Below are 55,201 nucleotides of genomic sequence, written 5' to 3'. Positions count from 1 at the left end.
CCACAGCTGCCAGTCCTGGCCACCCATGACGGTGACGGTGTCGGCAATTTCCTGCTCGGTGGCCGGCTCGATGCTGGCCTCGATGATGGTGTCCTTGTTGGTGTCGATGGCGGTCGACTTGTACGGCTGGCCGATCGGCTTCAGTGCCGAGCGAATGACTTCACCGGTCTGCGGCAGTTTGCGCACAGGCGAGGCCAGCGAGTAGATGACCAAGTCGACCTTGCCACCCATCTCGTTCTTGATCAGCTCGATGACCTTGGCACGGGCCTCGTCAGAGAAGGCGTCACCGTTGATCGACTTGCTGTACAGGCCCTCGGCCTTGGCAAACTTGTCGAAGGCAGCGGAGTTGTACCAGCCAGCAGTGCCGGCCTTGGTTTCGGTGCCTGGTTTTTCGAAGAACACGCCCAGGGTGTCGGCCTTGAAACCGAACGCTGCGGTGATACGCGCTGCCAGGCCGTAGCCACTGGAAGCGCCGATGACCAGCACCTTCTTCGGGCCATCCTCGCGCACGCCCAGCTTGCGGGTGGCTTCGATCTGGTCACGGACGTTGAGCTCGCAGCCCTTCGGGTGAGTCGTGGTGCAGATGAAACCGCGAACCTTAGGATGAATGATGGCCAATGTCTGTACCTCGTCATGTTTATGCCGGGGAAGCGCCGCGTGGGGCGATTCCGATTGATCAGAGGGTGAGACTACCCCCGCAGGTTATCCGACACATATTACGGGGTGATCATGGGGATGCAAAACCGGGGTTCTTCTGTGCCGGCCTCTTCGCGGGTGAACCCGCTCCCACAAGGACCGCGTTGCGCGATACCTGTGGGAGCGGGTTCACCCGCGAAGAGGCCGGTACAGAAAGCATCAATCCAAAGCCAAAGCACCTTTCAACCATTCCAGAAACTGCCGGGCCAGCGGGTCTTCCTGGCTATCCCTGTGCACCAGGCAAGCCCACGCCGGCCCCCGCACCCGCTGCGTCGACAACGCCTGCAGCCGCCCCTCCTCCATCGCCCGCCGCGCCAGCAACTGGCTGACAAGCGCCACCCCCAGCCCCTCGCTCGCCGCATCCAGCAACAGCCCTGGGTCGGAAAAATTCAGCCCCTTGCCCTGCTGCCCGACATCTTCGCCACCTTCCAGCTGCCAATGGCTCCAGTCCATTTCCCGTTCGCCGTGCAAGGTGGTCCGCGCAGCCGAAGACGCCAGCGCAGGGTGGCAGGCCGGGTACAGCTGGTCCTGATGCAGCACGTTGAAGCTGCACTCGGCCTGGGCGCTGAGGTCATCGCGGACGGCCAGGTCGATGGTTTCGGTGGCCATGTCCGGCACCTCGAAGCTGGTGAACAACCACAAGTCCACCTCCGGGCAACGCTGGTGAAAGTCCGCCAGCCGCGGCAACAACCAGTGCCTGGCGAACGCCGGGCTGGTGTTGACCACCAGCTGGTTGGGCTTGCGGTACTGGTCAAGCCGGCGAATGCCCACGGCCAGGTGCTGCAATAGCGATTGCGTGGTGCTGAGCAGGTCATGCCCGGCGTCGGTCAGGCTCACGCTACGCCCGCTTCGGTGGAACAGCGGCTGCTCCAGGTAGGTTTCCAGGCTGCGGATCTGCTGGCTGATGGCCGACTGGGTCAGGTTCAGCGCCTCGGCAGCCTTGTGGAAACTGCCCAGCCGCGCCGCAGCCTCGAAACCGCGCAGGGCATTAAGGGGTGGCCAGTGTTTAAGCATGATTGATAAGCCCTGCTGATCAGATGTGCGCTAAATCTATCGTTTGTCGCCGGCCAGGCCTAGCCATAGCATGAACACCAACACCCGCGACGGCGGGCTTCGTTGATAAAAATCCTTAATAGATCGGAGTTCACTATGCACCTGTCCCTCGACAGCGGCTGGCGCATGCCCGCCGAATGGGCACGCCACGCGGCAACCTGGATGGTCTGGCCACACAACCAGGCCCTGTGGGAAAGCGGCTGGAACGTGCGCCTGGCCGATGTACAGCAGGACTACGCCCGGGTCGCAGCAGCCATTGCCCGTTTCGAGCCGGTGAAGATGGTCGTCGACCCCTCTGCCGTGGCCAGCGCCCGCGCCCTGTGCGGCGCCAACATCGAGCTGATCGAACTGGCCGTGGACGACAGCTGGTGCCGTGACAGCGGCCCGAGCTTCGTCTGCCACCCGCAGCATGGCCTGGCCGGCCTGAGCTGGCGCTTCAATGCCTGGGGCGACAAGTCGCCACACAGCCTGGACCGCAGCCTGGGCCGACGCATCCTCGACCAGCTGGGCCTCGACGGCTTCAGCACTTCATTGTGCAACGAAGGCGGTGCGATTCATGTGGATGGCGAAGGCACGCTGATCACCACCGAATCGGTGCTGCTCAACCCCAACCGCAACCCTGGCGTGAGCAAGGCCGAGTTCGAGGCCTGCTTTGCCCGCCACCTGGGCATCCGCAAGACCATCTGGCTGCCGGGTGACCCGCAATACGTCACCGGCGACATGACCGACGGCCACGTCGACGGCGTCTGTGCCTTCGCCCGCCCAGGCGTGCTGCTGGTCGATGCCACCCATGAGCAGGACTCGGTGTACGCCGACGTGGTGCGGGAAAACCGTCGCGCCCTGGAACTGGCCACCGACGCCCAGGGCCGCCACTTCGAACTGCTCGACCTGTACGAGGCCAGCGCCGCCGTCGATCAGGACGCCGAGGTGTTCTGTGCGTCCTACACCAACTTCTACATCGCCAACGGCGCGATCATCATGCCGGCCTATGGCATCGCTGCCGACCAGGAGGCCGCTGCGCAACTGGCCCACGCCTTCCCGGGCCGGCAGATCGTGCCCGTGCGCATCGACCACATCGCCCACGGCGGTGGCGGCATCCACTGCATCACCCAGCAGCAGCCGGAGGTACAGCCATGAGCCTGCTACGGGTTGCCACTACTCAGATGCCGTGCAGCTGGAACCTGCCCGACAACCTCGACCGCGCCGAACAGCTGGTGCGCCAGGCCGCTGCCAAAGGCGCACAGGTGATCCTGCTGCAGGAACTGTTCGCTACCCCGTACTTCTGCATCGAACAGGACCACCAGCACCAGGCCCTCGCCCAGCCCTACCCCGACAGCCCGATCCTGCAGCGCTTCGCTGCGCTGGCCGGCGAGCTGGGCGTGGTGTTGCCGCTGAGCTGGTACGAGCGCGCCGGCAATGCCTTCTTCAACTCGCTGACCGTGGCCGATGCCGATGGCCGCCTGCTCGGCGTGTACCGCAAGACCCACATCCCCAACGCCATCGGCTACCAGGAAAAGGAATACTTCAGCCCTGGCGACACCGGCTTCAAGGTCTGGGATACCGCCTTTGGTCGCCTGGGCATCGGTATCTGCTGGGATCAGTGGTTCCCCGAAACCGCTCGCTGCCTGGCACTGATGGGTGCCGAAGTGCTGTTGTTCCCCACCGCCATCGGCTCCGAGCCCGGCTGCGCCGAACTGGACTCACGCGACCATTGGCAGGTGGCCATGCGCGGCCACGCCGCCGCCAACCTGTTGCCGGTGGTGGCGGCCAATCGCGTGGGCGATGAAGTCGCCGCCAGCGACGCTTCGTTGAGCATGCGCTTTTATGGTTCGTCGTTCATCTGCGACCACAAGGGCGCCATGCTCGCCGAGGCCGACCGTGACAACAGCGGCATCTGGCTGCACGACCTGGACCTGGCGCGCATGCGCGATGACCGCCTGAGCTGGGGCATCTACCGTGATCGCCGCCCGGAAATGTACGCCGCACTGCTGACCCTGGACGGCAAGCATCCACATACCCCGAGGGCCTGAGCATGAAACACCACGTTCTAGCTGCACTGGCGCTGGCCATTTGCGCCAGCCAGGCCCAGGCCGAGCAGCCCGTGCTGCGCCTGTACAACTGGGCCGACTATTTTGCCGAGGACACCCTCAAGCAATTCACGGCCGAAACCGGCATCCAGGTCATCTACGACGTCATGGACGGCAGTGAAGTACTCGAAGCCAAGCTGATGTCCGGGCGCAGTGGCTACGACCTGGTGTTCCCCGGCGACACCGTTGCCGAGCGGCTGATGCGCGCCGGCAGCCTGCAGCCACTGGACCACAGCCGCCTGGAGGCACTGGACGACATCGAGCCTGGCCTGCGCCAGCTGCATGCCCGGTACCCCAAGGCCAGCCAGGCGACCGTGCCCTACACCTGGGGCACCATCGGCCTGACGGTAAATGCCGAAAAAGTACGCCAGCGCATGCCCGATGCGCCGCTGGACAACCTCGATCTGCTGTTCAAGCCGGAGCTGGCCGCCAAGTTCGCCGACTGTGGTATCTCGGTCATCGACTCGCCCGACGAAGTGTTGGCGGTGGTCCTCAATTACCTGGGCCGCGAGCCGCGCAGCGCCAAGCGTGAAGACCTGGCCGCCGCCAGCGAACTGCTCAAGGCCATACGCCCGTATGTGCGCAAGTTCCAGTCGCAGCCGGTGACCGAACTGGTCAACGAGAACCTGTGCGTGTCCCTGGGCTACAGCGGCGACGTGATCCAGGCCCAGCGCACGGCCGACGCAGCAGGCAAGCACCTGGACTTCCAGTACCGCGTGCCCCGCCAAGGCACCACGGTGTGGATGGACACCATGGCCATCCCGGCCGATGCCAAGCACCCGGAATACGCCTATCGTTTCATCAACTTCGTCATGCGCCCGGCGAACATGGCTGCCATCAGCAACTTCACCGGTTACCCCACTGCCAGCGCCAAGGCGCGCCAGGCGGTGGACCCACGCATGCGCGACAACCCCGATATCTACCTCGACGAAGCAACCTATGCCCGACTGATACCGGGCCGCGATATTCCACAGGCCGACATGCGGGCACGCATGCGCGTGTGGACACGCTTCAAGACTGCACAGGACTGAACCATGCCAAGCCGTAGAACCTTCCTTCAATTGTCACTGGCCGCCGGCCTCGGCGCCGGCCTTGGCCTGCCCCTGGGCCTGGCTCGCGCTGAAGAACCGGGGCGCTGGTTCATGCCTGACGAGGGCGAACCGCAGCAGCGCGCCTTCATCGCCTTCGGCGCCCAGGATGCCATCTGGGAAGACTTCACCGCCGACGTGCAAGCCGCCCTGGGCCGCATCGCCCAGGCCATCGCGCGTTATCAATCGGTCACCGTGTTCTGCCGGGCAAGCGAACGCAAACTGGCCGAGCAGCACTGCGCCAGCCCACGCACAAGCTTTGTCGAGTGCGACCTGGACGACATCTGGATGCGCGACATCGGCGCCAACTTCGTCCTCGATGACGACGGCGCGCTGGGCGCAGTGGATTTCAACTTCAACGGCTGGGGCAACAAGCAGCGCCACCGCAACGATGCACAGCTGGCCAAACGGGTCGCCACCCTCGCCGGCGCCCGCTACCAGCGCAGCGAGCTGGTGGGTGAAGGAGGTGCCATCGAAGTGGATGGCCATGGCACCGGCATCATGACCGAAAGCAGCTGGGTCAATGCCAACCGCAACAAGGGCTGGAGCAAGGCCGAGGTCGAGGCCGAGCTCAAGGAGCGCCTGGGGTTGAGCAAGGTTATCTGGCTGCCGGGCATCGCCGGGGAGGACATCACTGACGGGCATGTGGATTTCTATGCCCGCTTCGTGCGGCCTGGGGTGGTGATTGCCAACCTGGACAACGACCCGGAATCGTATGACTACGCCGTGACGCGCAAGCATCTTGAGATTCTCAAGCGCACCACCGATGCCGAAGGCCGGACGTTGCAGATTCATGTCGTGTCACCGCCACAGCGCGGGCGGCGTAACAGGTTCAGCAAGGGGAACGACGACTTTGCGGCGGGGTACATCAATTACTTCGTGATCAATGGCGCCATCATCGCGCCGCAGTTCGGCGATGCGCAGGCGGATGAAAAGGCCCGGGCACTGCTGGCGGCGTTGTACCCGGGGCGGGATATCGTGCAGTTGGATATTGATGCCATTGCGGCCGGGGGTGGCGGGATTCACTGTGTGACCCACCAGTGCCCGGCTGTTTGAATGAGGTTGCCTGTGCCGGCCTCTTCGCGGCTTGATTTCAAGGCAAACACAAGCCCTGTAGGAGCAGCCTTGTGCTGCGAAGAGGCCATTGCAGCCGAAGATTATCTTTAGCCTTACCGGCCTCTTCGCAGCACAAGGCTGCTCCTACAAGGTGATGCGGCAGCCTGAATGATGCTGCCAGTCAGGGCCGCGCCGCTCTCAAGGGCCGTGCAATACCTGTGGGAGCGGCTTTAGCCGCGAAGAGGCCGGCACAGGTCTGCTCAATCCCGACGCCGGCGGCGACCTGTGATCATCGACAACGGCAGGTTCTCGCGCAGGCGCACACTCTCATAGATGGCCGCCAGCACATGCACACACACCAGCGCCAACACCGCATCGGCCAACCAGCTGTGCAGGTCGGTCGGCCAGTCAGCGCCCCACAGTGCATCCACTTCCTGGGACGCCCACCCGGTCAGGCCCAGGCCAGCGATACCGCTCAGCATCAACAGCATCACCAGGGCGCCAATCGGCGAATGCCCCAGGCGATGACAAGGCTCGCCGCGCAGCAGTGCACGGGCATGCCCTGCCAGGCGCGCCGGGGTTGGCCAGAAATCGGCCCAGCGTGCGCTGGGTGGCCCGACAAAGCCCCAGACCACGCGCACCACGACACAGGCCAGTGCGTAGTAACCCAGCCACTGATGCCAGTCGTCACCTTCTTCGTTGAAAAAATAGTCAGCGAAGAACATACCGGCGATGGAGAGATGGCACAGCCGCAGGAGCGGGTCCCACAGCTGCACCGTGCCGTCGCTGTTCAATCGTGGTACTCGGACTTGACCGCCTTGCCGGTTACCGGGTCATGGTAGATCTCGACCTTGCGGCCATCCTTGTCGAGACCATAGATCTCGTAGCAGTTGCCCTTGGTAACCTTGAACTTGTTGATCTTGTAACCCTGCTCCTTGAGCTGGGCCTGGAACTTTTCCTGGTCTTGCCAGGTGCTTTTGTCTGCGGTGGTGCATTGGGTGGCGGCGAATGCTGTGCTGCTGCCGATCAGTAGCATCAGGGCGATGAGGGTGCGCATGGGTATGGGCTCCATTCAGTTGAGTGAAACAGCACGGAATTCAGCTTAGTTGGATAGAACGCCGAGCGCCCATTGATTTGCTTTTCACATCAATCCGAAAGAAAAACAAACTTAACAAATGAGCCAAAGCCACCGATGCTTGGGCATTACGCCCATCGCACGGAGAACAACAACATGAACGACGTGGTCATCGTCGCCGCTACCCGCACCGCCATCGGCAGCTTTCAGGGCGCCCTGGCCACGGTACCTGCGGTCGACCTCGGTGCCGCCGTGATCAAGCGCCTGCTGGAGCAGACCGGGCTGGACCCGGCGCAGGTCGACGAAGTGATCCTCGGCCAGGTGCTCACCGCCGGCGCCGGGCAGAACCCGGCACGCCAGGCTGCGATCAAGGCCGGCTTGCCCTACAGCGTACCGGCGCTGACCCTGAACAAGGTCTGCGGCTCGGGCCTCAAGGCCCTGCACCTGGCCGCCCAGGCCATCCGCTGCGGGGATGCCGAGGTGGTGATTGCCGGGGGCCAGGAGAACATGAGCCTGGCCCCCTATGTGATGCCTTCCGCTCGCACTGGGCAGCGCATGGGCCATGGCCAGCTGATGGACAGCATGATTACCGATGGCCTGTGGGATGCCTTCAACGACTATCACATGGGCATCACCGCCGAGAACCTTGTGGACAAGTACGGCCTCAGCCGTGAGCAGCAGGACGCCTTCGCCGCCGAATCGCAGCGCAAGGCCGTGGCGGCCATCGAGGCCGGGCGCTTCGTCGATGAAATCACCCCGATCGTGCTGCCACAGAAAAAGGGTGAGCCCAAAGTGTTCGCCCAGGACGAACAGCCACGCCCGGACACCACCGCTGACTCGTTGGCCAAACTTCGCCCTGCCTTCAAGAAGGACGGCAGCGTTACCGCTGGCAACGCCTCCAGCCTGAACGACGGCGCCGCCGCCGTGCTGCTGATGAGTGCTGCCAAGGCCAAGGCCCTGGGCCTGCCTGTGCTGGCGAAGATCGCCGCCTATGCCAGTGCCGGGGTAGACCCGGCGATCATGGGCATCGGCCCGGTTTCGGCGACCCAACGCTGCCTGGACAAGGCTGGCTGGCAACTGGCCGAACTGGACCTGATCGAAGCCAACGAGGCCTTTGCCGCACAGGCGCTGGCGGTGGGCAAGGTGATGGAATGGGATGCGACGCGGGTCAACGTGAATGGCGGGGCGATTGCCCTGGGCCACCCGATTGGCGCTTCCGGGTGCCGGGTGCTGGTGACCTTGCTGCACGAGATGATCAAGCGGGATGCCAGGAAAGGCCTGGCTACCTTGTGCATCGGGGGTGGGCAAGGGGTCGCGTTGGCGATCGAGCGCTGATCTTAGCCTGAGTTGAACAGGCCCGGCCTCTTCGCGGGCTTGCCCGCTCCCACAGGGACAGCACAAACCTTGGAACTTGTGCGGTCTCTGTGGGAGCGGGCAAGCCCGCGAAGAGGCCGGGCCTGCTTACACAACAATCTCAGGCTTCAGAACCGCTCATCAGCAATAGCCGGCAAGGTCAGCTCCCGAACATAACTGGCCGCCGACAGCTCCAGTAACGTGCGCACCATCAGCACCACATCGTGAAGCGGTATCAGCCCCCCTTCCCCACGCGTCGCAGCCTCGGCCAACGGCACATCCAAATTGTCTTCGGTATTCAGATAACCCAGGTTCAGGCACGTCACCCCAAGGCCCTGCTCCCGATAGCCTTCGCGCAACGCTTCGGCGATGCCGCGCAGGGCGAATTTGGAGGCGGCGAAGGTCACTTCCGGGCGACCACTCTGGGGCAGGCCCGAGGTGGAACCGGTCAGAATGATCCGTGGTTTTTCGCTTTTGAGCAGCAGCGGCAGCAGGCGCTTGATCAGCAGGATGGTCGCGGTGATGTTGCAGTCGACCATGCGCTGCAGCTGCGCATCACGGTCATCGAGGAAGCTGTAGTGGGCCTCGAAGGCTTCGGCCTCCCACAGGCCGAGGTTGTAGATCAGCGTATCCACACCACCCTCGGCCAGGACCCGGAAAATTGTCTCTACGGCGGCGGCCGGCTGGCCGAGATCGGCTTCGATCCACTGCGCCTGGATATCCTTGCCCACGTTCACTGCCGCTGGCTGGGTGCGCGACACCCCAATCAATGTATCGCCCGGTTTGCCCAGCCCTTGCATGAACGCCATGCCCAGGCCCTTGCTGGCGCCGACTACCAGAACTCGCATCGCATCACTCCCTGTCGATTTGATCGGAGTCGGCATTCTAGGGGTTTTGCAGCACCTGTGCCGAGATCAAGCCGCAGCCCGGTTCTCTTCCAGCGCAGCAGCCAGCACCGCCACTTCCTGGCACTTCTGCACGGCCACTTCCACCGGGCTGCGCGACAACGAGCAGGAGGGCGCCAGCCACAGCCGCGCCCCCAGACGCTCATGGGCATCGTGCAGCAGGTCCAGGGTCGCGCCCAGGTTGCAAGGCGCGGTGTTGCCGCCGTCGACCAGGCCCAGCGACAGCACTTTGTAGGCCGGCAGGCGGTCGAGAATGGTCACGTACTGGTCGGGTGCCTGAACCAGGTCGATGTGCAGGCCATCGACCGGCAGGTTCGCGGCCAGGCCAAGGTTGCCTCCAAGGCCGCCAGAGTAAGTGGCGATCAGCTTCTTCAATGGCGCGCGCTGAAGGATGTTATAGACGCGCTCGAAAGCGTTTTTCCAGTCCTGCGGAAGGTCTTCGGCGAGAATCGGCTCATCGATCTGCACCCAATCGACCCCCAGGACCGCCAGGCGGTTGAGATGCTGGTCATACAGCGGCAGCAGGCGGTCGAGGCGCTCCAGCGTGTCGATGCCGCCGTTGGTTTCGCCCTGCCACAGGTAGGTCAATGGGCCGATCACCACTGGTTTGACCGCATGGCCCAAGGCCTTGGCCTGTGCCACTTCGTCAAAAAGTTGCGCCCAGATCAGGTCGAACGGTTGGTCAAACCAGGCAAAGTCGCCCACTGGCAGCAGTTCGATGCCGGCGTCTTTCTGCACCTGCCACTGGCGGGCGCGCAGCTCGCTGTCGTGGTCGATGCGTGGAAAGCCCAGGTTGTGTGCCAGTGCCATGTCTTGTCCCTTCAGCCTGCATAAATGAATGAGGGGATTGTCCGTTTGATGCCGGACTGAGACAAACTCATTAAATTTGAGATGAACCCAAGATTTTTTCATGATCATGATGATGTCTCATTCAGAGCACCGCCCTGCGCATCCGGACATGACCCCGCCCGCCTTCTGCCGCACAATGCCACCCTGACCACACCAGGTGCCCGGCCACATGAGCCTGCTGAAAACCGCGCTGCGCGAACAGAACTTCGTCTGCGTCATGGAGTTCGTCCCCAAGCCTTCTGCAGAACGCTTCGCCGCCATGGAAGCGATCATGGCCCGTGCGCACCTGTGCGGCTGGCCGATGACCGTGGCCATCGGCGATCGTGTCGGCGGCCCGCTGGACATGTCGCCGCTGGACGCCCTCGCCTCGTTCAGCAACCCGGTACCTGCCCTGCCGCATTTTTCCGGCAAGGACCGCGAGCATCACCACCTGCTGGCCCAACTGCAGCGCATGGACGCCGCGGGCCTCGACCAGCTGTTGCTGCTGACCGGCGACCGCCTGCCCGGCCACGAGCCCGGCCAGCGCCCGGTGCGCTACCTGGAATCGGTCGCCGCCCTGCAGATTGCCCGCCAGGCCTGCCCGCACTGGCTGCTGGGCGCGGCGCTGAACCCGTTCAAGTACTGTGAGGAAGAAGGCGGCGCCCAGTATTTCAAGGCCGAGAAAAAGCTGGCAGCGGGGGCCGACTTCCTCACCCTGCAACTGGGCTTCGATGCCGGCAAACATCAGGAAGCCATGCACTGGATGCGTCGCCAGCCAGCGCCCAAGCCGATGCTGGCCTGCCTCATGAGCCTCACCCACGGGCGCGCGGCAATGCTCGACCACGTGGCAGGCGTCACTGTCACCCCGTCCATGCGCGACATGCTCGAAGCAGAAGCGGCGCAGTCCAAGGCATTCGCCCAAGCCCGCAGCGTCGACCGCCTGGCCTTGCAGATCATCGGTGTAAAACTGATGGGCTACGCCGGCGTGCACCTGTCGGGGGTGCACGAACTCAAACAGTTGCTGGCCCTGGAAGCCCGTATCGAGCACTGGCAAACCCAGGTTCACACGCTGGAGCAGTGGGCGCCCGCCTGGCAGGCCAGTTGGCAGATGCCCGCCCTGCCGGCCGTGATCTTCCACCCGCCACAGGCGGCCTGGCGCCAGGGCGAGTCGCGGGTCGATGCCTCGTTCAAAGAGAAAGCGCGCTATCACCTGATGCACGGCATGCATTCGCTGTTGTTCAGCCGCCGCAACGGCCTGAGCAAGGCATTTGGCTGGGCGGTTCGCCGGCCGCTGTGGGCCACGCACCTTGGCGCACAGGTGCTGCACAAGGTGGAACGTGCGGTGAAACGGCCACTGGTGGGTTGCGATACCTGCGGCCGCTGCCGCCTGGAAGACACCCTGTACGTCTGCCCGGAAACCTGCCCCAAAGGCCTGGCCAACGGCCCCTGCGGCGGTACCGCGCTGAACCGCTGCGAGTTCGGCGACCGCGAATGCATCCACAGCGTCAAGTACCGCACCGCCAAGGCAGTGCGGCAAACCGCTGTGCTGACCGAACGCCTGATCCCGTGCATCGAGGTCGAAAGCCGCCACCGCAGCTCATGGCCGCAGTGGTTCCAGGCCGCAACGCCGCGCCGGCTCAGCCCGCAGCCAGCGCCTCGAAGCCAGCCCGAATCGTAGCCTCGGGCAGTTCATCGGCGATGAACACCATTACGCTCTCGCGGGCTTCACCTTCGGCCCATTCGGCGTCCCAGTCGAAGCCGTAGAGCTTGAGCACGCCCTGGAACACCAGCTTGCGGTCTTCACCGGCGATGTTCAGCACGCCCTTGTAGCGCAGCAGCTGCTTGCCGTGGGTTTCCAGCAGCTCGTTCATGAAGCCGCTGAGGCGGTCGATGTCCAGCGCGGTTTCCGTGCGCAGCACCAGGGTGGAGATGCGGTCGGGGGTGGCGGGCTTGAGCACCGGGCGCAGCATCGGCTTCAGGTTCGCGCCCAGGTCGGGGTTGAGGTTGAAACCCCGCACATCCAGTAGCTCCGCCAGGTCGATACGGCCGTGCTCGACCACGCGGATCGCAGCCCGGCCATTGATGCGGGCCAGCCGTTCGCGCAGGGCTTCTACCGCGGCCGGCTCGACGAGGTCGGTCTTGCTCAACAGCAGGCGATCGGCAAAGCCGACCTGTGCCTGGGCGATGGTCTGGGTCAGGTGCAGTTCGGCGTGAACAGCATCGACCAGGGTGATGATGCCGTCGAGGATGTAGCGCTCACGCAGGTCCTCGTCGATGAAAAAGGTTTGCGCCACGGGTGCCGGGTCGGCCAGGCCGGTGCATTCGATTACCAGCCGGTCAAAGGCGATCTCGCCGGCGTCCAGGCGTTCGAGCAGCAGGTAAAGGGCGCGAGTGAGGTCACCATGAATGCTGCAGCACACGCAGCCATTGGCCAGGGTCATCACCTGCACCGGCTCGTCGCCCAGCAGCTGGCTGTCGATGCCGGCCTCGCTGAATTCGTTTTCGATCACGGCAATCTTCAGGCCGTGCTCGGCCTTGAGCATGTGCTTGAGCAAGGTGGTCTTGCCAGCACCGAGGAAGCCTGTAAGTACGGTTACGGGAATAGGCGTCTGCACGCAGAACATCTCCTGTGCGGAAAAAACAGTGGCCTCATCGCCGGCAAGCCAGCTCCCACAGGTACTGCACAGACCTTGTGGCCTATGGAGTACCTGTGGGAGCTGGCTTGCCGGCGATGAGGCCGGACAGGTTAACGCTTAAGGCTCAACAGCACTTGGGCCCGGACTTGCCACCATAACGGGCTTCCTGGCGTTCGCGGAAGAACGCCTCGTAGCTCATCACCGGCTTGTCCGGATGCGTCTTCTGCATGTGTTCGACATAGTTGTCGTAGTCGGGCATGCCGACCATCAGGCGGGCTGCCTGCCCCAGGTATTTTCCCAGTCGACCTAGGTCGTTGAACATGATTGCAGTCCTCTCGATTACGCGTCAGGCAAGGCCTGGAACGGGGTTTCCTTGTCGCTGCGCTCCTTGCGGCCCCAGGCGCCGTAGCCGACCTTGAGGGCGAAGAACAGGATGCTGAAGACCACCAGCAGGAACAGAATCGTCAGGCCCGCGTTGGTGTAGGCGTTGAAGATCACGTGCTGCATCTGCCCGATGTCCTTGGCCGGGGCCAGTACCTGGCCGGCGTCCAGCGCAGTGCTGTACTTCTTGGCCAGGGCCAGGAAGCCAACGGCCGGGTTCGGGTCGAACAGCTTGATCAGGCCTGCAGCCGTGGTGCAGATCAACAGCCAGACCGCCGGCAGCAGGGTGACCCAGATGTAGCGCTGACGCTTCATCTTGATCAGCACCACCGTACCAAGCATCAAGGCGATACCGGCCAGCATCTGGTTGGAGATGCCAAACAGCGGCCACAGGGTGTTGATGCCACCCAGCGGGTCGATCACGCCCTGGTACAGCAGATAGCCCCACATTGCTACGCAGCCAGCGGTGGCGAGCAGGTTGGCACCCCACGATTCGGTGCGTTTGAGCGCCGGCACGAAGCTGCCCAGCAGGTCTTGCAGCATGAAGCGCCCGGCACGGGTACCGGCGTCCACTGCGGTGAGGATGAACAGTGCCTCGAACAGGATCGCGAAGTGGTACCAGAACGCCATGGTGTTTTCACCTGGCAATACCTGGTGCAGGATCTGCGCGATACCGACCGCCAGGGTTGGCGCACCGCCGGCACGGGCCAGGATGGTGTGCTCGCCGATGTCACGGGCGACCGCTTCAAGCTGCTCGGGGGTAATCAGGAAGCCCCAGCTGCTGACCGTCTGCGCCACCGACGCAACGTCTGCGCCCACCACGGCGGCCGGGCTGTTCATGGCGAAGTAAACGCCTGGCTCGATCACCGAAGCGGCGACCATGGCCATGATGGCCACGAACGACTCCATCAGCATGCCGCCGTAACCGATGTAACGGGCGTTGGTTTCGTTGTCCAGCAGCTTGGGCGTGGTGCCCGAGGAGATCAGCGCGTGGAAGCCGGACACCGCACCACAGGCAATGGTGATGAACAGGAACGGGAACAGGGTGCCCTTCCACACCGGGCCAGTGCCGTCGGTGAACTGGGTCAGCGCCGGCATTTTCAGCTCGGGCGCGATGATCAGGATACCGATGGCCAGGCCAACGATGGTGCCGATCTTGAGGAAGGTCGACAGGTAGTCACGCGGCGCCAGCACCAGCCACACCGGCAGCACCGCGGCGACGAAGCCGTAGCCCACCAGCATCCAGGTGATCTGCACGCCGGTGAAGGTGAACGCCGGGCCCCAGACCGGGTCCGCAGCGATCACGCCGCCCAGCCAGATCGAGGCCAGCAACAATACCACCCCAACCACCGAGATCTCGCCGATGCGGCCCGGGCGGATGTAGCGCATGTAGACGCCCATGAACATCGCGATCGGGATGGTCGCCATGACCGTGAACATGCCCCATGGGCTCTCGGCCAGGGCCTTGACCACGATCAGCGCCAGCACCGCAAGGATGATGATCATGATCAGGAAGCAGCCGAACAGTGCGATGGTGCCCGGAATGCGGCCCATCTCCTCGCGCACCATGTCGCCCAGCGAACGGCCGTTGCGGCGGGTGGACATGAACAGGACCATGAAGTCCTGTACCGCACCGGCCAGCACCACGCCGGCGATCAGCCACAGCGTGCCGGGCAGGTAGCCCATTTGCGCGGCGAGCACCGGGCCGACCAGGGGCCCTGCGCCGGCGATGGCGGCGAAGTGGTGACCGAAAAGAATGTGTTTGTTGGTCGGGACGTAGTCCAGGCCGTCGTTGTTGAGCACCGCCGGCGTTGCGCGGCGCGGGTCGAGTTGCATCACCTTGGTGGCGATGAACAGGCTGTAGTAACGGTAGGCAACCAGGTAGATGGCCACTGCCGCGACCACGATCCACAAGGCGTTGATTGCCTCGCCGCGACGCAGGGCAACCACACCCAGCGCGCAGGCCCCTATGACTGCCAGCGCCAGCCACGGAATGTGGCGTAGCAGGCTATTATTGTTGTTCATGGTTAGCTTCCAGCTGGTGGATTGGAAAGACCGCCCACCGAGTCTAGGGCGAGTCAAGACGCATTGCCACACTTGCTTTGGTCTAGAGCCTCTGCGGCCAGATTGCGGTACCTGATGCACATGACTTTATAACTATAGTCAGGATGTCACCTTAGGACCTACCCGAGGATCCATGCCATGAGCGCTCAAGACGAACGCCGCCGTTTCCAGCGTATCCAGTTCGACGCCCCGACCAGGCTGTGCCAGGGCGAACGTTGCTGGGAGGTGAAACTGATCGACCTGTCCCTCAAAGGCCTGCTGGTCGAAAGCCCGCGAACCTGGGACCCCGACCTGAGCCAGGATTTCGAAGCCTACATCGTGCTCAACGACGAAGTGACCGAGGTGCAGATGCAGGTCGAACTGCGCCACGAGGAACCGGACCGGCTGGGCTTCATCTGCCTGTACATCGACATCGATTCGATGAGCCATTTGCACCGTCTTGTGGAATTGAACGTGGCCGACAGCACCGAAATGATGCGTGAGCTGCGCGAACTCATCGAATAATGAAATCTCTTAGCTAGCTAATAGCCTTCCCTCGATGTGTTTCCTGTCTACCCAGACAGCTTTAAGCCTGGGTAGCAACACTTTGTACACACCCCTCTAATACACCATTTAATGAGTTGGTACGCCTTCTGCATTGTGTTTTCGCACATCCTGCGGCCGCCCCTGTGCGCGCTCCGATCAAAATATTGTATACAATTCTTGTGGCAATCATTTGCAGGAACTGTCTACAGTAGCGACACAAAAATAAACAGAGAGCCTGCTCCATGACTACGTCCCCTAGCACGTCTCCCGCCAAGCGCCCCGAGGATGAAAACCTCGGCCTTGGTGCCAACCTGGCCTACGGTCTGCAGCATGTGTTGACCATGTACGGAGGGATCGTCGCGGTACCCTTGATCCTGGGGCAGGCCGCAGGCCTCAACGGCGCCGAAATCGGCATGTTGATTGCTGCCTCGCTGTTCGCCGGTGGCCTGGCCACCCTGCTGCAAACCCTCGGCCTGCCGTTCTTCGGCTGCCAGTTGCCGCTGGTGCAGGGCGTGTCGTTCGCCGGTGTGGCGACCATGGGTGCAATCCTTAGCAGCGAGGGCGGCGGTGGCCTGCCAGGCGTGCTCGGCGCGGTCATGGCAGCATCGCTGATCGGCTTTCTGATCACCCCGGTGTTCTCGCGCATCACCAAGTTCTTCCCGCCGCTGGTGACCGGTATCGTCATCACCACCATCGGCCTGACCCTGATGCCGGTGGCTGCACGCTGGGTGATGGGTGGCAACAGTGCCTCGCCGGAATTCGGCAGCGTGGCCAATATCGGCCTGGCGGGGCTGACCTTCGCCATCGTGCTGTTGCTGAGCAAGCTGGGCAGCGCGACCATCTCGCGCCTGTCGATCCTGCTGGCCATGGTGCTCGGTACCCTGATCGCCTGGGCGCTGGGCATGACCGATTTCAGCAAGGTCACCGAAGGTGCGATGTTCGCCTTCCCCACGCCGTTCCACTTCGGCATGCCGGAATTCCACATCGCCGCGATCCTGTCGATGTGCATCGTGATCATGGTGACCCTGGTAGAAACCTCGGCCGACATCCTGGCCGTGGGTGAGATCATCGACACCAAGGTCGACTCCAAGCGCCTGGGCAACGGCCTGCGCGCCGACATGGCCTCGAGCATCCTGGCGCCGATCTTCGGCTCGTTCACCCAAAGTGCGTTCGCCCAGAACGTCGGCCTGGTGGCCGTGACCGGGGTCAAGAGCCGTTACGTGGTAGCCACCGGTGGCGTGATCCTGGTGGTGCTCGGCCTGCTGCCGGTCATGGGCCGGGTGATTGCTGCGGTACCGACCCCGGTACTGGGCGGCGCGGGCATCGTGCTGTTCGGCACGGTGGCGGCCAGTGGTATCCGCACCCTGTCCAAGGTCAGCTACAAGAACAACGTCAACCTGATCATCGTCGCCGCTTCGCTGGGCTTCGGCATGATCCCGATTGCCGCGCCAACCTTCTACCACCACTTCCCTAACTGGTTCGAGACCATCTTCCACTCGGGCATCAGTTCGGCGGCGATCATGGCCATCCTGCTAAACCTGATCTTCAACCACTTCACCACCGGCAACTCGGAAAACCAGTCCGTGTTCGCCGCAGCGTACGAACGCACCATCCAGTACTCCGACATTTCCGCACTGCGTGATGGCGACTACTTCAAGGATGGCAAGCTGTTCGATGCCGAAGGGAACGAAGTGCCGATGCTGGAGCTGGACGAGCATGGCAACCAGACGGTCAGGCGCGAGGCGGTTGCAGAGCATTGACCGCTGACTGAGCGGTGAGGTGGGGGGCCGACGCGCATCGTCGGCCCCTTTTTCGTTTGCCTGACCCGGCCTCTTCGCGGGCTTGCCCGCTCCTTGTAGGAGCAGCCTTGTGCTGCGAAGAGGCCATTGCTGCCCATACAAATCTGCTGGCCATACCGGCCTCTTCGCAGCACAAGGCTGCTCCTACAGGTACCGCGCCATCCTGAGGCGGCGAGTCGCCTGACAGGCCATGAATTACTCGAACAGTGCATCCAGGGCCTGCTCCAGGCGGGTCACGGCAATTACCTGCAGCCCCGCCGGCGATTCTTTCGGCGCATTGCCCTTGGGCACGATGGCGCGCTTGAAGCCATGCTTGGCCGCCTCCTTCAACCGTTCCTGGCCACTGGGCACCGGCCGCACCTCGCCCGACAGGCCGATCTCGCCAAATACCAGCAGCCCATGGGCCAGTGGCCGGTTGCGCAAGCTGGACATCACTGCCGCCAGCAACGCCAGGTCCGAAGCCGTCTCCAGCACCTTCACCCCGCCCACCACGTTGAGGAACACGTCCTGGTCATGGGTGGGAATACCACCGTGACGGTGCAGCACCGCCAGCAACATGGCCAGGCGGTTCTGGTCCAGGCCCAGGGTTACCCGGCGCGGGTTGGCCAGGTGGCTGTCGTCGACCAGTGCCTGTACCTCGACCAGCATGGGCCGGGTGCCTTCCCAGGTGGCCATCACCACACTGCCCGGCACTTCTTCCTGGGCACGGTTAAGGAAGATCGCCGACGGGTTGGACACCTCTTTCAGGCCCCGGTCGGTCATGCCGAACACGCCCAGTTCGTTGACCGCACCAAAGCGGTTCTTCACCGCGCGCAACAGGCGCAGGCGGCCGTCCGACTCACCTTCGAAATACAGCACGGTATCGACCATGTGCTCCAGTACCCGCGGGCCGGCCAGCGAGCCTTCCTTGGTCACGTGGCCGACCAGGAAGATCGCCGTGCCGCTCTGCTTGGCATAACGCACCAGCAGCGCGGCGCTCTCGCGCACCTGGGCCACGCCGCCGGGTGCCGACTGCAACTGCTCGGTGAAGATGGTCTGGATCGAGTCGATCACCATCACCCGCGGTTTCTCGACGCGCGCCGTGGCAATGATGGTTTCGATGCAGGTTTCGGTCATCACCTTGAGCTGGTCCTGCGGCAACCCCAGGCGCCGCGAGCGCATGGCCACCTGCTGCTGCGACTCCTCACCGGTGACATACAGCGCCGGCATGCCCACGGCGATGTTGCACAAGGTCTGCAGCAGGATGGTCGACTTGCCGATGCCCGGGTCGCCACCAATCAGCACCACCGAGCCATCCACCAGGCCGCCGCCCAAGACGCGGTCCAGTTCGGCGCTGCTGGTGGTGAAGCGCGGGATTTCCTCGACGCTGACTTCGGCCAGGGTCTTGATCTGCGCTTGCTGCCCGGTCCAACCGGCGCGGCCGCTGCTGGGCGCAGCGGCACCACCGCTCTCGATCATGGTTTCGACCAGGGTGTTCCAGGCCCCGCATTCGCCGCATTGGCCGGCCCATTTGGGGAAGGTCGCGCCGCACTCGGTGCAGCCATACAAGCGCTTGGCCTTGGCCATGGGTGGGGTCTCCTGGAAAAAACCGCCATGATAGCCGAGCCGGACGTGTCTCGAACGCTTCGGGATGCGACAAAACTATTCGTTCTAACCGCAGTCACTAACCCTGAACACGACGCATGAACCGTTTTAGTGGCTTACACTGCGTTAACCTTACCTTTTGTTACAAGGAACCAAACATGGGCATGATCAGTGAGTTCAAGGCCTTCGCGGTCAAAGGCAATGTCGTCGACATGGCGGTCGGTATCATCATCGGCGCAGCCTTCGGCAAGATCGTCTCGTCCTTCGTCGGAGACGTGGTCATGCCGCCACTGGGTCTGTTGATCGGGGGTGTGGACTTCAGCGACCTGGCGATCACCCTGAAGGCTGCCGAAGGGGACATTCCGGCGGTGGTGCTGGCCTATGGCAAGTTCATCCAGACCGTGATCGACTTCCTGATCGTTGCCTTTGCCATCTTCATGGGTGTGAAGGCAATCAACAGGCTCAAGCGCGAAGAAGCCGTGGCGCCGACTGTACCGCCAGTGCCTTCGGCTGAAGAGACCCTGCTGACCGAAATTCGCGATTTGCTCAAGACGCAGAACCAGAACCGCTTGCCTTGAGATAGCTGGGGGCGCTTTGCGCCCCTTTCGCGGCACAAGGCCGCTCCTACAGGAATTCGCGATAAGTCAGCTATTCGCGATCTCCTGTAGGAGCGGCCTTGTGCCGCGAAAGGGCCGCAAAGCGGCCCTGATTACCAGTAGTTTTCCACAGCCACTTGCCCCGGCCGCTTGCTCAGGCTCAGATGCAGGTCACGCGCCTTCAGCACCTTGCGCGTCTCGTCGATCATCTCCGGGTTGCCGCACAGCATCACCCGCGAATGTTCCGGCGACAGCTCCAGCCCTGCTGCCTTCTCCAGCTCGCCGTTTTCGATCAGCGTGGTAATGCGCTGGTTCAACGCCCCCGGGTGCTGCTCTCGGGTCACCACCGGAATGAACTGCAACTTGCCGGCGTACTCAGCCAGGTAATCGCGCTGCTCCAGCCCGGCGATTTCATCCATGTAGGCCAGCTCTTTCGCTTCACGCACCGAATAGACCAGCTTGATGCTGTCAAAACGCTCCCAGGCCTCGAAGTCCTGCAGGATCGACATAAATGGCGCGATGCCAGTACCCGTCGCCAGCAACCACAGGTCACGGCCACCGATGAACCGGTCGAGGGTGAGAAAGCCGAACGCCTGGCGATCAATCAACAGCGTGTCACCTGCACCCAGCCGGCTCAGCTCACTGGTGAATTCACCGCCCGGCACCACGATGGAGAAGAAGTCGAGGTGCTCATCATGCGGTGCACTGACCATTGAATAGGCGCGCCACACCACGCTGCCATCGGCCTTGGTCACGCCCAGCCGGGCGAACTGGCCGGACCGGAAGCGGAACCCCGCATCGCGCGTAACCCGCAGGCTGAAGAGGTTCGGCGTGAGCGGCTGAACGTCGAGCAGGGTCTGGCGGGTGAACTTTTCGGCGCTAGCGGTCATATCGGGCTCCAGGTTTGACGTGCGCACAGTGTCGCGCAAAGTGGCCCGGATAAAAACCACTGCTTTGTAGGGCCTCATCAAGGGTGATCGTGCCGAAGTTGCAGAGAATCGTGAGCGCTATAGCAAAAAAAACCAAACGTCATGGTAGGTCTTTTCCTACAATGATGCGGGTACCCAAATGGATTGGATCCGACACCCTAGGAGTGTTTCAGATGCTTCACTGGAATCCCGAACACCTTCATGCGTTCGTCAGTGAGCGCAGCCCAAGGAAGCTGTTCGACATCGCAGTACATCTGGCACAAGACCTGGGCATGGATTACCTCGGGCTGAATATGCGCATCCAGATCGCCACGCAGACACCCAGGGTGTACCTCTACAGCAACTACCCGGACGAGTGGATCGAGCGCTACCAGCGCGATGAGTTCTACAAGCAGGACCCGGCCGCCAATGTCAGCCACAGTTCGACCATGCCGGTGCTGTGGACCGACGAACTGTACCGTGAAGCCCCGCAATATCGCGAAGCGGCCTGCCAGCACGGTTTGCGCCATGGCTGGACGCAATCACTGCACGACTTGCAGCACAACGAAAGCCAGATCAGCGTGGCAAGGCCGGCCGAAAAGATCGACATCGTCGAGCTTTACGACAAGGCCGGCAGCGTGCAGTGGCTGTGCCATACCCTGCATGCAGTACTCGGCGAACATCACCTGAAAGCACTGTGCCCGCCGCAACCGAAAATGAGCGAGCGTGAACTGGAAGTACTGAAATGGTCGGCTGCCGGCAAGACCGCTGCCGACGTGGCCTGCATCCTGTCACTGTCGCAAAGCACGGTGAACTTCCACATTCGCAGCGTGATCACCAAGACCAACGCCGCCAACAAGGCAGGCGCCATCGCCATCGCCGCCATGCGTGGCTGGATCTGACCTTCAAACCTGCGACCTCGGGCAAAGCCCTGTAGAATTGCCCGGCAAAGCCCGGGGCGAACCGCATCGGGCAGTTTATACCCGAGCCAGACGCCATGCCCCTGTTGACCACCCCCTACGCCGAACTCGACCTGATCCGCCAGCCGGAACAGGCCAACGACCCGTTGCAGGCTTTCGATGCCGCCGACGAGTACCTGCTTGCGCAGTTGCACGAACAGGCACCCGACGCCAACTGCCGGGTGCTGGTGCTCAATGACAGTTTCGGTGCCTTGGCGGCCAGCCTGGCAGGCCGGCTGCAGGTGGTCAGCAGCGGCGATTCGCACCTGGCGCACCTGGCCCTGGAAAAGAACCTGGCACGCAACGGCTTGCCGTTCGACAGCGTGCCCTTCGTACCGGCCAGCGAACACTGGCAAGGCCCGTTCGACCGGGTGCTGGTGCGCGCGCCCAAGACCCTGGCCTTGCTTGAGGAACAACTGATCCGCCTGCAGGGCCACCTGGCGCCTGGCGCCCAGGTGATTGCCGGGGCGATGATCAAGCACTTGCCACACGCAGCCGGCGACCTGATGGAAAAGTACATCGGACCGGTGCAGGCGTCGCTGGCACAGAAGAAGGCCCGCCTGCTGACGGCAACGCTGGCCGAACGGCCGGTCGCCCGCTCGCCCTACCCTAGCCGCTACCGCCTCGACGCACCGGCACTGGAGCTGGTCAACCACGCCAACGTGTTTTGCCGTGAAGGCCTGGATATCGGCACCCGGGCATTCCTGCCGCACCTGCCCCGTGACCTGGGCAACGCGCGGGTGGCAGACCTGGGCTGCGGCAACGGCGTGCTGGCGATTGCCAGCGCCCTGGCCAACCCGGACGCGCAGTACACGCTGGTCGACGAATCGTACATGGCGGTGCAATCGGCGCAGGAAAACTGGCAAGCCGCGCTGGGCGAGCGCCCGGCGACGTTCATCGCCGCCGATGGCTTGGCCGGGGTGGAGAAGCAGTCGCTCGACGTGGTGCTGTGCAACCCGCCGTTCCACCAGCAACAGGTGGTGGGCGACTTCCTTGCCTGGCGCATGTTCCAGCAGGCGCGCGAGGCGCTGGTGGTGGGTGGGGCGTTGTATATCGTGGGTAACCGCCACCTGGGTTACCACAGCAAGCTCGCTCGCTTGTTCCGTGGCGTTGAGCAGGTGGCAGCGACGCCCAAGTTCGTCATCCTGAAAGCCCGCAAGTAATCCTGTACTGGCCCTATCGCCGGCAAGCCAGCTCCCACAGGTACAGCACAGCCTTCAAGGGCAGTGAATATCCTGTGGGAGCTGGCTTGCCGGCGATAGGGCCAGCACAGGCTAACCTCAATGGGTGGTAAGGCCTGCGGCCCCCATGAACAACCGCATCACCCACGCCGCCACACCCAGGGCCGCAACGCTCATTGCCCAGATCAGCAGCAGCCAACCCAGCCGCTGCCACAGCGGTTTCTTCTCTTCAAAGCCATGTTTGCCTGTCATCATGCGGGCCTCCTAGTGATAGCCGTCTTCATGGGTCACCTTGCCGCGGAACACGTAGTAGCTCCAGAAGGTGTACATGAGGATGAACGGCAGGATGAACAGTGTGCCCACCAGCATGAAGCCCTGGCTTTGCGGTGGTGCTGCGGCATCCCAGATCGAAATCGACGGCGGGATGATGTTCGGCCACAGGCTGATGCCCAGGCCGCTGTAGCCGAGGAAGATCAGCACCAGGGTGAGCAGGAACGGCGTGTAGTTCGCATTGCGCGCCACGGCCTTGAGCAGCCCGTAGAAGGTCACCACTACCAGCAGCGGCACCGGCATGAACCAGAGCAGGTTAGGCATGCTGAACCAGCGGTCGGCGATCTGTGGATAAGCGATCGGTGTCCACAGGCTGACAATACCGATTACCACCAGCAGTACCAGCGCCAGCGGCCGGGCCATGTCGTGCATCTTCGTTTGCAGCGACCCTTCGGTCTTCATGATCAGCCAGGTGCAGCCCAACAGGGTGTAGGCAACAATAAGTCCCACGCCACAGAACAGGCTGAACGGGGTGAGCCAGTCGAGGGTGCCACCGGCAAAATGCCGGTCGACCACTTTGAAACCTTCGAGGAAGGCGCCCAGGGCCACGCCCTGGAAGAAGGTGGCGACCAGTGAGCCGCCGATAAACGCCTTGTCCCAGATATGCCGCTTGTCGGCCGTGGCCTTGAAGCGGAACTCGAAGGCCACGCCGCGGAAGATCAGGCCCATCAGCATCAGGATCAGTGGCAGGTACAGGGCTTCGAGAACGACTGCATAGGCCATCGGGAATGCCCCGAACAACCCGGCACCTCCCAGTACCAGCCAGGTTTCGTTACCGTCCCAGACGGGCGCGACCGTGTTCATCATCACATCACGGTCATGCTCGCCCTTGACGAACGGGAAGAGCATGCCGATCCCAAGATCGAAACCATCCATCACTACGTACATCATGACGCCGAAGATAATGATCACGGCCCAGATCAGCGGAAGGTCGATACCCATGGCTCAGTTCCCCTTGCTCAGGCTGGCGGTGTTGGCGTCCTGGCCATCATCGGCGGCAGACAGCGGCCGCGCCGGCGTGCGTGTGGTGCCAGGGCCGCCTGGGTTGTGCTCGTCGCCTTCGCCGGTCTGCGGCCCTTTGCGCACCAGGCGCATCATGTAGCCAAGGCCGGTGCCGAACAGGGCGAAGTACACCACCACGAAGGCCACCAGGGTGAAACCAAGCTGGGCATAGCTGTGGTTGGACACACCGTCCGCCGTGCGCATCAGGCCATACACCACCCAGGGTTGGCGGCCGATCTCGGTGGTGAACCAGCCGGCCAGCAATGCAATCAGCCCGGAAGGCCCCATCCATAGCGCCATATACAGGAACGGGCGCGAGGTGTAGAGCGTGCCTCGCTTGCGCAGCCAGAGGCTCCACAGGCCAACGAAGATCATCAGGAAGCCGAGCCCGACCATGATCCGGAACGACCAGAACACGATGGTCGAGTTGGGCCGGTCCTCGGGCGGAAACTCCTTCATCGCCGGCACCTGCTTGTCCAGGCTGTGGGTCAGGATCAGGCTGCCGAGCGCCGGGATCTCGACCTTGAAGCGCGTGGTCTCGGCCTTCATGTCGGGGATACCGAACAGGATCAGCGGCGTCGGCTCGCCAGGCACATTCTCCCAGTGGCCTTCGATTGCGGCGATTTTCACTGGCTGGTGCTTGAGCGTATTCAGGCCATGGAAGTCGCCGATCACCGCCTGGATCGGGGCAACGATCAGCGCCATCCACATGGCCATCGACAGCATCTTGCGCACCGCTGGGTTGTCACGCCCGCGCAGCAGGTGCCAGGCCGCCGAGGCGCCGACGAAGAATGCAGTGGAAACGAACGCGGCCGTGGCCATGTGCATCAGCCGGTAGGGGAACGATGGGTTGAACACCACCGCAAACCAGTCCACCGGCACCACCCGGCCATCAATGATCTCGTGGCCTTGGGGGGTCTGCATCCAGCTGTTGGAGGCCAGGATCCAGAACGTGGAGACCAGCGTACCGATTGCCACCATCACCGTGGAGAAGAAGTGCAGGCCGCGGCCGACACGGTTCCAGCCGAACAGCATGACGCCGAGGAAACCGGCTTCAAGGAAGAAGGCAGTGAGTACTTCGTAGGTGAGCAGCGGGCCGGTGACCGCGCCAGCAAAGTCGGAGAAGCGGCTCCAGTTGGTACCGAACTGGTAGGCCATGACCAGGCCCGAGACCACGCCCATACCGAAGTTGACGGCAAATATCTTTGACCAGAAGTGATAGAGGTCACGGTAAACCTGCTGGTGGGTCCGCAGCCAGAGGCCTTCGAGGACTGCCAGGTAGCTCGCCAGGCCAATGGTGATGGCCGGGAACAGGATGTGGAACGACACGGTAAAGGCAAACTGCATTCGGGCGAGCTCTAAGGCCTCTATTCCGAACATGGTGCTTCCTCTTCAGATAATCCGGCGTCCGGGCTTGTGGCCTCAGTCGCCCACTGCCCCCACTGGGTCGAGTACGGCGCGTTGGAATTGTTCTGTTCGATCGCAGGGATTCCGGCCCAGAGGGCCCATTCGTTGAACAAGCGGTTGCAAAAGCAACGATTGACCCAGATCAACGAATGCTAGGAAGCATAGTCCCGAATAGACCGGCGGGACGTGTGGTTGTTTGCCGCGTGACCGGTTGCCCCACCCTCTTTCATAACGCGTGAAAAAGTGCCGATCCGGGCAAACAGTAACCGCTTGTTACAAACAGGTGATACGCTGCGCCCCCCTCTACTGCGCCGAGGCCCCTGGTTTCCGATGTCTGATTCCGCACCGCAGTTGTTGCGTCACCACCGCCCCTTCCTGGCCTTCTGGCTGGCCCGTGTATTCACCGCCAGCGGCTTCCAGATGCTCACCGTGGCCATTGGCTGGCACCTCTACCAGTTGACCGGCAATGTGCTGGACCTGGGCCTGGTCGGCCTGGTCGAGTTCGCCCCGCGGGTGCTGTTCATGCTGCACACCGGGCACGTGGCCGACCGCTATGACCGGCGCAAGGTCGCCGCCTTGTGCCAGAGCCTGCAGGGGCTGATTGCCCTCGCGCTGGCAGTGGGCAGCGCCACCGACAACGTCACACGCGAGCTGATCTTCGCCCTCGCCTTCCTGCTGGGCGCCACGCGCTCGTTCGAGATGCCGGCAACCCAGGCGCTGTTGCCTAACGTGGTGCCGCCCGGGCTGTTCCCGCGGGCGGTGGCGGCTTCGGCGTCGGCGACCCAGTCGGCAACCATCGTGGCGCCGGCGGTGGGCGGCTTCCTGTATGCCTTTGGCAGCATCTGGGTGTATGGCCCCACTGTGGCCCTGTATGCCATCGCATGCGTGCTCACCCTGAGCCTGCAGGCGCGCGGCCAGGTGGTGCAGCGCGGGCGTGCGAGCATCGAATCACTGCTGGCCGGCATTCGCTTCATCCGTAGCCGGCCCGACATCCTTGGCGCCATTTCGCTGGACCTGTTCGCCGTCCTGCTGGGTGGGGCCACCGCGCTGCTGCCGGTGTTCGCCAAGGACATCCTGCTGACCGGCCCGCTGGGCCTGGGCCTGCTGCGCTCGGCGCCGGCGGTGGGGGCGTTAGCCATGTCGCTGTGGCTGGCACGCTTCCCGTTCGAGCGCAACGTCGGGCGAACCATGTTCACCGCAGTCGGCGTGTTCGGCGTGGCCACCATCGCCTTCGGCCTGTCGACCTCGTTCTGGTTCTCGCTGGCGGTGCTGGTGGTACTGGGCGCGGCGGACATGATCAGCATGGTCATTCGCAGTTCGTTCGTGCAGCTGGAGACCCCGGACGAAATGCGCGGGCGGGTGAGCGCGGTGAACGGGTTGTTCATTGGTGCCTCGAACCAGCTCGGCGAGTTCGAATCGGGGGTGACGGCGCACTGGTTTGGCACAGTGCCGGCGGTGGTGATGGGCGGGGTGGGCACGCTGGTGGTGACGGGGGTGTGGATAAAAATGTTCCCGACACTGGCCAAGCGGGATCGGTTGCATAACAACTGATCACCGGCCTCAAGCCCTGCGCTGAGTCTTGTAGGAGCAGCCTTGCGCTGCGAAGAGGCCCTTACTGCCATAAAGAATCTTCTGTCAGACCGGCCTCTTCGCAGCACAAGGCTGCTCCTACAAGGTTCAGCACAGGTTTTGAGGGTGGCGCGGGTTTGCAAAATCCCATTCCCCAACGGCCATAGGCCCCCGCCAAGCATGCTGGTATGATGCGCGGCTTTTTTCCTCCCCACACAAAACCACGGCAACCGGTACGGTCTGTGCTTTGCTGATGGGGTCGATACATTCATGGCGCCGGGGGCGCCTTGGGGAGCGGGCATGCTGGAAAGGCTGTTTCAACTAAGAGCACACAACACCAACGTGCGCACCGAGATTCTCGCGGGCGTCACCACCTTCCTGGCCATGGCCTACATCCTGTTCGTCAACCCGAGCATCCTCGGCGAGACCGGCATGGACAAGGGCGCGATCTTCGTGGCCACCTGCCTGGCAGCGGCCATCGGCTCCACCACCATGGGCCTGATCGCCAACTACCCGATCGCCCTGGCGCCGGGCATGGGCCTGAACGCGTTCTTCACCTACACCGTGGTGCTGCACATGGGCCACACCTGGCAAGTGGCGCTGGGCGCGGTGTTCCTGTCGGCGGTGATGTTCTTCCTGCTGTCGATCTTCCGCATCCGCGAATGGATCGTGAACAGCATCCCACTGCCGCTGCGTTCGGCGATTGCTGCGGGTATCGGCCTGTTCCTGGCGCTGATCGCCCTGCATAACGCCGGTATCGTCGTCGATAACCCGGCTACCCTGGTGGGCCTGGGCGACCTCAAGCAGCCCGCACCGATCCTCGCCACCCTGGGCTTCTTCCTGATCGTGGGCCTTGAGTCGCTGAAAGTGCGCGGCGCCGTGCTGATCGGCATCCTGGCCGTGACCATCGCCTCGATCGTGATGGGCGTGACGCCGTTCGCCGGGATTGTCTCCATGCCGCCGTCGCTGGCGCCGACCTTCCTGCAGCTGGACATCGCCGGCGCGCTGGACGTGGGCCTGGTCAGCGTGATCTTCGCCTTCCTGTTCGTCGACCTGTTCGACAACTCCGGTACCCTCATCGGCGTGGCCAAGCGCGCCGGGTTGATGGGCAAGGACGGCCACATGCCGAAGATGGGCCGCGCCCTGATCGCCGACAGCACCGCCGCCATGGCCGGTTCGCTGCTCGGCACCTCGACCACCACCAGCTACATCGAGTCCGCTGCGGGCGTGAGCGCCGGTGGCCGCACCGGCCTGACCGCCATCGTGGTTGCCGTGCTGTTCCTGCTGGCGTTGTTCTTCGCCCCGCTGGCCGGTAGCGTGCCGGCGTTCGCCACCGCTCCGGCGCTGCTGTTCGTCGCCGTGCTGATGGCTTCGGGCCTGGCAGAAATAAACTGGGACGACGTCACCGAAGCCGCGCCAGTGGTCGTGACCGCCCTGGCCATGCCGCTGACCTACTCGATCGCCAACGGCATCGCCTTCGGCTTCATTTCCTGGACCGCCGTCAAGCTGATCTCCGGCCGCCACCGCGACCTGAACCCGGCCCTGGTGATCCTTTCCATCCTGTTCGTCATCAAGCTGGGCTGGTTCAACGCATGAGTGCTGCTTTCGACCCCTCCTCCTACGCCACCCAGCTGGACGCCAAGGTGGCCCGGCTGCGCGAGCTGCTGGCGCCATTCGGCGCGCCGGAACCGGCGGTATTCGACTCGCCGCGCGAGCACTACCGCCTGCGCGCCGAGTTCCGCCTGTGGCGCGAGGATGGCCAGCGCCACTACGCCATGTTTGCCCCGGGCGACAAGCACAAGGCGATCCTCATCGACGATTTCCCCATTGCCAGCCAGCGCATCAATGCACTGATGCCGCGCCTGAAGGCGGCCTGGCAGGCCAGCGAGGAACTGGGCAACCGCCTGTTCCAGGTGGAGTTCCTCACTACCCTGGCCGGCGATGCGATGATCACCATGTGCTACCACCGCCCGCTGGACGAGGCCTGGGAAGCAGAAGCGCGGCAACTGGCTGAAACGCTGGGCGTGAGCGTCATTGGCCGTTCCAAAGGCAAGCGCCTGGTGATCGGCCGCGACTACGCGGTGGAAAAACTCGACGTGGCTGGCCGTGTGTTCAGCTATCGCCAACCGGAAGGCGCGTTCACCCAGCCCAACGGCGCGGTGAACCAGAAGATGCTGAGCTGGGCCTTCGAGGCCATTGGCGAGCGCCAGGACGATTTGCTGGAGCTGTACTGCGGCAACGGCAACTTCACCCTGCCGCTGGCCACCCGCGTGCGTCAGGTGCTGGCGACCGAAATCAGCAAGACTTCGGTCAATGCCGCGCTCAGCAACCTCGACGAGAACGCTGTGGATAACGTGCGGCTGGTGCGCTTGTCGGCCGAAGAGCTGACCCAGGCGCTGAATGAGGTGCGGCCGTTCCGTCGCCTGGAAGGCATCGACCTGAAAAGTTATGACTTCGGTACGGTGTTCGTCGACCCGCCGCGTGCGGGGATGGACCCTGATACCTGCGAGCTGACCCGGCGTTTCGAGCGGATCCTGTACATCTCCTGCAACCCCGAGACACTGGCGCAGAACATCGCCCAGTTGCAAGATACCCACCGTATCGAACGCTGCGCGCTGTTCGACCAGTTCCCGTATACCCATCACATGGAAAGCGGGGTGTTGCTGGTCCGGCGCTGATCCGCTACCCGGTGGGGCCTGCAAGGCTCCACCGGGCGCTTCAGGAGAGCTGTGCCGATGGACCAGTTGAACGCCATGCAGGCCTTTCGCCGGGTCGTCGACCTCGGCAGCTTCAGTGCCGCCGCCAGCCAGGCAGGCCTGTCCCACACCGTGCTGTCACGCCAGGTGAAACAGCTGGAACGCCAGCTGGGCACGCAATTGCTCACCCGCACCACCCGCCGCCTGCACCTGACCGAAGCCGGGACACTCTTCTACCACCACTGCGTGCAGATCCTCGAACAGATGCAGGCGATGACCCTGGAGCTTTCCGAGCATCAGCAGCAGCCCACGGGTACCCTGCGCCTGGGCGTGGCAACGGCCTTCGGCGAACTTGAACTGGGGCGCTGGCTGCCAGACTTTGTCGAGCGCTACCCGCGCCTGCAGGTCGAGCTCCATTGCAGCGACCGCTTCATCGACCTGCTGGAAGAGCAAATCGATGTCTGCCTTCGGATTACCGATCATCTGCCCGACTCCAGCCTGGTAGCCCGCCTGCTGGCCCACAGCGAGGTGCTGCTGGTGGCCGCACCGCGCTACCTGGAACGCCACGGCACGCCCACGTCCCTCGACACACTGGTTGACCATCCCCTGCTCGGCTACAGCAACCTGCCTCACCCACAGCGGCTGCATCTGACCAACCAGCAGGGTGAACAGCGCAACATCCTGATGCCCCGGCGCCTCAGCGCCAACTCGCCGATGGCCCTGCGCGCTGCTGCCATCGGCGGGCTGGGCATTGCCAGCTTCGACCGTTTCATCGTGCATGACGCCTTGCTGGACGGGCGCCTGGTGCCGGTGCTCAAAGGCTGGAAACTGCCACCACGCAACCTGTATGCGGTGTACCCGCAAAGCCGCTACCTGGCACCCAAGGTGCGGGCGTTGCTGGACTATGCGCAAACCTACTATGCGCAGCCCAGATGGCAGGCCTGATCTGTGCAAAACACGCACAAGTCATGGGCGCCGTACGGCGTATTTGTGCGGAAAATGATTAGTTAGGCTTCGTTGCATTGTCACTCAACGAAGGAGCTCTACCATGAAAGCATTGCAGGCGATCATAACGGGCGTGGCGCTAGCCACCCTGGCGGTTGGCATCAACGCGGCAGAAAACACCGTGTCTGTACCCGACAGCGCAGCACTGAAGTGGCAGGACGTACCCAACACCAACGGTGCAGTCAGCTACGCCAATGTTGAAGGGGATATTTTCGGGACGGGGCCTTACTCGGCCTATGTGAAATTCAAAAAAGGTACCGACAACGGTCTGCACCAGCACAGCCAGGCACTGCCGACCGTGGTGCTGAAGGGTACTTTCTACGCGGAGATCGATGGCAAACGCACTGAGTTCTCCGCCGGGTCCTACTACAAGCTGCCGGCCGACCTGGTGCATAAAAGCGGATGCACTGCCGCGGCCGATTGCCTGCTGTTCCAGTACCAGGCCGATGCGTTTGACCTGAAGCCTGTGCACGGCTGATAGTCCGGGGCCGCGTGCGGCCCCGGCTTTCCATCAGAAGTCGAAGAACACCGTCTCGCCTTCACCCTGAATGCGGATGTCAAAGCGATACGCCGTCTTCCCGTCCACTTCGCAACGCTTGGCAATCAAGGTTTCACGCCGCTGCGGCTGCTCGATCAGGTTCAGCACAGGGCACTTGGCGTTGGCCTGGGCTTCGTCATCGAAGTACAGGCGCGTGTGCAGGTGGATGTTGATGCCACGGGCAAACAGGCTGATGTTGATGTGCGGCGCCATCGGCACGCCAGCCGCGTTGTTCACCACACCCGGCTTGACCGTGTGCAGGGTCCACTCACCGGCATCGAAAGTAGTAGCGGTGCGGCCAAAGCTGTTGAAGGCGTTTTCCAGGTTGTAGGCATCCTGGTACTCGCCATTGGCGTCGGCCTGCCACACTTCCAGGAACGAGTCGCGCACCAAGTGGCCGTTACCGTCATACACCTGGCCGAGCAGCAGAATGTGCTCGCCTGGCGCGTCTGGCTTGGCCAGGCGGTTCCAGATTTCCTGGTCGCGGGTCGGGTTGCCGGCCGCTTCCAGGGCCAGGCCGATGTGCACGTAGGGGCCGGCAGTCTGCGAAGGGGTTTCCGGCAGCAGTTCGATTGGCATGGCGGGTTCCTCAGCAGTTTTCGAAGTGGGTCTTGCGCTGGCCGCGCAGCACGATGTCAAAGCGGTAGGCCAGGCAGTCCATCGGGTTGGCGTTGCTCATGTCGAGCTTGGCGATCAACTGCTGCACGGCTTCCGGGTTGGCGATCGACTTGACGATCGGGCACATCGGGATCAGCGGGTCACCCTCGAAGTACAGCTGGGTGATCAGCTTGGTGGCAATCGACGGGCCGCTGATGCCGAAGTGGATGTGCGCCGGGCGCCAGTCGTTCGGGCCGTTGCGCCATGGATACGGGCCCGGCTTGATGGTGCGGAAGCTGTAGTAGCCGTCGCTGTCGGTCAGGCAACGGCCAACACCACCAAAGTTCGGGTCCAGCGGTGCCAGGTACCGGTCGTTCTTGTGCCGGTAGCGGCCACCGGCGTTGGCTTGCCACATCTCCACCAGGGTGTTCGGCACAGGCTTGCCGTACTGGTCGACGACGCGGCCGGCAACGATGATGCGCTCGCCGATTGGCAGGCCACCGTTGTTGAAGTTCAGCAGCAGGTCATGGTCGTGGGCACCGAAGCCCAGGTGGGAAAAGTTCGGACCCGTCGTTTCGCTGATCGACTGTGGAATGCTGACCAGTGCCTGGCGCGGCGAGCGGGCAATGGACGTTTTGTAGTCAGGCGTAAGGGCTTTGGGGTGCCAGTTGCGATCACGGATCACGAAGCGGCTGTTGTCCTGTGCGGGCATGCCGGTTTCCTCTCTTGGAATTATGGACTTACAGTTTCCGGCAGGTCGCGCGCGATGAATATTGAAATCGACCACTTGAACCATAACCAAATGGTTATGGTTTAACACTTTGGCCTGACGCCTGCCGCTGTCGTGGACTAATCTTTGTCTTCTTGTTTCACGCTCCGGAGAGCATTCATGGAATGGCGAAAAGGCCGACGCAGCGACAACGTGGTCGATGCCCGAGGCGAAGGTGGCAGTGGCGGCGGCGGTGGCATGCGTTTCGGCGGCGGCAAGGGGCTGGGGCTTGGGGCGATTCTGCTGATCGTTGGCATCGGCTGGCTCACCGGGCAGGACCCGTTGCAGATTCTTGGCCAGCTGACCGGCCAGATGGAACAGCAGCAACAGCAAACCGCACCCAGTGGCACAGGCGCCAAGGCGCCACCGGCCAACGACCAGCAGGCCGAGTTCGTTGCCTCGGTGCTGGGCGACACCGAGGACACCTGGAAAGCGCTGTTTGCCGAAGCCGGCAAGCAGTACCGCGACCCCAAGCTGGTGCTGTTCAGTGGCCAGGTCAATTCGGCCTGTGGCTTTGCTTCGGCGGCGGTGGGGCCGTTCTACTGCCCGGCGGACCAACGGGTGTACCTGGACATGTCGTTCTTCCGCGAAATGGAAACCCGCTTCGCAGCGGCGGGCGACTTCGCCCAGGCCTACGTGATCGCCCACGAAATCGGCCACCACGTGCAGACCCTGCTGGGTGTTTCGGCCAAGGTCGACGCTGCACGCCGCAACGGCCAGCGCATGGAAGGGGACAACGGCCTGCTGGTGCGACAGGAACTTCAGGCCGACTGCCTGGCCGGCGTGTGGGCCTACCAGGCGCAAAAGCGCCTGAACTGGCTGGAGCCGGGTGACGTCGAGGAAGCGCTGAACGCAGCCAATGCCATTGGCGATGACCGCCTGCAGCAGCAAGGCCGCGGGCGCGTGGTGCCGGACTCGTTCACCCATGGTACCTCGGCACAGCGGGTGCGCTGGTTCAAGGCCGGGTTTGCCCAAGGTGAGGTGAACAGCTGCGATACCTTCAGTGCGCGTAACCTTTAACATCTGCCGCATGCTGGTGCGGTCCTTGTAGGAGCAGCCTTGTGCTGCGAAGAGGCCATTGCAGCCGAAGACAATCTTTAGCCTTACCGGCCTCTTCGCAGCACAAGGCTGCTCCTACACGGTGAAGCGGCAGCCTGGGTGATGGTGCAAGACCGTTGCTTTGAACAATTAAAAAACCATCTTCGTCTTTTGCTGAAAAAGCGTTTCAGCTTCCCTGATCATTGCCGATAACCCCTGCACGAATCAGCGGGCACCCAGAACAACAACGCCTTGCGATCGAAGATCAAGAGAGCGAAAACTACTTCTGGAGAGCGTGCATGAACAGCTGGTTCGCCAACATCAGCGTCAACCTGAAACTCGGCCTGGGCTTCGGCCTGGTGCTGATCCTCACCGGCCTGCTGGCCCTGACCGGCTGGACCAGCCTGGGCAGCCTGATTGACCGCAGCAACTGGATGGGTGACATCGGCCAGCTCAACAAAGACCTGACCGACCTGCGCATCGCGCGCCTGCAGTACATGATCGCCAACGGCGACGATGCCGCCGCCGCCAACACCCAGACCAAGCTGGATGCCTTCAGCAAGCAGCAGGCCTACCTGGCCAGCACCTTCAAAAGCCCGGACAACGTCAAGCTGCTCAATGAGCTGGGCGCAACCATCAGCGCCTACAAGGTGTCGCTGAACAAGATGCGCCAGGGCTACGACGCCACCCGCGCTGCGCGCGTTGCCATGGACAGTTCGGCCACCCGCGCCGACCAGGCCATGGACGCCCTCAGCCAGGAAGTCATGGCGCGCCCGGAGGCCGACAGCGTGCGCCTGGCCCAGTACCAGCTGATCAGCAAGGCCCGCCAGCAACTGCTGCAGGTGCGCGTCGACGTGCGCGGTTACATAGCCGACAACAGTGCTACCAACGAGCAGGCCGCCCTGCGCCAGCTGGACGCGGCCCTGGCCGATATCGACAACCTCAGACGCCAGCTGCCCGCCGAAGACGCCCGCCTGCAACAGTTCGAGCGCTCGGTACTGGCCTACCGCGACGCTGTACGCCAATTCCGCGACGCGGTCGCCGACATCACCACCTCGCGCGCCGAAATGACCGTGCAGGGCGCCGACATCGTCAAGCGCAGTGATGCGCTGTACCAGATCCAGCTGGAACGCCGCGACATCGAAAGCACCCAGGCCCGCAGCCTGCAGGCCATCGCTACCCTGCTGGCCCTGCTGGTTGGCGTGCTGGCGGCGGTGCTGATCACCCGCCAGATCACCGGCCCACTGCGTGAAACCCTGGTAGCGGTGGAAAAGATCGCCAGCGGCGACCTCACCCAGCACGTGCGCATCACCCGCCGCGACGAACTGGGCGTGCTGCAGCAAGGCATCGCGCGCATGGGCACCACCCTGCGCGAGCTGATCACCGGCATCCGCGATGGCGTCACCCAGATCGCCAGCGCCGCCGAAGAGTTGTCGGCAGTGACCGAACAGACCAGCGCCGGCGCCAACAGCCAGAAGGTCGAGACCGACCAGGTGGCCACTGCCATGCACGAGATGGCCGCCACCGTTCAGGAAGTGGCGCGCAATGCCGAGCAGGCCTCGCATGCCGCCACCGGTGCCGACGACGAAGCCCGCGCCGGCGACCGCGTGGTAGGCGAAGCGATTGGCCAGATCGAGCGCCTGGCCGAGGACATGCACCGCTCCACCGAGGCCATGAACCTGTTGCAACAGGAAAGCCAGAAGATCGGTAGCGTGATGGACGTGATCAAGTCGGTGGCCGAACAGACCAACCTGCTGGCGCTGAACGCGGCGATCGAGGCGGCGCGTGCCGGTGAGGCCGGGCGTGGTTTTGCCGTGGTCGCCGACGAAGTGCGCGGCCTGGCCCAGCGCACGCAGAAGTCCACCGAAGAAATCGAAGCGCTGATTGCCAGCCTGCAGGAGGGTACCCAGCAAGTGGCGAACGCCATGCAGGGCAGCCGTACCTTGACCGACAGCAGCGTCGAACTGGCGCGTAAGGCCGGGGCCTCGCTGGAGAACATCACCAGCACGGTGTCGAGCATTCAGTCGATGAACCAGCAGATTGCTGCGGCGGCAGAGCAACAGAGTGCAGTGGCGGAAGAGATCAGCCGCAGCATCCTGAATGTGCGTGATGTGTCCGAGCAGACGGCGGCAGCCAGTGACGAGACGGCGTCGGCGAGCGTTGAGCTGGCCCGCTTGGGTGGGCAGTTGCAGACACTGGTCAGCCAGTTCCGCGTTTGACCTCTAGATTGTGGGGCCGCTTTGCGGCCCTTTCGCGGCACAAGGCCGCTCCTACAGGAGATCGCGGTCCCCTGTAGGAGCGGCCTTGTGCCGCGAAAGGAGGGCAAAGCCCTCCCAGCATTCTGGCAGGTATTACTTGACGATCATCCCCACCCCACGCCCACGCGGATCGGAAGCGGTCTCAAGCTTCGCCCCATCCACCCGGATCGCCTGGATATCGCCCATCTCCCAGCCTTGGTCCTCCAGCACATAGCCCATCTTCTTCAGCTCGTCAGCCACCGGCCCGGTCAGGGGTGCGTAACTGTCAAAGTAGATGGTGTCCTTGGGCAGCAACTGATGGTGCACGCGCTGCGCCGCCACCGCCTTGGCCAGCGGCATATCGTAGTCGTACAGGTTGTTCATCACCTGGAAGATCGAGGTGAAAATCCGCGAACCACCCGGGGTACCGATCACCAACTCGACCTTGCCATCACGGGTCATCAGGCTGGGGCTCATCGAGGACAGCATGCGCTTGCCCGGTTCGATTGCGTTGGCATCCCCACCGACGACACCAAAGGCATTCGCGGCGCCTGGCTTGGCGCTGAAGTCGTCCATCTCGTCGTTGAGCAGGAAACCTGCGCCCTTCACCACCACGCCACTGCCATAGTCGAGGTTGAGGGTGTAGGTGTTGCTGACCGCGTTGCCCTGCTTGTCGACGATCGAGAAGTGCGTGGTCTGGTGCGGCTCAAGGCCCGGCTTGACCTGGTCGGTGTCGGAAATGGCCTTCGGGTTGACCTGCGCGGCGCGCTTGGCCAGGTAGTCCTTGGCCACCAGCTGGTCCACCGGCACCTTGGTGAAGGCCGGGTCGCCGAGGTAGTCGGCACGGTCGGCGAATACGCGTTTCTCGATTTCCGCCAACAGGTGGATGTACTGCGCCGAGTTGTGCGCTACCCCCTTGAAGTCCGCCGCGCGGTCTTCCTTGATGCCCAGCAGCTGGGCCAGGGCGACGCCGCCTGAGCTTGGCGGTGGTGCGGTGTAGACCACATTGCCACGCCAGCTCACGGCCATCGGCTCACGCCATACGGCCTTGTAATCCTTCAAGTCTTCTTTGGTGATCAGGCCCTTGTCAGCCTGCATCTGCGCCACCAGCAGGTCGGCGGTCTTGCCCTGGTAGAACTCGCTCACGCCCTTGTCGGCGATGCGTTCCAGGGTCTGGGCCATTTCTGGCTGCTTGAACAGCTCACCGACCTTCATGTTGCCGAAGTAGTCATTGAAGTTGGTCGCGGTTTTGAACATGCCCAGGGCATCGTTGCGGTACTGGTACTGCTTTTCCGCCACCTTGAAGCCGTTTTTCGCATAGCCGATGGCCGGGGTCAGCAGCTCGCTCCAGGGCAGCTTGCCGAACTTCTGGTGCGCCTCCCACAGGCCCATCACCGTGCCGGGCACACCCGCGGCGCGTACCCCGACCAGGCTGAGGTTTTCGATGACCTCGCCCTTGTCGTCCAGGTACATGTTGCGCGTGGCCGCCTTGGGCGCGACTTCGCGATAGTCGAGGAAGTAGGGCTTGCCGTCGACGAACAGGGTCATGAACCCACCACCGCCGATGTTACCGGCCTCCGGGTAGGTCACGGCCAGGGTGAAAGCGGTTGCCACTGCGGCGTCTACCGCGTTGCCGCCCTTTTTCAGAATATCGGCGGCTACCTGTGCACCATATTGATCGGGTGCAGCCACCGCGCCGCCCTCCAGCGTGGCGGCATAAACCGAGGAACAGCTCAGGATCGCGGCTGCGAGAGCCAGGTACTGGAACGGGACAATACGCATGACACTTCCTTGGTGTTGTTTTTGTTGAGCAGTCAGTAAGACCGAAGCGTTTCGACTGTGCAATCAACCGTAGGAAATTTCGCCGCCCGTGGGCAGGGTATGTCGCGTTCAGGCAACTCAGCAGGCGTACATCGCCAGCTTGCGCTGGATGAAATCGAGGAAGCACTGGATACGCAGGGCCAGCTGGGTGTTGCGGTAGTACACCGCGTGAATTGGCTGGCGGTAGCCGTTGTTGGCCTCGCTCAGCAGCACTTGCAGGCGCCCGGCGCGGATGTCCTCGTGGGTCATGAAGTGCGACAGGCTGACGATGCCCTCGCCGGCCAGTGCCAGCTGGCGCAGGGTCTCGCCGCTGGAGGCGATCAGCGCCGGGCGGATGCTGAAGCGGTCACCCTCAGCGTGGCGCAGCGGCCAATGGTTGAGCGATTCGGGCTGGCTGAAGCCGAGCAGGCAGTGGTTGGCCAGGTCCTCGACCCGCTGCGGCGTGCCGTGCTCCTCCAGGTAGGCCGGGCTGGCCAGTACCTGCACCGGGCTGCAGCCCAGGTTGCGCGCGTGCAGGCTGGAATCGGCCAGTTCACCGATGCGGATCGCCACATCGGTGCTTTGCTCCAGCAGGTCGATGATCAGGTCATCGGTGTTCAGTTCCAGCTCGATGCCCGGGTACTCGCGACGGAACTCGCCGATCCACGGCAGAATGGCATGCAGCATGAACGGCGCAGCGGCGTTGATGCGCAAGCGGCCGGTGGGCGTCTGGTGGTTCATCGACAGGCGCTCTTCCATCTCGTCCATCTGCTCCAGGATCAGCCGTGAGCGCTCGAGGAAGTAGCGGCCCTCTTCGGTGAGGTCCATGCGCCGGGTGGTGCGGTTGACCAGCGTGGTACCCAGCTTGCCCTCCAGGCGCGACAAGGTGCGGCTGACGGCGGACGGGGTCTGGCCCATCTGCTCGGCGGCGGCAGAAATCGAGCCGCAGTCGATGACGGCGACGAATACCTGGAGCTCTTCGGATCGGGTTTTCACATCTGGGCCTGTGGCTGGTCTGTGCAAGGATTAGATAGCCGCTTGTCGAGGCCAAGTCCAGCGGTGCCTGTATCGGCCTCTTCGCGGGTAAACCCGCTCCCACAGGTATTGCACAGCTTTCAAGCACTGTGGAGTACCTGTGGGAGCGGGTTTACCCGCGAAGAGGCCAGTGCAGGCAACCCATTACTGTGCCTTGCCAAACACCTTATCCAGGTGTGCCTCATAAGCTGCCAATGCCGCCGGCACATCCGGGCGCTTCATCACATCCACCGCCAGAAAGGTCGGCAGGCCAGTCATGCCAAGGAACTGGTTGGCCTTGTGGAACGGGAAATACACGGCATCCACACCTTTGCCTTCAAAGAAGTCGCTCGGGTCATCGAACGCCTGCTGCGGCGCGTTCCAGGTCAGCGACAGCATGTACTGCTTGCCGTGCAGCAGGCCACCGCTGCCGTACTTCTGCGTGTGGTCCGAGCGGGTACGGCCATCGTTGGCGTAGAGGCTGCCATGGCCGGCGGTGAAGACCTCGTCGATGTACTTCTTCACGGTCCAGGGTGCGCCCATCCACCAGCCCGGCATCTGGTAGATGATCACATCGGCCCAGAGGAACTTCTCGACCTCGGCCTGCACGTCGTAGCCGCCGTCGATGAAGGTTTGCTGTACATCGAAACCGGCGCGGTCCAGGTGAGCGGTGGCCGCTTCGTGCAAGGTCGTATTGAGGCGGCCTTCGGAGTGAGCGAACTGTTTACCACCATTGAGCAGAAGGATCTTTTTCATGCTGGCCTCCCCGGCCGAATCAAGAATTCATGCCGGCAGGTTAGAGGCTCGCGGGGGTGGGATACAGCGGTAGCGGGGCAAAATACAATTGACCTGAAGTCACGAATGGGCAATACATTATTGCCGTAGAATCGATTCACCACCCATCACCGAGTAGCGCCCCATGCGTGAGCAGTTCGCCTTCATCCTCAAAGCCAAGACCCGCCCGGAAATGGCTGATGCCTTCGAAACCCTGTTCCGCCCCTACGTGGAGCCCAGCCGCCAGGAGCCGGGCTGCATCGAGTACCACATGCTGCGCGACCAGCAGGACCCGAGCCTGTTCGTGTTCTTTGAAGTGTGGGCCGACAAGGCCGCGCTGGACGTGCACTCGGCCCTGCCGCACATGACCGCGTTCTTCGAAAAGCGCATGGACTACCTGGAAAGCGACTTCGATATCCAGCGGGTCGACATGCTCAGCGCATCAAGCGCTAGCCGTTGATCAGCAAGTGGCCGCCCAGTGCGGCCAAGCCGATGAAGAAGCAACGCTTGAACAGCAGCGCGCTGATGCGCTGACGCAGCCACTGCCCGGCCAGCATGCCGAGCAGGGCCGGCGCCAGCATCAGCAGCGAAGCCCCCAACGCCTGGCCACCGAGGGCATCCTGCCCGGCCAGGCCAACGGCCAGCGCCAGGGTTGAAACCGTGAACGACAGGCCCAGGGCCTGGATCATCTGTTCACGGCCCAGGCCCAGGCTCTGCAGGTAGGGCACCGCGGGTATCACGAACACCCCGGTTGCCGCCGTGACCACACCCGTCACCAGCCCGCAGACCGGCCCCAGCCAACGCTCGTGCGCCGGCGCCAGGTGCAAGCCCGGGCCGACCAGCCCGTACAGCGCATACACCAGCAAGGCCGCACCCAGCGCATGCGCGGCCCATGGGCCACTGTTGATCCCCAGCCAGGCACTGCCCAGCAAGGTGCCGATGAAGATCAGCGCCAGCATCGGCCCCAGCCGCACCAGCAACGCCCGCAGGTGCCCGCCGCTGGCCAGTTGCCAAAGGTTGGTGAAGGTCGAAGGCACGATCAGCAGCGCAGCTGCCTGCGCCGGTGACATAGCCAGGCCCAGAAGGCCCATGGCGATGGTCGGCAGGCCCAGGCCGATCACCCCTTTCACCGCGCCGGCCAGCAGGAAGGTGAGCACTACCAGCAGCGAAGGGGCTGGGCCAATGTTCTGGTAGAAAGCAAGCAAGGTCGTCATAGGCGCATGATGGCGGGTTCCGGCCGGCGGGAAAATCTGCCATATACTCAGCCAGACTCTTGCAATGACAGAGCCACATGCATTTCGACCTGATCGACCTCAAGCTGTTCCAGCACACCCTGGAGTGCGGCAACATCACCGCCGGTGCCAGCCGCAGCCACCTGTCGCTGCCGGCAGCCAGCGCGCGCATCCGCGCCATGGAAGCATCGCTGGGTATTCCGTTGCTGGACCGTAACCGCCGTGGCGTGCAACCGACACCGGCCGGTCAGGCACTGCTGCAGCATGCGCGCCTGATAGCGCAGCAAGTCGAGCGCCTGCAGTTTGACCTGGGCCAGTACGCGCAAGGGCAGCAGGGCCAGGTACGCCTGCTGTGCAACACCGCAGCACTCACGGAGTACCTGCCGGAACTGCTGGCCAGCTACCTGGCTGCAAATCCCGCGGTCAGCGTGGATGTGCAGGAGCTGCCGAGCCTGCGCATCGTGCACGCGATTACCCAGGGCATGGCGGACCTTGGCATCGTTTCGACCGCCGCGCCCAACGAACACCTGCAGACCCGGCCGTTTCGCGACGACCCGCTGGTGCTGGTGACGCCCTTGGGCCACCCGCTGGCCAGTGCGGTCGCGCCCAGTTTCATCGACAGCCTGGTGCATGGCCATGTCGGGCTGGGGGCCGGTAGCGCGTTGGCGTTGTACCTGGAAGAACAGGCCCTGCGTGAGGGGCGCCGTATGCACGTGCGGGTGCGGGCCGAGGGTTTCGATGGGGTGATCCGCATGGTTGCAGGCGGGGCCGGGGTCGGGGTGGTGCCGCTGGCAGCCGTGAAGCGCTGGCAAGGTGTGCTGCCGTTGCACTGGGTGGCGCTGGAGGAGGCGTGGGCCAACCGCAAGTTGCTGGTGTGTGCGCGGGATTTTGCGGCGTTGCCGGGCTATGCCGCAGCATTGGTTGAACGGTTGATGGAAGCCTGAGGTTACGCGGCCGCCTGTGATGGCGCATTCGCGGGTAAACCCGCTCCCACAGAGGAACCGGTATTTCCCAGGTTGGCACTAAACCTGTGGGAGCGGGTTTACCCGCGAAGCATGCTGACACACAATGACGCCCCATCGCACCACGAAAAAGGATTTTCCAGTGGCATCGATCTACCAGCTCAAACCGCGCTTCCAGGCCCTGCTGCGCCCTGCAGTCCAGCGCCTTTACGACCGCGGCGTCACCGCCAACCAGGTCACCGTCGCCGCCGCCGTGGTCTCGGTCCTGCTGGGCCTGCTGCTGGCCGCCCTGCCCCACCTCAGCTGGCTGTTCATCCTGATACCGCTGTGGATGCTGCTGCGCATGGCGCTGAACGCCGTCGACGGCATGCTGGCCCGGGAGTTCGGCCAGCAATCCACCCTGGGCGCCTACCTCAACGAACTCTGCGACGTGATCGCTGATGCCGCCCTGTACCTGCCCTTCGCCCTGCTGGCCGAGGTTTCTCCGGTGCTGGTGGTGCTGGTGGTGTTGTGTGCCACCTTCAGCGAATACGCCGGCGTCATGGGCCCGCTGGCTGGCGCCTCGCGGCGGTATGACGGCCCCATGGGCAAAAGCGACCGGGCCTTTGCCTTCGGCGTGCTGGGCACAGGGGTCGCCTTTGGCCTGCTGAACGGCAGCTGGATCAATGGCCTGCTGCTGGTCATCCTCGCGCTCTCGCTCTATACCCTCTACAACCGGGTTCGCCAGGGGCTGGCCGAAACCCGCTGAGCCCAAAGCCGCCGCCAAAAGGACGTTGATAATGCGCCAAGCGCAAGCGCTGCACTTCTCCACCCATGACGGTGTCGAGTTGCATTACCGTCATTGGCCTGCCACCCGCAACGAGCACCAGCCACGCCGGGCCGTGGTGATGTTCCACCGCGGCCATGAACACGGCGGGCGCATGGCCCACCTGGCCGATGAACTGGACATGCCGGGCTATGACTTCTTCGCCTGGGATGCCCGCGGCCATGGCCAGTCGCCAGGCGCACGCGGCGACAGCCCGGGGTTCGCCACCAGCGTGCGCGACGTGCAAACCTTCATCGAACATATCCAGGCCCATCACGGCATCGCCGAGCAGGACCTCGTGGTGCTGGCGCAAAGCGTCGGCGCGGTGCTGATTGCCACCTGGGCCCACGACTATGCGCCCAAGGTGCGCTGCCTGGTGCTGGCCTCGCCCGCGTTCAAGGTCAAGCTGTACGTGCCATTCGCCCGTCCCGGCCTGAAGCTGCTCAAGGCCTTGCGCGGCAACTTCTTCGTCAACAGTTACGTCAAGCCGCGCCTGCTCACCCACGACCCCGAGCGGGTCATGTCGTACGTGGCCGACCCGCTGATCAGCCGGCCGATTTCGGTGACCATGCTCCTGGGCCTGTATGAAGCCGCCGACCGGGTGGTAGCGGATGCCCAGGCCATCCAGGTACCCACCCAGTTGCTGGTATCCGGGGCCGACTTCGTGGTCGAGCGCCAGCCGCAGGAGCGCTTTTTCGAACGCCTTGGCAGCACGCGCAAGGAAATGCACATCCTGCCGGGCTTCTTCCATGACACCCTGGGCGAACGTGACCGGGCCCATGCCCTGAGGCGCATCGAGCGGTTTGTGGAGCACTGTTTCGCCAGCCCCGTTGCCCTGCCGTCACTGCTCGATGCCGACAAGACGGGCGCCAGCTGCGCCGAAGCCGAAAGCCTGGCCGCACCGTTGCCGCGCCATTCGCCGCGTGACCTTTACTGGCGCGCTACCCGCGCCGGGCTCAGCCTGGGCAAGGGGCTGTCTGCGGGTGTGAAACTGGGCTTCGACACCGGCTTCGATTCGGGCAGCACCCTCGACTACGTGTACCGCAACCAACCGACCGGCAAGGGCAAGCTAGGCCGCCTGGTCGACCAGAACTACCTCGATGCCATCGGCTGGCGTGGCATTCGCCAGCGCAAGCTGCACGTCGAAGAGCTGCTGCGCCTGGCCATCGCACGGCTGCGCGAACAACAGCGGCCCGTGCACATTGTCGATATCGCCGCCGGGCATGGCCGCTATATCCTCGAAGCCCTGCAAGGCCTTGAGCAGTTGCCGGACTCGATCCTGCTGCGCGACTACAGCGAGCTGAACGTGCAGCAAGGCAGCGCACTGATCAGTGAGAAAGGCCTGGGCGACATCGCCCGCTTCGTCCAGGGCGATGCCTTCGACCGCCACAGCCTGGCCACACTGGAGCAACCGCCAAGCCTGGCCGTAGTCTCGGGCCTGTACGAACTGTTCCCCAGCAACCAACTGGTGGGCAACTCGCTGGCCGGCCTGGCCGATGCCGTGGAGGATGGCGGATATCTGGTATACACCGGCCAGCCGTGGCACCCGCAACTGGAGATGATCGCCCGCGCCCTCACCAGCCATCGCGGTGGCGAGGCCTGGGTGATGCGACGCCGCAGCCAGGCGGAAATGGACCAGTTGGTAGAAGCAGCCGGTTTCCGCAAGCTGGCCCAGCGCATCGATGAATGGGGCATTTTCAGCGTCAGCTTGGCCCAACGGGTGCGCTGAATGAGCCCACCACGCGAGCCAGGGCTGATCCGCCGGGGCGTGTGCTGGCTTCTGCTGCTGGGGCCGTTGTTCTTCCTCAGCTATGGGCTGGCGAACAACCATACCGCCGGGCGCAGTGATGTCGGCAGCCTGGTGTTCGGCTGGGAGCGCGGCATGCCGCTGTGGCCCTGGACGATCATCCCGTACTGGTCCATCGACTTGCTCTACGGGCTGTCCTTTCTGCTGCCGCGCACACGCCAGGAAATGGACCGGCACGCGCTGGCACTGCTCAGCGCACAGGTGATCAGCGTTACCTGCTTCCTGCTGTGGCCGCTGCGGTTCACCTTCGAACGGCCGGAACTGGGTGGGCTGTTCGGCTGGCTGTTCGATGTGCTGATGGGCTTCGACAAGCCGTTCAACCAGGCACCATCGCTGCACATTGCGCTGCTGGTGATCATCTGGACGATGTTTGCCAGGCATGTGCAGCGCCAGCCCTGGCGATGGCTGATGCATGGCTGGATGGCGTTGATCGGGGTGTCGGTACTGACCACCTGGCAGCATCATTTCATTGATGTACCCACGGGGGCATTGGCGGGGTTTGCCTGTGTGTGGCTGTGGCCGCATCAGGGGCGACTGCCCTGGCAACAGGCGCGCCTTGCACGTGAAGCCAAGCGTTGGAAGGTCGCCGGTTGTTATGGCGTAGGCGTGCTGCTGTGTGTGTTCCCCGCCGCTACGCTTAGCGATGCCTGGCTGTGGCTGGGGTGGCCGGCGCTGTCATTGGGACTGGTGGCACTGAACTATGCCGTGTTCGGGGCGGGTGGTTTTCAGAAGGGCGCCGACGGGCGCTTGTCGAATGCAACCTGGTGGCTACTGGCGCCCTATCTGGCTGGCGCCTGGCTCAACTCGCGGCTGTGGACGAGGCGCCATCCACAAGCAGATGAAGTATGCGACGGCGTGTACCTTGGTCGGGTTCCAGGGCGCGGCGAGGGGGAGCAATTTGCTGCGATTGTCGACTTGTGTGCGGAGCTGCCAAACGCTGGCGTACCCATTGTGGGAGTGGGCGTGCCCGCGAACACGGGCGAAGCCCGTGCCATCCACCGCGCCGCCTGTTTCGCGGGCACGCCCGCTCCCACAGAGGTCGTGTCAGCTCTCGGCTATCAGTGTTTCCCTACCCTGGACCTGATCGCGCCAGACGTTGCCCTGTTACGACAGGCCGCCAACGCCATCGAACGCCTGCGCGCCCAAGGCCCGTTACTGGTCTGCTGCGCTCTGGGCTATTCACGCAGCGCCAGCGCCGTGGCCGCCTGGCTGCTGCTCTCCGGCCGTTGCAGCGATGCCCAGCAGGCCGAAGCACTGATCCGCAAAGCCCGCCCTGGCATCGTCCTGCATGCGGCACACCGCCGGGCCCTGCAACAGCTTGGAGGCCAGCCATGAACCTGCTCGTGGTAGCCAGCCTGCTGAGTCGCGGCAAACAGCTGGAACGCCTGTCCGACGGCCTCACCCTGCTGGCCCTGGCCTACGGCCTTGCACCGCTTCTGGGTGCACCACTCCAACCGCTGGCCAGCCTGCTGTGCGGCGTGCTGCTGGTACTTGGCGTAATGCACAAGTACTGGGCCATCCGGGTAGCCATAGATGCCGAACTGTTCACCCACCTCGCCAGCAGCAACGACCTGGCAACAGACACCCAGGCCATGGACCGCGCCCTGTTCGAGCTGAAACTGAAACCGCAAGCCACGGACGCCCGCGCCTGGCCTGATCGCAGCCAGGCCGCACTGAACCTGTTGCGCCGCCAGGCAGTGTGCCTGGGCCTGCAGCTGTCACTGGCCTTGGCTACCCTGCTGACACTGCCTTTGAAGGGATGACCACCGATCCATGCTCGCCAACCTGACCGCCTACCTCATCACCTCTGCCGCCCGCCTGATCACAGGCGCCCGCGCCTTGTGGCTGGGTTGCACGCCGCTGCCGGTGCAGCGTCTGTACTTCGCCAACCACAGCAGCCACGGTGACTTCGTGCTGCTGTGGGCATCACTGCCGCAGCCCTTGCGTAGACGCACCCGCCCGGTGGCCGGCGCGGACTACTGGGCCAAACCGGGCATCCGCGATTTCCTCATTCGCAAGGTGTTCAACGGCGTGTTGATCGACCGCCAACGCAGTGAAGGCAAAGGCAGCCCGCTACAGCCGATCCTTGAGGCCGTGGCCCAGGGCGACTCGCTGATCTTCTTCCCGGAAGGCACGCGCAATCTGGGCGACGAGCCACTGATGCCGTTCAGAAGCGGGTTGTACCACCTGGCCGCGGCCAACCCCGACGTCGAGCTGGTGCCGGTATGGATCGCCAACCTCAACCGGGTGATGCCCAAGGGCCGCGCCCTGCCCCTGCCGTTGTTGTGCACACTGAGCTTTGGCGAACCGCTGCACCTGCACGCTGATGAAAGCAAGCAGGCCTTTCTCGAGCGGGCCAGCCAGGCCCTGCTGACCCTGGCCCCGAAGGACGCCTGACATGGACGACAACACCCTTTCCCTGTTCGCCGGCATCGGCGCCCTGCTGCTGCTCGCCAGTGTGACCGGCCGCCTGCTGAAGTGGCGCGCCGGCCCGGCACCACACGCGGTAATCGACAACCTCAACGCCCGCATCAACGCCTGGTGGGTGATGGTGCTGGTGATCGGCATCGCCTTCCTGTTCGGCAAATACGGCGTGATCGTGCTGTTCTATGGCGTGTCGTTCTACGCCCTGCGCGAGTTCATGACCCTCACCCCGACCCGGCGCAGCGACTACCCGGCGCTGGTGGCGGCGTTCTATGTGGCGCTGCCGGTGCAGTACGTGCTGATTGCCATGGACTGGTACGGCCTGTTCAGCATCTTCATCCCGGTGTACCTGTTCCTGCTGCTGCCGATTCTGGCCAGCTTCGGCGGCGACACCACGCGCTTTCTCGAACGTGCGTCAAAGGTGCAGTGGGGGCTGATGATCGCGGTGTACTGCGTGTCGTCGGTGCCGGCCTTGATGACCCTGGACATCCCCGGCTACGAGGGGCGCAACCTGCTGCTGATCGCCTGGCTGATCCTGGTGGTGCAGATCAGCGACGTGCTGCAGTACGTGTGCGGCAAGCTGTTCGGCAAGCACAAGGTGGCCCCCAACCTGTCACCGTCCAAAACCGTCGAAGGGCTGGCCGGCGGCGTGGCACTGGCCACCCTGATCGGCGCCCTGCTGTGCTGGATCACCCCGTTCACCTTCTGGCAGGCCGCGCTGATGGCGCTGGCGGTCAACGCCATGGGCTTCTTCGGCGGGCTGGTGATGTCGGCGATCAAGCGCGACCGCGGGGTGAAGGACTGGGGCCACATGATCGAAGGCCACGGCGGCATGCTCGACCGCATGGACTCGGTGTGCTTTGCCGCGCCAGTGTTCTTCCACTTTGTGCGGTACTGGTGGGCGTAGCGAATGCGCACATCACCGTCGAGGTAAACCCACTGGCATAGCGCGGCCAGACAGCTGGACGTCGAGCCCAGGCAACTGCGGGTCGACCGTTGGGCCTATGGTGACCAGTCATTCAGCCAGTCACCAGGAGTTGCCCCATGTCCGATTTCATCACCGTCCTGCGCGAAACCTGCCCGACGCCGGTCGTGGACGCCACCAAGTGGAAGCGCATCGGCGGCGATCCGCACACCGTCAACCTCAATGCCTACCTGTCGGCCGACGGCAGCAAGATCATGGGCACCTGGATCTGCACCCCGGGCAAGTTCGAGGTCAACTACGAGAAGTGGGAGTTCTGCCACTTCCTCGATGGCTACTGCATCATCACTCCGGAAGGCGAAGAGCCGAAGCACCTGAAAGCCGGCGACGTGTTCGTGATCGAACCGGGGATGAAAGGCACCTGGGAAGTGGTCGAGACCGTGCGCAAGTATTTCGTCTTCGCCTGACCCCTGAAGCTACACATAGCCCTGTGTAGGAGCAGCCTTGTGCTGCGAAGAGGCCAGTTCAGACACAGCAGTGGTGTTGTCTTGACTGGCCTCTTCGCAGCACAAGGCTGCTCCTACAAAAATCTCTAGCCTGAAATGCGGGCAAAAAAAATCGCGGGGCAGGTGCCCTTCCCTCTGGTGCGCAGTTACAGAGGGAAGGACGCCTGGACCGCGATGAAGCCCACCTCTTGCATCACTCTTTCTTGCGATAACCCTCGACGATGGCCGAGAAGTCCTTGCCACCCTCGCCGCGCAGGCTCATGGCCTGATACAGCTGCTGGGCCACGGCGCCGAGGATCACCGGTTGGTGAGCCTGGCGTGCCGCTTCGGTGGCCAGCCCGAGGTCCTTGAGCATCAATTCGGCGCCAAAGCCGCCGGTATAACCACGCGATGCCGGCGCCGTTTCGATAATGCCCGGCCACGGGTTGTAGGTGTCCGAACTCCAGCAACGCCCGGTCGAGCTGTTGATGATGCCGGCCAGCACCTTGGTGTCGATGCCCAGCGCGTTGCCCAGGGCCATGGCCTCAGACACACCGATCATCGAGATGCCCAGCAGCAGGTTGTTGCAGATCTTGGCGATCTGCCCGGTGCCAACTTCACCGCAGTGCACGATGTTACGGCCCATCTGCTCCAGTACCGGCTTGAGCGTTGCGAACAGTTCGGCGCTGGCACCGACCATGAAGGTCAGGGTGCCCGCGGCCGCGCCGCCGGTACCACCAGACACCGGCGCATCGCCCAGGTCCACGCCCTTGGCCGCTGCGGCCTTGGACACATCACGGGCGGTCTGCGGGTCGATGGTGCTGCAGTCCACGGTAGGCGTACCGGCACGAATGCCGGCCAGCACGCCATCTTCATTCAGGTACACGCTGCGCACATGGGCCGCAGCTGGCAGCATGGTGATCACCAGCTCGCTGTTGGCCGCTGCGTCCTTGGGCGACGGGCTGATCTGCCCACCCAGTTCTGCCAGCTCGGCCAGCACGGCCTTGTTGAGGTCGAACAGGTTCAGTTGGTGCCCGGCCTTGATCAGGTTGCGGGCCATGGGCGCGCCCATGTTGCCGAGGCCGATGAATGCAATACGCATGACGTCTCCTTAGCGCAGGCTGATGGTGGTGTTCACACCGTCATTGACGCTGTCGTCATCGAACCAGCGGGCGGTAACGGTCTTGGTCTGAGTGTAGAACTGCACCACTTGCTTGCCGTACGGGCCGAGGTCGCCAAGCTTGGAGCCACGGGAGCCGGTGAAGCTGAAGAACGGTACCGGTACCGGGATCGGGATGTTGATGCCCACCTGGCCGATATCGATTTCACTCTGGAACTTGCGCGCTGCCGCGCCACTTTGGGTGAACAGGCCGGTGCCGTTGCCGAACGGGTTGGCGTTGACCAGGGCGATGGCCTCGTCGAGGGTATCGACCTCCAGGGTGACCAGTACCGGGCCGAAGATTTCCTGGGTGTACACCTGCATGTCGGTCTTCACGCCCGAGAACAGGGTCGGGCCAACGAAGTTGCCCTGCTCGTAACCCGGCACCGTGACCTCACGGCCGTCGAGCTCCAGCTTGGCGCCTTCCTTGATGCCGCTTTCGATCAGGCCCAGCACACGTTCCTTGGCGCGTTTGGACACCACCGGGCCAACGTCGGTACCTGGCTCGCAGCCGGCATTGACCTTGAGCTTGCTCGCCGCGTCCTTGATGTCTGGCAGCCATTCACGGGCCTTGCCCACCAGCACCGCCACCGAAGTGGCCATGCAACGCTGGCCCGCCGCGCCAAAGGCGGCACCGACCAAGGCGTTGACGGTTTGCGTGCGGTTGGCATCGGGCAACACCACCGCGTGGTTCTTGGCGCCCATCATCGACTGCACGCGCTTGCCGTGCTGGCTACCGAGGTTGTACACGTGGGTACCGACTTCAGTGGAGCCGACGAAGGAAATCGCCTTGATGTCCTGGTGCGTGCAGATGGCATCCACCACTTGCTTGCCACCGTGCACCACGTTGAGCACGCCCGCCGGTACGCCGGCCTCCAGCGCCAGCTCCACCAGCAGCATGGTCGACAGCGGATCCTGCTCGGACGGTTTGAGCACGAAGGTGTTGCCGCAGACGATGGCCATGGGGAACATCCACAGCGGGATCATGGCCGGGAAGTTGAACGGGGTGATACCGGCGCATACACCGATTGGCTGGCGCAGGGTGTAGGTATCGACACCGCCGGCGACGTTCTCGGCGAACTCGCCCATCTGCAGGGTGCCAATGGACGCAGCGTGTTCGACCACTTCCAGGCCGCGGAAGATATCGCCTTCAGCATCGGCCAGGGTTTTGCCCTGCTCGGCGCTGAGCACCTGGGCAATGCGTTTGGTGTGTTCGCGGATCAGCGCCTGCAGCTTGAGCATGATGCGCATGCGCGCGCCAATCGGGGTGTTGCGCCAGGTCTGGAAGGCACTGTGGGCAGCGGCCACGGCAGCATCGACTTCCTCGACGGTGGCAAACGGTACGCGCGCCAGCACCTCTTGGGTGGCCGGGTTGACGATGTCGCGCCACTCGGTTGTTTTGGACTCGACCCATTGGCCGTCGATCAGCAGCTTCACCTGCTCGACCTTGGTGCTGTTAGGGGACTGCGGTGCGTTCATCTGCGTTCTCCTTGGAATTATTGTCGGGACGAGATCGCCAGCGCCAAGCAAACGCGAGGTGGCGTCCTGAGGCTTGTTTCGAGTATAGATGTGCAAACATCCAACAAGAACGCACAAAAAAACCGGATCATCATGCAAAAAGACCTCACATCCCTGAGCGCGCTCAACTGGGACGACCTGAAGTTTTTCCTCGAGGTGGCCCGCACCCGCAAGGCCAGCAGTGCCGCCAAACGCCTGAGCGTGGACTACACCACGGTGTCGCGGCGCATCAGCTCGCTGGAGGGGGCGCTGGGTACGTTGCTGTTCGAAAAGTCGCGGACCAACGGCTTTGTCCTCACCGCCGAGGGCCAGCGCTTGCTCGGTTATGCCGAGTCGATAGAAAGCACGCTGCACATGGCGTGCGAGCAGGTGTCCGGGTCGGGCGTGGCATTGTCGGGACATGTCCGCATGGGCTGCACCGAGGGCTTTGGCAGCTTTTTCATCACCCCGCAGCTAAGCCACTTCGTCGATGCCTACCCGGCGATCTCGGTGGATATCCTGCCGCTGCCGCACTTCATCAGCCTTTCCAAGCGCGAGGCGGACATCGTCATTGCACTGGAGCGGCCGGAGCATGGGCCTTATGTGTGCTGCAAGCTGTGCGATTACCGCTTGCGGCTGTATGCGACCCAGGACTATCTGGACAACCACGCGCCCATCCGCCAGGTCGCCGACTTGGCCAAACATCCGTTCATCAGTTACGTGGATGACCTGGCGTTCAGTTCGGAGCTTTTGTACCTGGCCAACCTGATTCCCGGCGCCAGCGCGCACTTGCGCAGTACCAGCGTGATTGCGCAGTACACCGCCGCGTTGCAGGGGCGTGGGCTGGCGATACTGCCGTGCTTCCTTGCGGCGCAGGACCCGCGACTGGTGACGGTGCTGCCCGAGGAGATCGAGGTGACGCGGCAGTTCTGGATGTACTGCCGGGAGGATTTGCGCAAGTTGAAGCGCATTACCCTGTTGTGGGATTACATCCGAGGGGTGACCGAGGCCAATGCGCCATTGTTGATGGGCGAGACCCGCGAGATGCGGTTTGCTCAGGAATGATGGGTGCTCCGTAGCTCCATTTGTAGGAGCAGCCTTGTGCTGCGAAGGGGCCGGTCATGGCAACACAACTGCAGTGCCTGGGCTGGCCTCTTCGCAGCACAAGGCTGCTCCTACAAAGAAATGTGATAGCTCACGGGACAGCGGTCAGTAAGAGGCCACCACGATGGATACCCGTCGGTTCTCGGTACGCCCAGCGCTGGTGCGGTTGTCCGCCACCGGTTGTGTGCTGCCCAGGCCGCGGCTCTGGATATTTTGTGCCTGCATGCCAACCCCGACCAGCGCCCTGGTCACGCTCTGCGCACGGCGTTCGGACAGCTGCTGGTTGTACGCAGCCTTGCCCGACGAATCGGCATGGCCGTCCACCCGCACGCCCTGGATGCCCACGCCGAGCAGCGCCTTGCCAATGCGCTCGACAATCGCCTGGCTCTGGCCGTTGAGGCCATCCAGGTCGCTGCCGAACAACACTTTGCCGGACAGGTCGTAGGCCCAGCCTTCATCGGTCGGGGTAAAGCCTTCGCGCTTGAGCACGGCGATCTGTTCGGGGGTCAGGCCTTTTGGGGGCGCGCTCTGGCAACCGGTCAGCGCCAGCACGGCGAGCAACAAAGCCCAAAGGGGGAAACGTAAAGCGTGTATCACGGGTTCAACTCCTGTTCTTGATTTCACTGGCGGACCGTTCCGTCTGCGCCACTTGCCAATGGCCAGGGCGTTTGCGCTTGGCCTGGTACATCGCCGCATCGGCGGCATTGAGAAGACTGGCGGGGTCAGCGCCGTCATCCGGGTAATAGGCAATACCGACACTCAGTGAGGTGGCGATACTGCGGCCACTGTCCAGCTGCACGGGCAGCTTCATGCTGGCAACAATCTTCTCGGCAATCAGCTCGGCATCCTCGCGCGACTGCAACGGTGTCAGCAGTACCGCGAACTCATCACCGCCCAGGCGTGCCACCAGGTCGTGCTCGCGCAGTTGGGCACGCACGCGGTCGGCCACGCTGATCAGTACTTCGTCGCCCACGGCATGGCCAAGGGTGTCGTTGATCTGCTTGAAGTGGTCGCTGTCGAGGAACAGCAGCGCCAGGTGGTCCTGCTGGCGCGCAGCGTTACGCACACTGCGATTCAGGCGCCCTTCGAAGAAGGCGCGGTTGGGCAGGCCGGTCAGGCTGTCGTGGCTGGCCTGGTGGGCCAGGGTCTGGTTTTCGTTCTGCAGGTGGCTGTGCCATACCTCCAGTTCGTCGAGCAGGGCGTTGAAGTCGTTGCCCAGTTCGTTGAGTTCGGCAATCGGCGCTTCCGGCACGCGCCGGTCGAAACTGCGCTCGCGGCGGGCGGCGTGGGCGACGCTGGCCAGGCCACGCAGCGGGCGGACGATATCGCTGAGCAGGCGCCGCGACAGGTATTGCGCAGCCAGGGCACTGAGAAGCGTGCAGAACAGGATGCCGCCCAAGCCGCTGAGCATGAACAGCAACAGGCTACGGCCCTGGCCGACTACCTCGATGTGCCCGACCTGCTGCTGCTGGTGCAGGATCGGCAGCTTGACCGGCTCATCCAGCAAGGCGGTGGCAACCTGCACTTCAAGCTTGGCGAGCATGCCGGTATCGCCGCGTTGCCAGTGTGCCAACAGCGCCCCTTCGTCGTTGAAGACCTTGGCCTCGGCCACTTCCTCGTTACTGGCGATCAGCGCCAGCGACTCATTGGCTGCGGCACTGTCATCGAATACCACTGCCGCTTCCACGGTGTAGTTGATGGAGCGGGCGATCAGGTGCAGGTTGTGATTGGCGTACACACGCAGGGCGAGCACGCCCAGCAGGGTAAGGGAAATACCGGCCAGGCCCACGGCGAGCAAGGCAACGCTGAGGTGGCCACGGCCCAGCACCGAGCGCAGGGTCGGGCGCACGCCCTGCTTGCGGGTCGGCTTCATGGCTGCACCGCCCGGCGCCGCGACAATTGCAGCACACTGGGGTGGATGCGTACGCCGGAGCGCGCCACCGAGTCGAGGTTGACGTCAAAGGCCACCTGCTGGTCGCTGACCCGCAGGCAGAACAGGCTGCCAACCGTACACGGGTCGTTCGCTTCGCTGATGCTCAGTACCGGGTGGCCGCTGACGCGCTCGAACAGTCGATCGCGCTGGCCTTGGTCGAGTTTGCCGATGTAGATGGCATCGCAGGCCTGGGCGACCTGGGTATCTTCCGCCAGCAGGCGCCGCACCTGTAGCGGGCGGCCGGACTCCTGCACATGGCCTTTGATCAGGTCATCGGCGTATTCGGTCGGGCCGACCAGGCACAAGCGCAAGGGTGAAGGTTCGGCGGGCCAGCGGGCGTAACTGAAGATGCCGAGTACCACTTGGGTGACGGCCTTGGCGCGTTGCTGCGCCTGGGCGGCGGTTGTGGCGGTTTCTGCCTGGGCGGGGCCTGCAGAAAGGAACAGGACGGCCAACAATAGCGAAAGCGCACAGCTTGTCACTCGCCTTGCGGCCACGTTCATGTGGGGAATCTCTTAAAGTCCTTTCTTGTATCGGCGCAACGATAGCACATGGCCGCATCGTTGTATGAAAGACGCCGATCTCAGGGGCGCATGCATTCCCTGTGGGAGCGGGTTTACCCGCGAAGCAGGCGACGCGGTGGATGGCACCGGCTGCGCCGGTGTTCGCGGGTAAACCCGCTCCCACAAGGACCGCATGAATGATCGAAATTTTAGTAAACCCGCGGTTCCCCAAGGCTAGACCTGTTCGAGCATCAACCCGGAAATACGCCGCACCTTGCGCGCCACCGCTTCTTCGAAAATGCCTTGCCGTGGCTCGACCAGGCTGAAGCAGTGCTTGGCCCGGGTGATGCCGGTGTACACCAGCTCCTTGGTCAGCACCGGGTTGAGCGCATCGGGCAGTACCAGCGCGGTGTGGCTGAACTCCGAGCCCTGGGATTTGTGCACGGTCATGGCGAATACCGTTTCCACTTCGTTGAGCCGGCTGGGCAAGACGAAACGCACACCACCACTGCCGTCGTTCCGCGGGAAGGCCACCCGCAGCAGCGGCTCACCGCGCTCGTCCGGCAGACGCAGGGCGATGCCGATGTCACCGTTCATCAGGCCCAGGCCGTAGTCGTTGCGGGTCACCAGCACTGGGCGGCCTTCGTACCAGGGCTGCTGGCTGTCGATCAGCCCGGCATTGTGCAGCACCCGGGCCACCCGTTCGTTGAGGCCTTCGACACCCCAGGCGCCACGGCGCACCGCGCACAGCAACTGGAAGTCCTCGAAGCTGTGCAGCACCTTGGCTGCCCATTGCTCCCACGCGGGGTCGTCAAAGG

54 protein-coding genes and 1 pseudogene (2 of these 55 only partly in view) are annotated in these 55,201 nt (G+C 63.5%); 29 read left to right on the top strand and 26 right to left on the bottom strand.

Annotated elements, in window-relative coordinates:
* A protein-coding gene (gene fabV, locus ABOC32_RS07410; RefSeq protein WP_426810588.1) for an enoyl-ACP reductase FabV crosses the window boundary here: on the bottom strand, positions 1-618 show its 5' portion. The gene continues 594 nt to the left of window position 1, outside the view; 618 of the gene's 1,212 nt are visible here — the first part of the coding sequence; its start codon is at positions 616-618; its stop codon lies beyond the left edge, outside the window.
* A gap of 237 nt (positions 619-855) precedes the next feature.
* Positions 856-1,710 carry a LysR substrate-binding domain-containing protein gene (locus ABOC32_RS07405; protein ID WP_426810587.1) on the bottom strand — a complete coding sequence of 285 codons (855 nt, stop codon included), beginning with the start codon at positions 1,708-1,710 and terminating at the stop codon, positions 856-858.
* 135 nt (positions 1,711-1,845) lie between these two features.
* Between ABOC32_RS07405 and ABOC32_RS07400 the strand changes: the two genes are divergently transcribed.
* Genes ABOC32_RS07400 through ABOC32_RS07385 form a run of 4 tightly spaced genes read left to right on the top strand, consistent with a single transcriptional unit; the run spans position 1,846 to position 5,980 of the window.
* Complete coding sequence (locus ABOC32_RS07400) at positions 1,846-2,886, top strand: agmatine deiminase family protein (RefSeq protein WP_426810586.1); 1,041 nt, start codon at positions 1,846-1,848, stop codon at positions 2,884-2,886.
* Positions 2,883-3,779 carry an N-carbamoylputrescine amidase gene (gene aguB / locus ABOC32_RS07395; RefSeq protein WP_043197852.1) on the top strand — a complete coding sequence of 299 codons (897 nt, stop codon included), beginning with the start codon at positions 2,883-2,885 and terminating at the stop codon, positions 3,777-3,779. Before ABOC32_RS07400 ends, aguB begins: the two co-directional genes overlap by 4 nt.
* 2 nt (positions 3,780-3,781) lie before the next feature.
* Entirely contained in the window at positions 3,782-4,867 is a 1,086-nt protein-coding gene (locus ABOC32_RS07390; protein WP_426810585.1) for an extracellular solute-binding protein, read from the top strand.
* Positions 4,868-4,870: 3 nt separating this feature from the next.
* Positions 4,871-5,980: an agmatine deiminase family protein gene (locus ABOC32_RS07385; RefSeq protein WP_426810584.1), complete on the top strand. Its 1,110-nt coding sequence runs from the start codon at positions 4,871-4,873 to the stop codon at positions 5,978-5,980.
* A 260-nt stretch (positions 5,981-6,240) separates the two neighbouring features.
* Here the strand turns inward: ABOC32_RS07385 and ABOC32_RS07380 are convergent, their stop codons facing one another.
* Positions 6,241-6,774: a cytochrome b/b6 domain-containing protein gene (locus ABOC32_RS07380; RefSeq protein ID WP_426810583.1), complete on the bottom strand. Its 534-nt coding sequence runs from the start codon at positions 6,772-6,774 to the stop codon at positions 6,241-6,243.
* Entirely contained in the window at positions 6,771-7,037 is a 267-nt protein-coding gene (locus tag ABOC32_RS07375) for a PepSY domain-containing protein (RefSeq protein ID WP_258910868.1), read from the bottom strand. The genes ABOC32_RS07380 and ABOC32_RS07375 overlap by 4 nt, the downstream gene beginning before the upstream one ends.
* A gap of 174 nt (positions 7,038-7,211) precedes the next feature.
* On the opposite strand from ABOC32_RS07375, the gene ABOC32_RS07370 reads away from it, so the two are divergent.
* Positions 7,212-8,390, top strand: coding sequence for an acetyl-CoA C-acetyltransferase (locus ABOC32_RS07370; RefSeq protein WP_426810582.1), 1,179 nt, complete (start codon positions 7,212-7,214; stop codon positions 8,388-8,390).
* 146 nt (positions 8,391-8,536) lie between these two features.
* Here the strand turns inward: ABOC32_RS07370 and ABOC32_RS07365 are convergent, their stop codons facing one another.
* Together ABOC32_RS07365 and ABOC32_RS07360 are read right to left on the bottom strand one after the other, a co-directional pair.
* Positions 8,537-9,256, bottom strand: a complete 720-nt coding sequence (locus tag ABOC32_RS07365; protein ID WP_426810581.1) for an SDR family NAD(P)-dependent oxidoreductase — start codon at positions 9,254-9,256, stop codon at positions 8,537-8,539.
* A gap of 66 nt (positions 9,257-9,322) precedes the next feature.
* Entirely contained in the window at positions 9,323-10,123 is an 801-nt protein-coding gene (locus tag ABOC32_RS07360) for a 5-methyltetrahydropteroyltriglutamate--homocysteine methyltransferase (RefSeq protein ID WP_426810580.1), read from the bottom strand.
* A 208-nt stretch (positions 10,124-10,331) separates the two neighbouring features.
* Here ABOC32_RS07360 and ABOC32_RS07355 point away from each other — a divergent pair, with 208 nt between their 5' ends.
* Entirely contained in the window at positions 10,332-11,819 is a 1,488-nt protein-coding gene (locus ABOC32_RS07355; protein WP_426810579.1) for a methylenetetrahydrofolate reductase C-terminal domain-containing protein, read from the top strand.
* Here ABOC32_RS07355 and yjiA read toward each other — a convergent pair.
* From yjiA to ABOC32_RS07340, 3 genes are all read right to left on the bottom strand, one after another.
* Positions 11,779-12,756, bottom strand: a complete 978-nt coding sequence (gene yjiA, locus ABOC32_RS07350) for a GTPase (protein WP_426810578.1) — start codon at positions 12,754-12,756, stop codon at positions 11,779-11,781. The genes ABOC32_RS07355 and yjiA overlap by 41 nt on opposite strands.
* Before the next feature lie 145 nt (positions 12,757-12,901).
* The gene (locus ABOC32_RS07345; protein WP_003251633.1) at positions 12,902-13,099 is read right to left on the bottom strand and encodes a YbdD/YjiX family protein; all 198 of its coding nucleotides are present in this window, start codon (positions 13,097-13,099) and stop codon (positions 12,902-12,904) included.
* Between the two features lie 17 nt (positions 13,100-13,116).
* Positions 13,117-15,183: a carbon starvation CstA family protein gene (locus ABOC32_RS07340; RefSeq protein ID WP_426810577.1), complete on the bottom strand. Its 2,067-nt coding sequence runs from the start codon at positions 15,181-15,183 to the stop codon at positions 13,117-13,119.
* Between the two features lie 177 nt (positions 15,184-15,360).
* Between ABOC32_RS07340 and ABOC32_RS07335 the strand changes: the two genes are divergently transcribed.
* Positions 15,361-15,726 carry a PilZ domain-containing protein gene (locus ABOC32_RS07335; RefSeq protein WP_426810576.1) on the top strand — a complete coding sequence of 122 codons (366 nt, stop codon included), beginning with the start codon at positions 15,361-15,363 and terminating at the stop codon, positions 15,724-15,726.
* A 263-nt stretch (positions 15,727-15,989) separates the two neighbouring features.
* Positions 15,990-17,507 (top strand): nucleobase:cation symporter-2 family protein, encoded by a 1,518-nt coding sequence (locus tag ABOC32_RS07330; RefSeq protein ID WP_426810575.1) that lies wholly within the window; start codon positions 15,990-15,992, stop codon positions 17,505-17,507.
* A 234-nt stretch (positions 17,508-17,741) separates the two neighbouring features.
* Here the strand turns inward: ABOC32_RS07330 and radA are convergent, their stop codons facing one another.
* Positions 17,742-19,112 (bottom strand): DNA repair protein RadA, encoded by a 1,371-nt coding sequence (gene radA, locus ABOC32_RS07325; RefSeq protein ID WP_426810574.1) that lies wholly within the window; start codon positions 19,110-19,112, stop codon positions 17,742-17,744.
* A 176-nt stretch (positions 19,113-19,288) separates the two neighbouring features.
* Here radA and mscL point away from each other — a divergent pair, with 176 nt between their 5' ends.
* Positions 19,289-19,708: a large-conductance mechanosensitive channel protein MscL gene (mscL, locus tag ABOC32_RS07320; protein ID WP_016497928.1), complete on the top strand. Its 420-nt coding sequence runs from the start codon at positions 19,289-19,291 to the stop codon at positions 19,706-19,708.
* A 131-nt stretch (positions 19,709-19,839) separates the two neighbouring features.
* On the opposite strand, the gene ABOC32_RS07315 is transcribed toward mscL, so the two are convergent.
* The gene (locus tag ABOC32_RS07315) at positions 19,840-20,616 is read right to left on the bottom strand and encodes a ferredoxin--NADP reductase (protein WP_426810573.1); all 777 of its coding nucleotides are present in this window, start codon (positions 20,614-20,616) and stop codon (positions 19,840-19,842) included.
* Positions 20,617-20,828: 212 nt separating this feature from the next.
* Here ABOC32_RS07315 and ABOC32_RS07310 point away from each other — a divergent pair, with 212 nt between their 5' ends.
* Both ABOC32_RS07310 and ABOC32_RS07305 read left to right on the top strand, forming a co-directional pair.
* Positions 20,829-21,536, top strand: a complete 708-nt coding sequence (locus ABOC32_RS07310; protein ID WP_426810572.1) for an autoinducer binding domain-containing protein — start codon at positions 20,829-20,831, stop codon at positions 21,534-21,536.
* 95 nt (positions 21,537-21,631) lie between these two features.
* Positions 21,632-22,756, top strand: coding sequence for a methyltransferase (locus tag ABOC32_RS07305; RefSeq protein WP_426810571.1), 1,125 nt, complete (start codon positions 21,632-21,634; stop codon positions 22,754-22,756).
* A 117-nt stretch (positions 22,757-22,873) separates the two neighbouring features.
* Here ABOC32_RS07305 and ABOC32_RS07300 read toward each other — a convergent pair whose 3' ends face one another.
* From ABOC32_RS07300 to ABOC32_RS07290, 3 genes are read right to left on the bottom strand one after another with little or no spacing between them, the layout of a single operon-like run.
* On the bottom strand, positions 22,874-23,029 hold the full coding sequence (locus tag ABOC32_RS07300) for a DUF2474 domain-containing protein (protein ID WP_043197828.1): 156 nt from the start codon (positions 23,027-23,029) through the stop codon (positions 22,874-22,876).
* Between the two features lie 9 nt (positions 23,030-23,038).
* Entirely contained in the window at positions 23,039-24,046 is a 1,008-nt protein-coding gene (gene cydB, locus ABOC32_RS07295) for a cytochrome d ubiquinol oxidase subunit II (RefSeq protein WP_426810570.1), read from the bottom strand.
* A 3-nt stretch (positions 24,047-24,049) separates the two neighbouring features.
* Positions 24,050-25,486 (bottom strand): cytochrome ubiquinol oxidase subunit I, encoded by a 1,437-nt coding sequence (locus ABOC32_RS07290; RefSeq protein WP_426810569.1) that lies wholly within the window; start codon positions 25,484-25,486, stop codon positions 24,050-24,052.
* A gap of 357 nt (positions 25,487-25,843) precedes the next feature.
* Between ABOC32_RS07290 and ABOC32_RS07285 the strand changes: the two genes are divergently transcribed.
* The 5 genes from ABOC32_RS07285 (at position 25,844) to ABOC32_RS07265 (ending at position 31,261) form a co-directional block, all read left to right on the top strand.
* A complete protein-coding gene (locus ABOC32_RS07285; protein WP_426810568.1) occupies positions 25,844-27,064 on the top strand; it encodes an MFS transporter in 1,221 nt (406 codons plus the stop codon).
* 318 nt (positions 27,065-27,382) lie between these two features.
* Positions 27,383-28,678 carry an NCS2 family permease gene (locus ABOC32_RS07280; RefSeq protein ID WP_043197822.1) on the top strand — a complete coding sequence of 432 codons (1,296 nt, stop codon included), beginning with the start codon at positions 27,383-27,385 and terminating at the stop codon, positions 28,676-28,678.
* The gene (trmA, locus tag ABOC32_RS07275) at positions 28,675-29,760 is read left to right on the top strand and encodes a tRNA (uridine(54)-C5)-methyltransferase TrmA (RefSeq protein WP_426810567.1); all 1,086 of its coding nucleotides are present in this window, start codon (positions 28,675-28,677) and stop codon (positions 29,758-29,760) included. Before ABOC32_RS07280 ends, trmA begins: the two co-directional genes overlap by 4 nt.
* 57 nt (positions 29,761-29,817) lie before the next feature.
* The gene (locus ABOC32_RS07270) at positions 29,818-30,723 is read left to right on the top strand and encodes a LysR family transcriptional regulator (RefSeq protein WP_426810566.1); all 906 of its coding nucleotides are present in this window, start codon (positions 29,818-29,820) and stop codon (positions 30,721-30,723) included.
* 103 nt (positions 30,724-30,826) lie between these two features.
* Complete coding sequence (locus ABOC32_RS07265; protein ID WP_426810565.1) at positions 30,827-31,261, top strand: cupin domain-containing protein; 435 nt, start codon at positions 30,827-30,829, stop codon at positions 31,259-31,261.
* Positions 31,262-31,294: 33 nt separating this feature from the next.
* Here the strand turns inward: ABOC32_RS07265 and pcaG are convergent, their stop codons facing one another.
* Positions 31,295-31,900, bottom strand: a complete 606-nt coding sequence (gene pcaG, locus ABOC32_RS07260) for a protocatechuate 3,4-dioxygenase subunit alpha (protein ID WP_003251601.1) — start codon at positions 31,898-31,900, stop codon at positions 31,295-31,297.
* Between the two features lie 10 nt (positions 31,901-31,910).
* The gene (gene pcaH, locus ABOC32_RS07255; protein WP_016489110.1) at positions 31,911-32,630 is read right to left on the bottom strand and encodes a protocatechuate 3,4-dioxygenase subunit beta; all 720 of its coding nucleotides are present in this window, start codon (positions 32,628-32,630) and stop codon (positions 31,911-31,913) included.
* A gap of 177 nt (positions 32,631-32,807) precedes the next feature.
* On the opposite strand from pcaH, the gene ypfJ reads away from it, so the two are divergent.
* From ypfJ to ABOC32_RS07240, 3 genes and pseudogenes are all read left to right on the top strand, one after another.
* Positions 32,808-33,707 carry a KPN_02809 family neutral zinc metallopeptidase gene (gene ypfJ, locus ABOC32_RS07250; RefSeq protein WP_043197816.1) on the top strand — a complete coding sequence of 300 codons (900 nt, stop codon included), beginning with the start codon at positions 32,808-32,810 and terminating at the stop codon, positions 33,705-33,707.
* A gap of 317 nt (positions 33,708-34,024) precedes the next feature.
* Positions 34,025-35,089, top strand: a pseudogene (locus ABOC32_RS07245) (methyl-accepting chemotaxis protein); the annotation flags it as partial.
* On the top strand, positions 35,081-35,944 hold the full coding sequence (locus tag ABOC32_RS07240; protein WP_426811577.1) for a methyl-accepting chemotaxis protein: 864 nt from the start codon (positions 35,081-35,083) through the stop codon (positions 35,942-35,944). The pseudogene ABOC32_RS07245 and the gene ABOC32_RS07240, both read left to right, overlap by 9 nt.
* A 132-nt stretch (positions 35,945-36,076) precedes the next feature.
* Here ABOC32_RS07240 and ggt read toward each other — a convergent pair whose 3' ends face one another.
* From ggt to ABOC32_RS07225, 3 genes are all read right to left on the bottom strand, one after another.
* Positions 36,077-37,744 carry a gamma-glutamyltransferase gene (gene ggt / locus ABOC32_RS07235; protein ID WP_426810564.1) on the bottom strand — a complete coding sequence of 556 codons (1,668 nt, stop codon included), beginning with the start codon at positions 37,742-37,744 and terminating at the stop codon, positions 36,077-36,079.
* Positions 37,745-37,861: 117 nt separating this feature from the next.
* Positions 37,862-38,758, bottom strand: a complete 897-nt coding sequence (locus ABOC32_RS07230; protein WP_426810563.1) for a LysR family transcriptional regulator — start codon at positions 38,756-38,758, stop codon at positions 37,862-37,864.
* 183 nt (positions 38,759-38,941) lie between these two features.
* Entirely contained in the window at positions 38,942-39,532 is a 591-nt protein-coding gene (locus ABOC32_RS07225; protein WP_426810562.1) for an NAD(P)H-dependent oxidoreductase, read from the bottom strand.
* Between the two features lie 163 nt (positions 39,533-39,695).
* Between ABOC32_RS07225 and ABOC32_RS07220 the strand changes: the two genes are divergently transcribed.
* Positions 39,696-40,010, top strand: coding sequence for a putative quinol monooxygenase (locus ABOC32_RS07220; protein WP_426810561.1), 315 nt, complete (start codon positions 39,696-39,698; stop codon positions 40,008-40,010).
* On the opposite strand, the gene ABOC32_RS07215 is transcribed toward ABOC32_RS07220, so the two are convergent.
* The gene (locus ABOC32_RS07215) at positions 40,000-40,764 is read right to left on the bottom strand and encodes a sulfite exporter TauE/SafE family protein (protein WP_426810560.1); all 765 of its coding nucleotides are present in this window, start codon (positions 40,762-40,764) and stop codon (positions 40,000-40,002) included. The two genes, ABOC32_RS07220 and ABOC32_RS07215, sit on opposite strands and share 11 nt — an antisense overlap.
* A 77-nt stretch (positions 40,765-40,841) precedes the next feature.
* On the opposite strand from ABOC32_RS07215, the gene ABOC32_RS07210 reads away from it, so the two are divergent.
* From ABOC32_RS07210 to ABOC32_RS07175, 8 genes are all read left to right on the top strand, one after another.
* Positions 40,842-41,726, top strand: coding sequence for a LysR family transcriptional regulator (locus ABOC32_RS07210; RefSeq protein WP_426810559.1), 885 nt, complete (start codon positions 40,842-40,844; stop codon positions 41,724-41,726).
* A 160-nt stretch (positions 41,727-41,886) separates the two neighbouring features.
* Positions 41,887-42,492 (top strand): CDP-alcohol phosphatidyltransferase family protein, encoded by a 606-nt coding sequence (locus ABOC32_RS07205; RefSeq protein WP_426810558.1) that lies wholly within the window; start codon positions 41,887-41,889, stop codon positions 42,490-42,492.
* Between the two features lie 31 nt (positions 42,493-42,523).
* Positions 42,524-44,278 (top strand): bifunctional alpha/beta hydrolase/class I SAM-dependent methyltransferase, encoded by a 1,755-nt coding sequence (locus ABOC32_RS07200; RefSeq protein WP_426810557.1) that lies wholly within the window; start codon positions 42,524-42,526, stop codon positions 44,276-44,278.
* Positions 44,279-45,691, top strand: coding sequence for a phosphatase PAP2/dual specificity phosphatase family protein (locus ABOC32_RS07195; protein WP_426810556.1), 1,413 nt, complete (start codon positions 44,279-44,281; stop codon positions 45,689-45,691). It abuts the gene before it with no gap.
* Positions 45,688-46,119 carry a hypothetical protein gene (locus tag ABOC32_RS07190; protein ID WP_426810555.1) on the top strand — a complete coding sequence of 144 codons (432 nt, stop codon included), beginning with the start codon at positions 45,688-45,690 and terminating at the stop codon, positions 46,117-46,119. The genes ABOC32_RS07195 and ABOC32_RS07190 overlap by 4 nt, the downstream gene beginning before the upstream one ends.
* A 10-nt stretch (positions 46,120-46,129) precedes the next feature.
* Entirely contained in the window at positions 46,130-46,753 is a 624-nt protein-coding gene (locus ABOC32_RS07185; protein ID WP_426810554.1) for a lysophospholipid acyltransferase family protein, read from the top strand.
* A 1-nt stretch (position 46,754) separates the two neighbouring features.
* Positions 46,755-47,687, top strand: a complete 933-nt coding sequence (locus ABOC32_RS07180; protein ID WP_016489124.1) for a phosphatidate cytidylyltransferase — start codon at positions 46,755-46,757, stop codon at positions 47,685-47,687.
* A 137-nt stretch (positions 47,688-47,824) separates the two neighbouring features.
* Positions 47,825-48,169, top strand: a complete 345-nt coding sequence (locus ABOC32_RS07175; protein WP_003258412.1) for a cupin domain-containing protein — start codon at positions 47,825-47,827, stop codon at positions 48,167-48,169.
* A 232-nt stretch (positions 48,170-48,401) separates the two neighbouring features.
* Here ABOC32_RS07175 and mmsB read toward each other — a convergent pair whose 3' ends face one another.
* Together mmsB and ABOC32_RS07165 are read right to left on the bottom strand one after the other, a co-directional pair.
* A complete protein-coding gene (gene mmsB / locus ABOC32_RS07170; RefSeq protein ID WP_426810553.1) occupies positions 48,402-49,289 on the bottom strand; it encodes a 3-hydroxyisobutyrate dehydrogenase in 888 nt (295 codons plus the stop codon).
* Between the two features lie 9 nt (positions 49,290-49,298).
* Positions 49,299-50,825 carry a CoA-acylating methylmalonate-semialdehyde dehydrogenase gene (locus ABOC32_RS07165; protein ID WP_338745232.1) on the bottom strand — a complete coding sequence of 509 codons (1,527 nt, stop codon included), beginning with the start codon at positions 50,823-50,825 and terminating at the stop codon, positions 49,299-49,301.
* 132 nt (positions 50,826-50,957) lie between these two features.
* On the opposite strand from ABOC32_RS07165, the gene ABOC32_RS07160 reads away from it, so the two are divergent.
* A complete protein-coding gene (locus ABOC32_RS07160; protein ID WP_426810552.1) occupies positions 50,958-51,908 on the top strand; it encodes a LysR family transcriptional regulator in 951 nt (316 codons plus the stop codon).
* Between the two features lie 144 nt (positions 51,909-52,052).
* Here the strand turns inward: ABOC32_RS07160 and ABOC32_RS07155 are convergent, their stop codons facing one another.
* From ABOC32_RS07155 to recD, 4 genes are all read right to left on the bottom strand, one after another.
* Entirely contained in the window at positions 52,053-52,544 is a 492-nt protein-coding gene (locus ABOC32_RS07155) for an OmpA family protein (protein WP_426810551.1), read from the bottom strand.
* A gap of 4 nt (positions 52,545-52,548) precedes the next feature.
* Positions 52,549-53,820 carry a diguanylate cyclase domain-containing protein gene (locus ABOC32_RS07150; protein WP_426810550.1) on the bottom strand — a complete coding sequence of 424 codons (1,272 nt, stop codon included), beginning with the start codon at positions 53,818-53,820 and terminating at the stop codon, positions 52,549-52,551.
* Complete coding sequence (locus ABOC32_RS07145) at positions 53,817-54,383, bottom strand: YfiR family protein (RefSeq protein WP_086975268.1); 567 nt, start codon at positions 54,381-54,383, stop codon at positions 53,817-53,819. Before ABOC32_RS07145 ends, ABOC32_RS07150 begins: the two co-directional genes overlap by 4 nt.
* Before the next feature lie 234 nt (positions 54,384-54,617).
* On the bottom strand, positions 54,618-55,201 hold the final stretch of the coding sequence (gene recD, locus ABOC32_RS07140) for an exodeoxyribonuclease V subunit alpha (protein WP_426810549.1). The gene runs 1,492 nt beyond the window's last position; the window shows 584 of its 2,076 coding nt (coding positions 1,493-2,076); its start codon lies beyond the right edge, outside the window; its stop codon occupies positions 54,618-54,620.

It is taken from the genome of Pseudomonas sp. WOUb67 (assembly GCF_050058005.1).
GTDB lineage: Bacteria > Pseudomonadota > Gammaproteobacteria > Pseudomonadales > Pseudomonadaceae > Aquipseudomonas > Aquipseudomonas putida_R.
The sequence above is the reverse complement of the archived record's forward strand: the minus strand, read 5'-3'. Positions and strand labels throughout refer to the sequence as shown.

Excerpts from the sequence above, each read along its gene's own strand:
- ABOC32_RS07200 (WP_426810557.1), top strand. The coding sequence starts at position 42,524 with ATGCGCCAAGCGCAAGCGCTGCACTTCTCCACCCATGACGGTGTCGAG.
- trmA (WP_426810567.1), top strand. The coding sequence starts at position 28,675 with ATGAGTGCTGCTTTCGACCCCTCCTCCTACGCCACCCAGCTGGACGCC.
- ABOC32_RS07385 (WP_426810584.1), top strand. The coding sequence starts at position 4,871 with ATGCCAAGCCGTAGAACCTTCCTTCAATTGTCACTGGCCGCCGGCCTC.
- ABOC32_RS07145 (WP_086975268.1), bottom strand. The coding sequence starts at position 54,383 with ATGAACGTGGCCGCAAGGCGAGTGACAAGCTGTGCGCTTTCGCTATTG.
- pcaG (WP_003251601.1), bottom strand. The coding sequence starts at position 31,900 with ATGCCAATCGAACTGCTGCCGGAAACCCCTTCGCAGACTGCCGGCCCC.
- ABOC32_RS07210 (WP_426810559.1), top strand. The coding sequence starts at position 40,842 with ATGCATTTCGACCTGATCGACCTCAAGCTGTTCCAGCACACCCTGGAG.
- ABOC32_RS07305 (WP_426810571.1), top strand. The coding sequence starts at position 21,632 with ATGCCCCTGTTGACCACCCCCTACGCCGAACTCGACCTGATCCGCCAG.
- ABOC32_RS07365 (WP_426810581.1), bottom strand. The coding sequence starts at position 9,256 with ATGCGAGTTCTGGTAGTCGGCGCCAGCAAGGGCCTGGGCATGGCGTTC.
- ABOC32_RS07165 (WP_338745232.1), bottom strand. The coding sequence starts at position 50,825 with ATGAACGCACCGCAGTCCCCTAACAGCACCAAGGTCGAGCAGGTGAAG.
- ABOC32_RS07370 (WP_426810582.1), top strand. The coding sequence starts at position 7,212 with ATGAACGACGTGGTCATCGTCGCCGCTACCCGCACCGCCATCGGCAGC.
- ABOC32_RS07300 (WP_043197828.1), bottom strand. The coding sequence starts at position 23,029 with ATGATGACAGGCAAACATGGCTTTGAAGAGAAGAAACCGCTGTGGCAG.
- ABOC32_RS07400 (WP_426810586.1), top strand. The coding sequence starts at position 1,846 with ATGCACCTGTCCCTCGACAGCGGCTGGCGCATGCCCGCCGAATGGGCA.
- aguB (WP_043197852.1), top strand. The coding sequence starts at position 2,883 with ATGAGCCTGCTACGGGTTGCCACTACTCAGATGCCGTGCAGCTGGAAC.
- ABOC32_RS07405 (WP_426810587.1), bottom strand. The coding sequence starts at position 1,710 with ATGCTTAAACACTGGCCACCCCTTAATGCCCTGCGCGGTTTCGAGGCT.
- ABOC32_RS07345 (WP_003251633.1), bottom strand. The coding sequence starts at position 13,099 with ATGTTCAACGACCTAGGTCGACTGGGAAAATACCTGGGGCAGGCAGCC.
- ABOC32_RS07375 (WP_258910868.1), bottom strand. The coding sequence starts at position 7,037 with ATGCGCACCCTCATCGCCCTGATGCTACTGATCGGCAGCAGCACAGCA.
- ABOC32_RS07360 (WP_426810580.1), bottom strand. The coding sequence starts at position 10,123 with ATGGCACTGGCACACAACCTGGGCTTTCCACGCATCGACCACGACAGC.
- ABOC32_RS07220 (WP_426810561.1), top strand. The coding sequence starts at position 39,696 with ATGCGTGAGCAGTTCGCCTTCATCCTCAAAGCCAAGACCCGCCCGGAA.
- radA (WP_426810574.1), bottom strand. The coding sequence starts at position 19,112 with ATGGCCAAGGCCAAGCGCTTGTATGGCTGCACCGAGTGCGGCGCGACC.
- ypfJ (WP_043197816.1), top strand. The coding sequence starts at position 32,808 with ATGGAATGGCGAAAAGGCCGACGCAGCGACAACGTGGTCGATGCCCGA.
- ABOC32_RS07315 (WP_426810573.1), bottom strand. The coding sequence starts at position 20,616 with ATGACCGCTAGCGCCGAAAAGTTCACCCGCCAGACCCTGCTCGACGTT.
- ABOC32_RS07265 (WP_426810565.1), top strand. The coding sequence starts at position 30,827 with ATGAAAGCATTGCAGGCGATCATAACGGGCGTGGCGCTAGCCACCCTG.
- ABOC32_RS07240 (WP_426811577.1), top strand. The coding sequence starts at position 35,081 with ATGGGCACCACCCTGCGCGAGCTGATCACCGGCATCCGCGATGGCGTC.
- ABOC32_RS07310 (WP_426810572.1), top strand. The coding sequence starts at position 20,829 with ATGCTTCACTGGAATCCCGAACACCTTCATGCGTTCGTCAGTGAGCGC.
- ABOC32_RS07180 (WP_016489124.1), top strand. The coding sequence starts at position 46,755 with ATGGACGACAACACCCTTTCCCTGTTCGCCGGCATCGGCGCCCTGCTG.
- cydB (WP_426810570.1), bottom strand. The coding sequence starts at position 24,046 with ATGGGTATCGACCTTCCGCTGATCTGGGCCGTGATCATTATCTTCGGC.
- ABOC32_RS07335 (WP_426810576.1), top strand. The coding sequence starts at position 15,361 with ATGAGCGCTCAAGACGAACGCCGCCGTTTCCAGCGTATCCAGTTCGAC.
- mscL (WP_016497928.1), top strand. The coding sequence starts at position 19,289 with ATGGGCATGATCAGTGAGTTCAAGGCCTTCGCGGTCAAAGGCAATGTC.
- ABOC32_RS07330 (WP_426810575.1), top strand. The coding sequence starts at position 15,990 with ATGACTACGTCCCCTAGCACGTCTCCCGCCAAGCGCCCCGAGGATGAA.
- pcaH (WP_016489110.1), bottom strand. The coding sequence starts at position 32,630 with ATGCCCGCACAGGACAACAGCCGCTTCGTGATCCGTGATCGCAACTGG.
- ABOC32_RS07290 (WP_426810569.1), bottom strand. The coding sequence starts at position 25,486 with ATGTTCGGAATAGAGGCCTTAGAGCTCGCCCGAATGCAGTTTGCCTTT.
- ABOC32_RS07190 (WP_426810555.1), top strand. The coding sequence starts at position 45,688 with ATGAACCTGCTCGTGGTAGCCAGCCTGCTGAGTCGCGGCAAACAGCTG.
- ABOC32_RS07355 (WP_426810579.1), top strand. The coding sequence starts at position 10,332 with ATGAGCCTGCTGAAAACCGCGCTGCGCGAACAGAACTTCGTCTGCGTC.
- ABOC32_RS07175 (WP_003258412.1), top strand. The coding sequence starts at position 47,825 with ATGTCCGATTTCATCACCGTCCTGCGCGAAACCTGCCCGACGCCGGTC.
- ABOC32_RS07225 (WP_426810562.1), bottom strand. The coding sequence starts at position 39,532 with ATGAAAAAGATCCTTCTGCTCAATGGTGGTAAACAGTTCGCTCACTCC.
- ABOC32_RS07215 (WP_426810560.1), bottom strand. The coding sequence starts at position 40,764 with ATGACGACCTTGCTTGCTTTCTACCAGAACATTGGCCCAGCCCCTTCG.
- ABOC32_RS07160 (WP_426810552.1), top strand. The coding sequence starts at position 50,958 with ATGCAAAAAGACCTCACATCCCTGAGCGCGCTCAACTGGGACGACCTG.
- ABOC32_RS07390 (WP_426810585.1), top strand. The coding sequence starts at position 3,782 with ATGAAACACCACGTTCTAGCTGCACTGGCGCTGGCCATTTGCGCCAGC.
- ggt (WP_426810564.1), bottom strand. The coding sequence starts at position 37,744 with ATGCGTATTGTCCCGTTCCAGTACCTGGCTCTCGCAGCCGCGATCCTG.
- ABOC32_RS07280 (WP_043197822.1), top strand. The coding sequence starts at position 27,383 with ATGCTGGAAAGGCTGTTTCAACTAAGAGCACACAACACCAACGTGCGC.
- ABOC32_RS07150 (WP_426810550.1), bottom strand. The coding sequence starts at position 53,820 with ATGAAGCCGACCCGCAAGCAGGGCGTGCGCCCGACCCTGCGCTCGGTG.
- ABOC32_RS07270 (WP_426810566.1), top strand. The coding sequence starts at position 29,818 with ATGGACCAGTTGAACGCCATGCAGGCCTTTCGCCGGGTCGTCGACCTC.
- mmsB (WP_426810553.1), bottom strand. The coding sequence starts at position 49,289 with ATGCGTATTGCATTCATCGGCCTCGGCAACATGGGCGCGCCCATGGCC.
- ABOC32_RS07195 (WP_426810556.1), top strand. The coding sequence starts at position 44,279 with ATGAGCCCACCACGCGAGCCAGGGCTGATCCGCCGGGGCGTGTGCTGG.
- ABOC32_RS07285 (WP_426810568.1), top strand. The coding sequence starts at position 25,844 with ATGTCTGATTCCGCACCGCAGTTGTTGCGTCACCACCGCCCCTTCCTG.
- ABOC32_RS07185 (WP_426810554.1), top strand. The coding sequence starts at position 46,130 with ATGCTCGCCAACCTGACCGCCTACCTCATCACCTCTGCCGCCCGCCTG.
- ABOC32_RS07340 (WP_426810577.1), bottom strand. The coding sequence starts at position 15,183 with ATGAACAACAATAATAGCCTGCTACGCCACATTCCGTGGCTGGCGCTG.